At 60.0% G+C, this 56,368-nt stretch carries 53 protein-coding genes and 5 tRNA genes (1 of these 58 cut by a window edge); 28 read left to right on the top strand and 30 right to left on the bottom strand.

Features of this window, described 5'->3' with window-relative positions:
• The first annotated feature begins 27 nt into the window (after positions 1–27).
• Both mobH and MHH62_RS12535 read left to right on the top strand, forming a co-directional pair.
• Positions 28–1,914 carry a MobH family relaxase gene (gene mobH / locus MHH62_RS12530; RefSeq protein WP_008432854.1) on the top strand — a complete coding sequence of 629 codons (1,887 nt, stop codon included), beginning with the start codon at positions 28–30 and terminating at the stop codon, positions 1,912–1,914.
• The gene (locus MHH62_RS12535) at positions 1,911–3,230 is read left to right on the top strand and encodes a site-specific integrase (protein WP_008432853.1); all 1,320 of its coding nucleotides are present in this window, start codon (positions 1,911–1,913) and stop codon (positions 3,228–3,230) included. The genes mobH and MHH62_RS12535 overlap by 4 nt, the downstream gene beginning before the upstream one ends.
• 169 nt (positions 3,231–3,399) lie before the next feature.
• Here the strand turns inward: MHH62_RS12535 and MHH62_RS12540 are convergent.
• The 7 genes from MHH62_RS12540 to rluD all read right to left on the bottom strand — a co-directional run bounded on the left by MHH62_RS12540 (position 3,400) and on the right by rluD (position 8,587).
• A tRNA-Pro gene (locus MHH62_RS12540) sits at positions 3,400–3,476 on the bottom strand.
• A gap of 188 nt (positions 3,477–3,664) precedes the next feature.
• A tRNA-Lys gene (locus MHH62_RS12545) sits at positions 3,665–3,740 on the bottom strand.
• A 5-nt stretch (positions 3,741–3,745) separates the two neighbouring features.
• A tRNA-Pro gene (locus MHH62_RS12550) sits at positions 3,746–3,822 on the bottom strand.
• 9 nt (positions 3,823–3,831) lie between these two features.
• Positions 3,832–3,907 (bottom strand) — tRNA-Asn (locus MHH62_RS12555).
• 295 nt (positions 3,908–4,202) lie between these two features.
• Complete coding sequence (gene clpB, locus MHH62_RS12560) at positions 4,203–6,767, bottom strand: ATP-dependent chaperone ClpB (RefSeq protein ID WP_014716867.1); 2,565 nt, start codon at positions 6,765–6,767, stop codon at positions 4,203–4,205.
• A 135-nt stretch (positions 6,768–6,902) separates the two neighbouring features.
• Positions 6,903–7,628 (bottom strand): peptidoglycan editing factor PgeF, encoded by a 726-nt coding sequence (gene pgeF / locus MHH62_RS12565; protein WP_339233007.1) that lies wholly within the window; start codon positions 7,626–7,628, stop codon positions 6,903–6,905.
• Positions 7,625–8,587, bottom strand: coding sequence for a 23S rRNA pseudouridine(1911/1915/1917) synthase RluD (gene rluD / locus MHH62_RS12570; protein ID WP_003188422.1), 963 nt, complete (start codon positions 8,585–8,587; stop codon positions 7,625–7,627). The genes pgeF and rluD overlap by 4 nt, the downstream gene beginning before the upstream one ends.
• A 149-nt stretch (positions 8,588–8,736) precedes the next feature.
• Between rluD and MHH62_RS12575 the strand changes: the two genes are divergently transcribed.
• Complete coding sequence (locus MHH62_RS12575; protein WP_003188421.1) at positions 8,737–9,762, top strand: outer membrane protein assembly factor BamD; 1,026 nt, start codon at positions 8,737–8,739, stop codon at positions 9,760–9,762.
• A gap of 127 nt (positions 9,763–9,889) precedes the next feature.
• A complete protein-coding gene (locus tag MHH62_RS12580) occupies positions 9,890–10,123 on the top strand; it encodes a PP0621 family protein (RefSeq protein WP_014716865.1) in 234 nt (77 codons plus the stop codon).
• Here MHH62_RS12580 and thiO read toward each other — a convergent pair.
• From thiO to pilV, 5 genes are read right to left on the bottom strand one after another with little or no spacing between them, the layout of a single operon-like run.
• The gene (gene thiO, locus MHH62_RS12585) at positions 10,110–11,219 is read right to left on the bottom strand and encodes a glycine oxidase ThiO (RefSeq protein WP_339233008.1); all 1,110 of its coding nucleotides are present in this window, start codon (positions 11,217–11,219) and stop codon (positions 10,110–10,112) included. The genes MHH62_RS12580 and thiO overlap by 14 nt on opposite strands.
• Before the next feature lie 59 nt (positions 11,220–11,278).
• The gene (locus MHH62_RS12590) at positions 11,279–11,683 is read right to left on the bottom strand and encodes a type IV pilin protein (RefSeq protein ID WP_020302966.1); all 405 of its coding nucleotides are present in this window, start codon (positions 11,681–11,683) and stop codon (positions 11,279–11,281) included.
• Positions 11,684–11,694: 11 nt separating this feature from the next.
• Complete coding sequence (locus MHH62_RS12595; RefSeq protein WP_103452013.1) at positions 11,695–12,225, bottom strand: PilX N-terminal domain-containing pilus assembly protein; 531 nt, start codon at positions 12,223–12,225, stop codon at positions 11,695–11,697.
• Between the two features lie 5 nt (positions 12,226–12,230).
• Positions 12,231–12,938: a prepilin-type N-terminal cleavage/methylation domain-containing protein gene (locus MHH62_RS12600; protein WP_060766626.1), complete on the bottom strand. Its 708-nt coding sequence runs from the start codon at positions 12,936–12,938 to the stop codon at positions 12,231–12,233.
• Positions 12,935–13,417, bottom strand: coding sequence for a type IV pilus modification protein PilV (pilV, locus tag MHH62_RS12605; protein ID WP_038448835.1), 483 nt, complete (start codon positions 13,415–13,417; stop codon positions 12,935–12,937). The genes MHH62_RS12600 and pilV overlap by 4 nt, the downstream gene beginning before the upstream one ends.
• Positions 13,418–13,613: 196 nt before the next feature.
• On the opposite strand from pilV, the gene MHH62_RS12610 reads away from it, so the two are divergent.
• Positions 13,614–14,195: a GspH/FimT family pseudopilin gene (locus MHH62_RS12610; RefSeq protein WP_103452011.1), complete on the top strand. Its 582-nt coding sequence runs from the start codon at positions 13,614–13,616 to the stop codon at positions 14,193–14,195.
• On the opposite strand, the gene ispH is transcribed toward MHH62_RS12610, so the two are convergent.
• The 6 genes from ispH to murJ form a co-directional block, all read right to left on the bottom strand.
• Complete coding sequence (ispH, locus tag MHH62_RS12615; RefSeq protein WP_003188409.1) at positions 14,149–15,096, bottom strand: 4-hydroxy-3-methylbut-2-enyl diphosphate reductase; 948 nt, start codon at positions 15,094–15,096, stop codon at positions 14,149–14,151. The genes MHH62_RS12610 and ispH overlap by 47 nt on opposite strands.
• 181 nt (positions 15,097–15,277) lie before the next feature.
• Positions 15,278–15,715, bottom strand: a complete 438-nt coding sequence (locus MHH62_RS12620; RefSeq protein ID WP_169855857.1) for a peptidylprolyl isomerase — start codon at positions 15,713–15,715, stop codon at positions 15,278–15,280.
• 7 nt (positions 15,716–15,722) lie between these two features.
• Positions 15,723–16,235 carry a signal peptidase II gene (gene lspA / locus MHH62_RS12625; RefSeq protein WP_014716859.1) on the bottom strand — a complete coding sequence of 171 codons (513 nt, stop codon included), beginning with the start codon at positions 16,233–16,235 and terminating at the stop codon, positions 15,723–15,725.
• A complete protein-coding gene (gene ileS / locus MHH62_RS12630) occupies positions 16,228–19,059 on the bottom strand; it encodes an isoleucine--tRNA ligase (protein ID WP_339233009.1) in 2,832 nt (943 codons plus the stop codon). Before ileS ends, lspA begins: the two co-directional genes overlap by 8 nt.
• A gap of 14 nt (positions 19,060–19,073) precedes the next feature.
• The gene (gene ribF, locus MHH62_RS12635; RefSeq protein ID WP_003188404.1) at positions 19,074–20,012 is read right to left on the bottom strand and encodes a bifunctional riboflavin kinase/FAD synthetase; all 939 of its coding nucleotides are present in this window, start codon (positions 20,010–20,012) and stop codon (positions 19,074–19,076) included.
• Positions 20,013–20,131: 119 nt separating this feature from the next.
• Positions 20,132–21,670, bottom strand: coding sequence for a murein biosynthesis integral membrane protein MurJ (gene murJ / locus MHH62_RS12640; protein ID WP_014716857.1), 1,539 nt, complete (start codon positions 21,668–21,670; stop codon positions 20,132–20,134).
• A gap of 253 nt (positions 21,671–21,923) precedes the next feature.
• Here murJ and rpsT point away from each other — a divergent pair, with 253 nt between their 5' ends.
• Entirely contained in the window at positions 21,924–22,202 is a 279-nt protein-coding gene (gene rpsT, locus MHH62_RS12645; RefSeq protein WP_003188401.1) for a 30S ribosomal protein S20, read from the top strand.
• 277 nt (positions 22,203–22,479) lie between these two features.
• On the opposite strand, the gene MHH62_RS12650 is transcribed toward rpsT, so the two are convergent.
• Positions 22,480–22,965: a peptidylprolyl isomerase gene (locus MHH62_RS12650; RefSeq protein ID WP_003188398.1), complete on the bottom strand. Its 486-nt coding sequence runs from the start codon at positions 22,963–22,965 to the stop codon at positions 22,480–22,482.
• Between MHH62_RS12650 and MHH62_RS12655 the strand changes: the two genes are divergently transcribed.
• From MHH62_RS12655 to MHH62_RS12665, 3 genes are all read left to right on the top strand, one after another.
• Complete coding sequence (locus tag MHH62_RS12655) at positions 22,964–23,251, top strand: DUF3565 domain-containing protein (RefSeq protein ID WP_102666761.1); 288 nt, start codon at positions 22,964–22,966, stop codon at positions 23,249–23,251. The genes MHH62_RS12650 and MHH62_RS12655 overlap by 2 nt on opposite strands.
• 79 nt (positions 23,252–23,330) lie before the next feature.
• On the top strand, positions 23,331–25,430 hold the full coding sequence (gene pta, locus MHH62_RS12660; RefSeq protein ID WP_003188396.1) for a phosphate acetyltransferase: 2,100 nt from the start codon (positions 23,331–23,333) through the stop codon (positions 25,428–25,430).
• Complete coding sequence (locus MHH62_RS12665; RefSeq protein ID WP_014716856.1) at positions 25,431–26,330, top strand: acyltransferase; 900 nt, start codon at positions 25,431–25,433, stop codon at positions 26,328–26,330.
• Positions 26,331–26,523: 193 nt separating this feature from the next.
• On the opposite strand, the gene cysN is transcribed toward MHH62_RS12665, so the two are convergent.
• The 3 genes from cysN to MHH62_RS12680 all read right to left on the bottom strand — a co-directional run bounded on the left by cysN (position 26,524) and on the right by MHH62_RS12680 (position 30,361).
• On the bottom strand, positions 26,524–28,422 hold the full coding sequence (gene cysN / locus MHH62_RS12670) for a sulfate adenylyltransferase subunit CysN (RefSeq protein ID WP_003188392.1): 1,899 nt from the start codon (positions 28,420–28,422) through the stop codon (positions 26,524–26,526).
• Positions 28,423–28,431: 9 nt separating this feature from the next.
• Positions 28,432–29,349, bottom strand: coding sequence for a sulfate adenylyltransferase subunit CysD (gene cysD / locus MHH62_RS12675; RefSeq protein WP_168224139.1), 918 nt, complete (start codon positions 29,347–29,349; stop codon positions 28,432–28,434).
• Positions 29,350–29,602: 253 nt separating this feature from the next.
• Positions 29,603–30,361: a Nif3-like dinuclear metal center hexameric protein gene (locus MHH62_RS12680; RefSeq protein ID WP_014716853.1), complete on the bottom strand. Its 759-nt coding sequence runs from the start codon at positions 30,359–30,361 to the stop codon at positions 29,603–29,605.
• A gap of 101 nt (positions 30,362–30,462) precedes the next feature.
• On the opposite strand from MHH62_RS12680, the gene algW reads away from it, so the two are divergent.
• Positions 30,463–31,623, top strand: a complete 1,161-nt coding sequence (algW, locus tag MHH62_RS12685) for a Do family serine endopeptidase AlgW (protein ID WP_003188388.1) — start codon at positions 30,463–30,465, stop codon at positions 31,621–31,623.
• 112 nt (positions 31,624–31,735) lie between these two features.
• Complete coding sequence (locus tag MHH62_RS12690) at positions 31,736–33,829, top strand: TonB-dependent siderophore receptor (RefSeq protein WP_339233010.1); 2,094 nt, start codon at positions 31,736–31,738, stop codon at positions 33,827–33,829.
• A 523-nt stretch (positions 33,830–34,352) separates the two neighbouring features.
• Here the strand turns inward: MHH62_RS12690 and hemH are convergent.
• Positions 34,353–35,378, bottom strand: coding sequence for a ferrochelatase (hemH, locus tag MHH62_RS12695; protein WP_014716851.1), 1,026 nt, complete (start codon positions 35,376–35,378; stop codon positions 34,353–34,355).
• 14 nt (positions 35,379–35,392) lie between these two features.
• On the bottom strand, positions 35,393–36,292 hold the full coding sequence (locus MHH62_RS12700; protein ID WP_020302487.1) for a TIGR01777 family oxidoreductase: 900 nt from the start codon (positions 36,290–36,292) through the stop codon (positions 35,393–35,395).
• Positions 36,293–36,504: 212 nt separating this feature from the next.
• Between MHH62_RS12700 and MHH62_RS12705 the strand changes: the two genes are divergently transcribed.
• The 12 genes from MHH62_RS12705 to MHH62_RS12760 all read left to right on the top strand — a co-directional run bounded on the left by MHH62_RS12705 (position 36,505) and on the right by MHH62_RS12760 (position 46,494).
• Entirely contained in the window at positions 36,505–37,491 is a 987-nt protein-coding gene (locus MHH62_RS12705) for an FAD-dependent oxidoreductase (protein ID WP_014716849.1), read from the top strand.
• Positions 37,488–37,703 carry a TIGR02450 family Trp-rich protein gene (locus MHH62_RS12710; RefSeq protein ID WP_014716848.1) on the top strand — a complete coding sequence of 72 codons (216 nt, stop codon included), beginning with the start codon at positions 37,488–37,490 and terminating at the stop codon, positions 37,701–37,703. The genes MHH62_RS12705 and MHH62_RS12710 overlap by 4 nt, the downstream gene beginning before the upstream one ends.
• A gap of 112 nt (positions 37,704–37,815) precedes the next feature.
• Entirely contained in the window at positions 37,816–38,775 is a 960-nt protein-coding gene (locus tag MHH62_RS12715) for a DUF523 and DUF1722 domain-containing protein (protein WP_339233011.1), read from the top strand.
• A 3-nt stretch (positions 38,776–38,778) separates the two neighbouring features.
• Positions 38,779–39,708 carry a MerR family transcriptional regulator gene (locus MHH62_RS12720; protein WP_032903986.1) on the top strand — a complete coding sequence of 310 codons (930 nt, stop codon included), beginning with the start codon at positions 38,779–38,781 and terminating at the stop codon, positions 39,706–39,708.
• Positions 39,709–41,151, top strand: a complete 1,443-nt coding sequence (gene phrB, locus MHH62_RS12725) for a deoxyribodipyrimidine photo-lyase (RefSeq protein WP_122365600.1) — start codon at positions 39,709–39,711, stop codon at positions 41,149–41,151. It begins immediately after the preceding gene.
• Positions 41,144–41,566, top strand: coding sequence for a nuclear transport factor 2 family protein (locus MHH62_RS12730; RefSeq protein ID WP_339233012.1), 423 nt, complete (start codon positions 41,144–41,146; stop codon positions 41,564–41,566). The genes phrB and MHH62_RS12730 overlap by 8 nt, the downstream gene beginning before the upstream one ends.
• Positions 41,563–42,345, top strand: coding sequence for an SDR family NAD(P)-dependent oxidoreductase (locus tag MHH62_RS12735; RefSeq protein WP_014716843.1), 783 nt, complete (start codon positions 41,563–41,565; stop codon positions 42,343–42,345). Before MHH62_RS12730 ends, MHH62_RS12735 begins: the two co-directional genes overlap by 4 nt.
• Entirely contained in the window at positions 42,342–43,589 is a 1,248-nt protein-coding gene (locus tag MHH62_RS12740; protein WP_020302483.1) for an FAD-dependent oxidoreductase, read from the top strand. Before MHH62_RS12735 ends, MHH62_RS12740 begins: the two co-directional genes overlap by 4 nt.
• Positions 43,586–44,395, top strand: coding sequence for a DUF1365 domain-containing protein (locus MHH62_RS12745; RefSeq protein WP_014716841.1), 810 nt, complete (start codon positions 43,586–43,588; stop codon positions 44,393–44,395). The genes MHH62_RS12740 and MHH62_RS12745 overlap by 4 nt, the downstream gene beginning before the upstream one ends.
• Complete coding sequence (locus MHH62_RS12750) at positions 44,382–45,653, top strand: cyclopropane-fatty-acyl-phospholipid synthase family protein (RefSeq protein WP_020302482.1); 1,272 nt, start codon at positions 44,382–44,384, stop codon at positions 45,651–45,653. Before MHH62_RS12745 ends, MHH62_RS12750 begins: the two co-directional genes overlap by 14 nt.
• Positions 45,646–46,137: a DUF2878 domain-containing protein gene (locus MHH62_RS12755; protein ID WP_038448807.1), complete on the top strand. Its 492-nt coding sequence runs from the start codon at positions 45,646–45,648 to the stop codon at positions 46,135–46,137. Before MHH62_RS12750 ends, MHH62_RS12755 begins: the two co-directional genes overlap by 8 nt.
• 54 nt (positions 46,138–46,191) lie before the next feature.
• Entirely contained in the window at positions 46,192–46,494 is a 303-nt protein-coding gene (locus MHH62_RS12760) for a YkgJ family cysteine cluster protein (protein ID WP_003188364.1), read from the top strand.
• 141 nt (positions 46,495–46,635) lie between these two features.
• Here MHH62_RS12760 and MHH62_RS12765 read toward each other — a convergent pair whose 3' ends face one another.
• From MHH62_RS12765 to hemA, 6 genes are all read right to left on the bottom strand, one after another.
• On the bottom strand, positions 46,636–47,154 hold the full coding sequence (locus MHH62_RS12765; protein WP_014716838.1) for an acyloxyacyl hydrolase: 519 nt from the start codon (positions 47,152–47,154) through the stop codon (positions 46,636–46,638).
• Positions 47,155–47,266: 112 nt separating this feature from the next.
• A complete protein-coding gene (gene murI, locus MHH62_RS12770; RefSeq protein WP_032903976.1) occupies positions 47,267–48,061 on the bottom strand; it encodes a glutamate racemase in 795 nt (264 codons plus the stop codon).
• Complete coding sequence (locus MHH62_RS12775; RefSeq protein ID WP_020301462.1) at positions 48,054–48,809, bottom strand: molybdopterin-synthase adenylyltransferase MoeB; 756 nt, start codon at positions 48,807–48,809, stop codon at positions 48,054–48,056. Before MHH62_RS12775 ends, murI begins: the two co-directional genes overlap by 8 nt.
• Positions 48,803–49,633, bottom strand: coding sequence for a peptide chain release factor N(5)-glutamine methyltransferase (gene prmC, locus MHH62_RS12780; protein WP_014716835.1), 831 nt, complete (start codon positions 49,631–49,633; stop codon positions 48,803–48,805). Before prmC ends, MHH62_RS12775 begins: the two co-directional genes overlap by 7 nt.
• Positions 49,634–50,716, bottom strand: coding sequence for a peptide chain release factor 1 (gene prfA, locus MHH62_RS12785; RefSeq protein ID WP_014716834.1), 1,083 nt, complete (start codon positions 50,714–50,716; stop codon positions 49,634–49,636).
• Positions 50,713–52,002 carry a glutamyl-tRNA reductase gene (gene hemA, locus MHH62_RS12790; RefSeq protein ID WP_003188356.1) on the bottom strand — a complete coding sequence of 430 codons (1,290 nt, stop codon included), beginning with the start codon at positions 52,000–52,002 and terminating at the stop codon, positions 50,713–50,715. Before hemA ends, prfA begins: the two co-directional genes overlap by 4 nt.
• A 244-nt stretch (positions 52,003–52,246) precedes the next feature.
• Here hemA and MHH62_RS12795 point away from each other — a divergent pair, with 244 nt between their 5' ends.
• From MHH62_RS12795 to MHH62_RS12815, 5 genes are all read left to right on the top strand, one after another.
• A complete protein-coding gene (locus MHH62_RS12795) occupies positions 52,247–53,971 on the top strand; it encodes a tetratricopeptide repeat protein (RefSeq protein ID WP_014716833.1) in 1,725 nt (574 codons plus the stop codon).
• A 4-nt stretch (positions 53,972–53,975) separates the two neighbouring features.
• On the top strand, positions 53,976–54,593 hold the full coding sequence (gene lolB, locus MHH62_RS12800; protein WP_003188354.1) for a lipoprotein insertase outer membrane protein LolB: 618 nt from the start codon (positions 53,976–53,978) through the stop codon (positions 54,591–54,593).
• Between the two features lie 49 nt (positions 54,594–54,642).
• On the top strand, positions 54,643–55,446 hold the full coding sequence (gene ispE, locus MHH62_RS12805; RefSeq protein WP_178114207.1) for a 4-(cytidine 5'-diphospho)-2-C-methyl-D-erythritol kinase: 804 nt from the start codon (positions 54,643–54,645) through the stop codon (positions 55,444–55,446).
• 37 nt (positions 55,447–55,483) lie between these two features.
• Positions 55,484–55,558, top strand: a tRNA-Gln gene (locus tag MHH62_RS12810).
• A 46-nt stretch (positions 55,559–55,604) separates the two neighbouring features.
• Positions 55,605–56,368 carry the 5' portion of a ribose-phosphate pyrophosphokinase gene (locus tag MHH62_RS12815; protein ID WP_003171603.1) on the top strand. Its footprint extends 178 nt past the window's final position, so 764 of the gene's 942 nt are visible here — the first part of the coding sequence; the start codon lies at positions 55,605–55,607; its stop codon lies beyond the right edge, outside the window.

The raw sequence follows: 56,368 nt of genomic DNA on the forward strand, positions 1-56,368 counted from the left end.
CCCCATGAATCATTTACGGAGCAGGCGATGTTCTCTATTTTCCGCCGCAATAAAGCGCTACCCGCCCAAAGCCCCTCCCCTAACGGTTTTATACAGCCGGCCTCTAGCCAAGCACTACTGGCATCGCCGCGCCGTCAGAAACTACTGGAGAACATTTGGCAGCGCGCATCGTTATCTCGCTCACAGTTTGTCGAGCTCTATAGGCGTCCACTTGAGCGCTACGCGGAGTTGGTCCAGCAGCTCCCTGCTTCGCAAAACCACCATCATGCACACCCTGGCGGCATGCTGGATCACGGGCTTGAAATCGTCGCCTATGCCTTGAAAATTCGACAGAGCTACCTGCTTCCTATAGGCGCACCGCCGGAGTCTCAATCAGCACAGGCTGAGGCCTGGACTGCCGCCGCGGCTTACGGCGCTCTGATACACGACCTCGGCAAGATCGCCGTCGACGTGCACGTCGAGCTGGCAGGAGGTAAAACCTGGCACCCGTGGCACGGCCCAATCGATCGTCCCTATCGATTCCGTTACGTGAAAGGACGCAACTACCAACTTCACGGAGCCGCTGCCGCACTGATCTACGCGCAGATCCTCTCCTCAGAAATCTTAGATTGGCTCAGTAATTTCCCCGAAGTGTGGTCGCAGTTAATCTTCATTTTGGCTGGTCAGTACGAACATGCCGGCATTTTGGGAGAGATCGTGGTCAAGGCCGATCAGGCGTCCGTCGCACAGGAGCTCGGTGGAAATCCAGCCCGCGCGCTGTCCGCGCCCAAACAGTCTTTGCAGCGTCAATTAGCAGATGGGTTGCGTCACCTGGTCCGAGATACATTCAAACTGAATCAACCCGATGGACCGTCAGATGGATGGCTGACACAGGATGCTCTTTGGCTGGTTAGCAAGCCTATTGCTGATCAATTGCGAGCCTATTTGCTGACCAAAGGCGTTGAAGGTGTACCCAGTACGAATGCGCCTTTCTTCAACATGCTGCAAGATCAGGGGGTAATCCAAACCAATGCCCAAGACAAGGCAATCTGGAAAGCCACGATAGACAATGGTCGTGGCTGGCGAAACACCTTCACCCTGCTGAAGCTCTCACCGGCACTGATCTGGAATGATCCAAGTGATCGGCCCACAGCTTACGCTGGGACTCTTGAGGTAGAAGCTGGCAACCCGGTAGAAGACTCTGCAGCTGAAAATACCGTCGCCACACCGGCCAAAAAGTTGCCTTCGGAAATTCAATCCAGCCCTGTGCCGGCGCCTTTAGCACCGGCACAGCCATCACCGTTCGAACTACCTCAGCATTCCTCGAGCAGTACAGATGAATTTGACGAGCTACTGGCGCTCCTTGGTAACATCAATGAGCCATCAGAAGACACCAAAAACAAAGCGGTCTCAGCGGCACATACCGCGCCTCCGAAACTGGATGAAATCCAGCCTTCCCAAACCTCCAATCAAGGAGGTGCGCCTTTAGCAATAATCGAAGAAGTCACTCCGATGCCTAGCAATAACACCGAGATCGGTCAGGGATTTGTTGAATGGCTTAAGAAAGGCATCGCATCCCGGACCATCATTATCAACGATACCAAAGCGCTGGTTCATACCGTAGCAGGGACCGCTATGCTGGTAACGCCTGGAATTTTCAAACGCTACGTCCTTGAATTCCCCCATATCGAACAGCAAGCCAAAGTACAGCAAGTCAGCGCCTGGCAGCTGGTTCAACGTAGTTTCGAGAAACAGAAACTTCATCGAAAAACGCATAAGAGTTTGAATATTTGGACCTGTGACGTTGTTGGACCTCGAAAATCCAAGCAGCTCAAGGGGTACTTACTACTAGACCCGCGAACAATCTTCTCTGAGGTCCCTTTCGACAATATCAGCCTGTCCTTGAAGTCAGAAGCAACGGAGCCGCCACAATGACGACGCCCTCGAATCTGACGGAGGAATACATCTTTGCCCATGATCTGCGGCCTGCCAGTGCAAAGATCTATCGCGCCTCGACCAAAGCACTACTCAAGCATTTCCGAACGGCCTCAGTTGAGGAGATCGATCATCGTGCGGTTCTGACATGGCGAAAAAAAGTCCTTGAGAACGGATTATCCAAACGCAGCTGGAACACCTATTCAAATCACCTTCGAACTGTTTGGGGCTACGCCATAGAACACGGCCTGATGACCCATACCACGATCAACCCATTCAAGAAAACCAGCGTTATCCCACCAAAGCGAGCCAGCAAGACAATCAATGGAGACGCCATCCAACGAGCACGCAACTGGCTCATATCCCTTGTAGGCCAAGAACGTTGTACGCATGAACGTAGCCAGATCACACCTGCCTGGTTCTGGCTCAGCGTCTTCGAGATGTTTTATTACACAGGCATACGTCTGAATGCCCTGCTGTGCCTGCGTTACAAAGATATCGACTGGGACAGCCAGATGATCTTGGTCCGCGGTGAAACAGAGAAGACCCATCGGGAGTTTTTCCTCCCCATTATGGAAGGACTCGCTCCACACTTATCCAGGATCTTGGGGGAGGCCGAGAAAATCGGTTTTTCACCAGACGATCAGCTGTTCAACGTCAACAGATTCTCTCGTCACTTCCATGGCAAGGAAATGAACATCGACCAGGTGGAGTCAATGTACGGCAAGCTCACCGATAAGATCGGCGTGCGCATGACCCCTCACCGCTTCAGGCACACATTAGCAACAGACTTGATGAAGCAGCCTGAGCGAAACATTCATCTCACGAAAAGCCTGCTGAATCATTCGAATCTAGCGACAACGATGAATTACATAGAGGCGGACTACGACCATATGCGTGCTGTTCTACATGAGCGGAGTCGGGCTCAGGGCGCTCTGAGCCGAGTGACACGGGTTGATCCAAGTGGCAAACCCTCTGCCCCCTTACCCGCCAAAATAGGTGTGCATTCACAGGAAACCGCTCAACCAGAGCCCAAGAAGCTGCCAGCTCCACAACAATCTAGCAGCACAGAGGTCAGTATTGATCGGCGGACCAAGTCGACTGGCCGAAGCGCGCTACAGAAGGCTCTCGAGCTCGCATCTGCGCAACTGCATCGCGAGTCAATGACATGCTCTATGGACCCACCAGTAGATCAAGTAGAGCAGAGTCTACTATTGACGCTAATGGCGAGCGGGCTTGGTGTCGGCACATTCAGGAAACGCACCTCAACTGAGCATTCAATGCGAAGCTCATCATTTTCCAGAGCATCGCCCTAGTACGCTCATAATCAAAGCGCACTGGCTATAGGGAATTCTGGTTGGCCAGAGGCTTTCGCATGCCCGGAATAAAGAACCAGGTCGAAATCCGGATTTTTTCCAGACGAACGGTACGACTTTGCTCAAGGCACAAAAAAAGGCGTCATAAAGACGCCTTTTTCATTAAATATGGTCGGGGTAGGGGGATTCGAACTCCCGACATCCTGCTCCCAAAGCAGGCGCGCTACCGGACTGCGCTATACCCCGGAATGCGCATCGCAAAGCCTATGCACATTGACATCATGACGAACCGAAACTACTGTTCGCCTCAGACGGCTGCATGTCTACGGCGATATCTAAGTGCTGTAACACTTTCCAAAACCGTAAAACCGCCTCTATCAGAGCTAGAACCTCTGATTCTAAGATTTGATTCCAGCGTCAACTGGTCTCAAAAATGGTGGGTCGTGTGGGATTCGAACCTACGACCAATTGGTTAAAAGCCAACTGCTCTACCAACTGAGCTAACGACCCAAATATGGTCGGGGTAGGGGGATTCGAACTCCCGACATCCTGCTCCCAAAGCAGGCGCGCTACCGGACTGCGCTATACCCCGGTTTGAAATTGGCTCCGTGACCAGGACTCGAACCTGGGACCCAATGATTAACAGTCATTTGCTCTACCGACTGAGCTATCACGGAACTACATATTTCAAAGTTACTGCTGTGTTGCTTCCTCTTCGACCCTGTCCGTATCGCTACGTTAGCGTCTCTGAGGCGCGCTATTCTACAATCTTAAAAACCCCTGTCAACCCTTTAAATTGCTTTTAAGACAATGATTTGCGCTTCTTTCTGATTTCTTCTTGGGGAGAAGAAACCCGTGGGCTGACGTTGCTGCGGGGCGCACTTTACAAGCCTTTGCCTTACAGTTCAACGCCCTATCGAAAAAAAAGGCCCCGCAATGCGGGGCCTTCTCTGGTTGCGCCAAGCGCAGGCCTTAATGGAAGACGATTTCGTCGTCTTTCACCGTCGCCGTGACGCGGGTGCCAGGCATAAAGCTGCCCGACAGGATCAGCTGCGCCAGTGGGTTCTCGATCCAGCGCTGGATCGCACGTTTGAGTGGCCGTGCGCCATACACTGGGTCGTAACCGACCGCGATCAGCTTGTCCAACGCTTCGCTGCTCAACTCCAGGTCCAACTCGCGCTCAGCCAGACGGCTACGCAGGCGGCCCAACTGAATTTCGGTAATGCCCGCGATCTGATCCCGCGCCAGAGGCTCGAAGATCACCACTTCGTCGACCCGGTTGATGAATTCCGGACGGAAGTGCGTGGTCAACGCATCCATCACCGCCGCACGCTGGGCTTCACGATCACCCACCAATTCCTGGATCTGAGCCGAGCCCAGGTTGGAGGTCATCACGATCACCGTATTGCGGAAGTCCACCGTGCGCCCGTGGCTGTCCGTCAAGCGACCATCTTCCAGCACCTGCAGCAAGATGTTGAACACATCCGGGTGCGCCTTCTCGACCTCATCCAGCAGGATCACCGAGTAAGGCTTGCGCCGTACGGCTTCGGTCAGATAACCGCCCTCTTCGTAACCCACATAGCCTGGTGGCGCACCGATCAGACGAGCCACCGAGTGTTTCTCCATGAATTCGGACATATCGATCCGCACCATGGCCTCTTCAGTATCAAAGAGGAACTCGGCCAGGGCCTTGCACAACTCGGTCTTACCCACACCGGTTGGGCCGAGGAACATGAACGAGCCGCTTGGACGGTTCGGGTCGGACAAACCTGCCCGGGAACGCCGAACCGCGTTGGACACCGCCACCACTGCCTCTTCCTGGCCGATGACGCGCTGATGCAACAGGCTTTCCATCTTCAGCAACTTGTCGCGCTCGCCTTCGAGCATCTTCGACACGGGAATACCGGTCCACTTGGAGACCACTTCGGCAATTTCTTCCTCGGTCACCTTGCTGCGCAGCAACTGGTTCTCAGGCTTGCCGTGCTGGTCGACCATCTGCAGGCTGCGCTCCAGGTCCGGGATCACCCCGTACTGCAACTCGGCCATGCGGTTCAGGTCGCCTTTACGGCGCGCCGCTTCGAGTTCCTGACGGGACTGCTCGATCTTTTGCTGGATCTGCGCCGAACCCTGTACTTCGGCTTTTTCCGAGGTCCAGATTTCTTCGAGGTCCGAATACTCGCGTTCCAGGCGAACAATTTCTTCCTGGAGTTTTTCCAGACGCTTCTTGGCCGCTTCGTCTTCTTCTTTCTTCAGCGCCTGGGATTCGACTTTCAGTTGAATCAGGCGCCGATCCAGGCGATCAAGCACTTCCGGCTTGGAATCGATCTCCATACGGATGCGGCTTGCCGCTTCGTCGATCAGGTCGATAGCCTTGTCCGGCAACTGGCGATCAGTGATATAGCGATGGCTCAACTTGGCCGCCGCGATGATCGCACCGTCGGTAATAGCCACCTTATGGTGGACCTCATAGCGCTCTTTCAGGCCCCGCAGGATCGCGATGGTGTCTTCTTCGCTGGGTTCTTCCACCAGAACTTTCTGGAAGCGACGCTCAAGGGCTGCGTCCTTTTCGATGTACTGACGGTATTCGTTAAGCGTAGTTGCACCGACGCAGTGCAACTCACCCCGCGCCAAGGCGGGCTTGAGCATGTTGCCGGCGTCCATGGAGCCTTCGCCCTTACCGGCGCCGACCATGGTGTGCAATTCGTCGATAAACAGAATGATCTGCCCTTCCTGCTTCGACAATTCGTTAAGCAAGGATTTGAGGCGCTCTTCGAACTCACCCCGGAACTTGGCACCGGCAATCAGCGAGCCCATATCCAGAGACAGCAGGCGCTTGCCTTTGAGGCCGTCTGGCACTTCACCATTAATGATGCGCTGGGCCAGGCCCTCGGCAATCGCGGTTTTACCCACGCCAGGTTCACCGATCAACACGGGGTTGTTCTTGGTGCGACGTTGCAACACCTGGATGGTGCGACGAATTTCGTCGTCACGGCCGATCACCGGGTCCAGCTTGCCTTCTTCGGCACGCTTGGTCAGGTCGACGGTGTATTTGTCCAGGGCCTGGCGCGACTCCTCGTGGTTGGGGTCGTTCACCGCTTCGCCGCCACGCAGGTTGTTGATGGCGTTTTCCAGGGCCTTTTTGCTCACGCCCTGGCCCAGCAACAACTTGCCGAGCTTGCTGTTGTCGTCCATGGCGGCGAGCAACACCAATTCACTGGAGATGAACTGGTCACCTTTCTGCTGGGCCAGGCGGTCGGCCTGGTTGAGCAGGCGCGCCAGATCCTGGGACATATTCACGTCCCCGGTGGGATTCTGGATTTTCGGCAGTTGGTCGAGCTCTTTGCTCAACTCCTTGCGCAGGCTGTTGACGTCAAAGCCCACCTGCATCAGCAAGGGTTTGATAGAGCCACCCTGCTGTTCCAGGAGTGCCTGCATCAAGTGTGCAGGTTCGATGGCCGGGTGGTCGAGGCCCACTGCCAAAGATTGAGAGTCGGACAAGGCCAACTGTAATTTGCTGGTTAAACGATCAATACGCATTAGTCACCTTCCTTTTGAGCAGGCCGGAGCTATGAACAAACACATCCTGAATGAAGAAACCTGCCAGATACCCTTATAGATGGGGTGGATTCTGGGCGTTTCAAGCGGCGGACGGTTGATACAGATCAGGACAGTCTAGCGTTCAAGCCAGATAAGGGAGGCGAATCGGCCCGTACGTGGGCTTCGGCGATAAGAAAAGAAACGCGGGTCGGTCACAGTGCACAAACCGCCACCATACACAGCGCTAACACCGCGCGCGGCCAGACGCAGGCGCGCCAGTTGGTAAATGTCGGCCAGGTACTTGCCAGGGTTGTGGCTGGGAACAAAGGCCTCAGCGGTGGCACGCAGTTGCTGCATGAACACTTCACGCACTTCCGGGCCGACCTCAAAGGCTTGTGGGCCAATGGCAGGGCCGAGCCAGACCAGAACGTCTTCGGGTGCGCTATCCAGGCTTTCGAAAGCGGCCTCCAGCACGCCGGCCGCCAAACCACGCCAACCGGCATGGGCTGCGGCAACCCGGGTGCCCGCTCGATCACAGAACAGCGCAGGCAGGCAATCAGCGGTCATGGATGTGCAGGCGATGCCAGCGGTGCTGGTCCAACTACCGTCAGCCTCGACAGTACGGCCCGGATCGGCCTCAACCACGCGAGTACCATGGACTTGACGCAACCAGGCAGGCTGGATATCGAAGGCCTCACTCAGGCGACGGCGATTCTCAAGGACGGCCTCGAGGCTGTCCTCGACATGATCACCCAGGTTGAGGCTGTCGAACGGCGCCAGGCTGACGCCGCCCGCACGGGTGGTGACGCAGGCTTTTACCCGAGCCGGCGCGGGCCAGTCAGGTATCAGCCATTCACTCATCCGACAAACGCCTCGCGATCCTGCTTGAGCAGCGACAGCAGCCAGACCAGATCGTCCGGTAGTGGCGATTCCCAGCTCATGCGCTTACCGCTCGTCGGATGATCCAGTTCCAGGAAGCGTGCATGCAGTGCCTGGCGCGGGAACGTCTTGAGCGACTCAACCATGGTCTGGCTGGCCGCCGGCGGAATACGGAAGCGGCCACCGTAGGCCGGGTCGCCGACCAACGGGAAGTTGATGTGCGCCATGTGCACGCGAATCTGGTGGGTACGCCCGGTTTCCAGCTTGACCCGCACATGGGTGTGGGAACGGAAACGCTCCAGCACACGGTAGTGGCTGACGGCCTGCTTGCCACCTTCCATCACCGCCATACGCTGGCGCTGCTGGCCGTGACGACCAATGGGTGCGTTGATTTTGCCACCGGCCACAACGACGCCGATCACAATGCACTCATAGATGCGGCTGACGCTCCGGCTCTGCAATTGCGTAACCAGTTGCGTCTGCGCCTGAATGGTCTTGGCCACCACCATAAGGCCGGTGGTGTCCTTGTCCAGACGGTGAACAATGCCGCAGCGCGGCACATTGATGATGTCCGGCACGTGGTGCAACAGGGCATTGAGCAAGGTGCCATCAGCGTGCCCGGCGGCCGGGTGAACCACCAGGCCTGCGGGTTTGTTGATGACCAGGATGTCGTCGTCTTCATAGACGATATCCAGCTCGATGTCCTGGGCAACCCATTCTCCCTGGGCTTCCTGCTCGGCAGTCAGCTCAAGAATCGCACCGCCATGGACTATGTCTCGCGGGCGGATAACCGCTCCATCCACAGTCAGGCGGCCGTCTTTGATCCAGGCGGAAAGGCGCGAGCGCGAGTGCTCAGCGAATAATTGTGCGGCGACTTGATCGAGGCGTTGGCCGCCCAATTCGGACGGCACCTCTGCGCGAAGTTCAATTTTATCGGACATGCTCAGACTAGGCGTGGCGTAGCCTTTGGTTTCGGCTGCGCGCTTGTGGTTAAATACGGCGTCTTTTGCCCCGAGGCTTTCAACGGGGCGCTCATCATAACAGGACGGCCCCGCCCAAGACAGCGGCCGTCATAGGGACGCAAGCCGCCATGCAAGTGAAACACCTGCTGCTGATCGCCATCCTCGCCATGACTGCTGCTTGCTCGTCAACAAAGGACGTCGTCGACGAAAACCTGAGCGAAGTCGAGCTGTACCAGCAAGCTCAGACAGACTTGGACAATAATAGCTTCACCAGCGCCACAGCGAAGCTGAAGGCATTGGAGTCGCGTTACCCGTTCGGCCGCTATGCCGACCAGGCCCAGCTTGAGCTGATCTACGCCAACTACAAGAACGCCGAGCCGGAAGCTGCCAAGTCCGCTGCCGAGCGTTTCATCCGCCTGCACCCGCAGCACCCGAACGTGGACTACGCCTACTACATGAAGGGCCTGACCTCGTTCGACCAGGATGTTGGCCTGCTGGCGCGCTTCCTGCCGCTGGACATGACCAAGCGCGACCCGGGTGCTGCCCGTGACTCCTATAACGAGTTCGCCCAGCTGACCAGCCGCTACCCCAACAGCCGCTACGCGCCGGACGCCAAGCAGCGCATGATCTACTTGCGCAACCTGCTGGCTTCGTACGAGATCCACGTGGCCCACTACTACCTGACCCGTCAGGCTTATGTGGCCGCCGCCAACCGTGGCCGCTACGTGGTGGAAAACTTCCAGGAAACCCCGTCCGTGGGTGACGGCCTGGCCGTGATGACCGAGGCTTACCAGCGTCTGCACCTGGACACACTGGCGACGACCAGCCTGGAAACCCTGAAGCTCAACTACCCCGACCACCCTAGCCTGAAAGACGGCCAGTTCGTGCCTCAGGTTGCCGAAGCGGACAACCGTTCGTGGCTGAGCAAGTACACCCTGGGCCTGATCGAGTCCCGTCCACCACTGCCGCCGGGTGAAACTCGCGCCAACCAGGACGTGATCAAGATGTACCAGGACGCCAAGGACGCTATTCCTTCGGATCTCAAGCCGCACGACGAGAACGGTGACGTGATCGAAGAAGAAGAGCCGCAAGCCCTGGGCAACAACCAGGACCGCTCGTGGTTCAGCTACATGACCTTCGGTGTGTTCGACTGATTGTTCGACGCAACGCAAAAGGGAGCTCTGAAGGAGCTCCCTTTTTTATGAGCGAGTATTTATTGCCCTGTGCGCCCGTGACCACCTTGGCTAAACTGGCGCATTCCTTGTCGAGAAACTGCCCATCATGCTTCGTCTACTGTTCTGGATTGCCGTCATTGCTGCCGCGGTATGGTTCTGGCGCAAATTCAAAAAAAATGCCTCCCATCAGCAACGGCCTGCCGAACCGGATGCGGCCCTGATGGTGCGTTGCGCCCACTGTGGCGTGCACCTGCCGCAGGACCGCGCACTGAGTTCACGCCAGGAATGGTACTGCACCCAGGCGCATCTGGAACAAGGGCCAAAGTCTATTCAGCGTTGAGGCGACCTGCGGGGGCGTAAGGCGCTGGATCGATGATCGGAGCCCGCGCCAGCAGCAAGTCGGTGAACAACTGGCAAGATGCCGGTGCGAGTACCAGACCATTGCGGTAATGCCCGCAATTGAGCCACAACCCCTTGAAGCCAGGGACCTCACCGATAAACGGTATACCTTCGGGGGAGCCAGGCCGTAAACCGGCCCAATGCCCGACCACCTCGGCGTCCGCCAAGGCGGGAATCAGTTCCAGCGCAGACGCCTTGAGGCTTTCCAGCGCGGTGTCGGTTGGCGTCTTGTCGAATCCTTCATGCTCCAACGTGCTGCCGATCAGGATGTGCCCATCCCGCCGGGGAATCGCATAACGCCCCTTGGCCAGGACCATGCTGGATAAAAAGTCGGACGCGCATTTGTACAGGATCATTTGGCCTTTGACCGGCTCCATGGGTAGCCCCAAGCCCAGCGTACCCAACAATTGTCCGCTCCAGGCGCCGGCCGCGAGCACCACCTGATCCCCCAAAACCTGGCCCGTAGCGGTATTCACACCCACCACCCTGCCGTCGCCGAGCACAAAACCCGACACATCGCATTGCTCGCAAATCGTCACGTTCGGCAACGCCAGCAGGGCCGCCTTCAGTGATTTGACCAGGCGCGGGTTGCGTACGTTGGCCACATCGGCCATGTAGATCGCCTGAGAATAGCCGCCCCCCAACACCGGCACCGCGTCATGGGCCGCAGATACGTCCACCTTGCTCAACGGTCTCCCTTCACGGGCAGCCCAGGCCAGTGCTTGCGCTTCGTCATCCAGGTCGAGCCAATACAACCCCGTGGTATGTACCTCTGGATCGACGCCGGTCGCTGCAAACAGCCGTTGCGCCAGTTGCGGGTAAAAATCCTGGGACCAATGGGCCAAGGCAGTGACCGCCTGGCTATAGCGCCACGGGTACAACGGCGAGACAATCCCACCGCCCGCCCAGGAAGACTCTTGCCCAAGCCCACCGCGCTCCAGCAGCGTGACCGCCTGGCCCTCACTGGCGAGGTTGTACGCCGTCAACAGCCCGATTACTCCGCCGCCGACAATCACCACTTGCTGTTGCTTAGCCATCATTTGATCCAGCCGATAAACAGGGAAAGGCGCGCCCGGCGCCCACGCTTCAAGTACGCTCATCCTTGCCCCCAGCAGACCTTGGGCGACATTTCAGGCCCTGCTCCCGGGTTGCCGCGCATACCGGTGCTGGTCAAGCTGAATGCTGCGCATGCGTCGTTCGCCATGACCGAGTCCGCAGCGGGAGTGGCGAGCAGGTCAAAATCCTGAGGGTTGAGGACGGCACTGATTCTATAATGATCATTGCCCGCGCTGACGTCGCCTGCATCAATAAAAGTGCCATTCCTCGTATAAGAACGCTCCAGGTGCTGGGCCTGTTCGCTCAACAACGCGACGATCTGCGCCCGATACACCTTCTTCACCTGGCTGAGGTACCCGGGATACGCAATCCCGGCCAGCAACGCGATGATCGCCACGACGATCAGTAACTCAATCAGGGTAAAACCCTGGCTCTCCTTGCCCATCCGATTGCTCCTTATTGAAGTTGCCGCCATAAGACCCGTCGAAACTTGACGCGGCCGCCCTCCTCCACCCGTGCATAGACCGTCTCCAGCACCGTGCGCGTTTGCCCCGCAAGCCCGACCGAGGTGACACGAAAAAGTGTGCCTACGGTTTGGGGGGGTAAATGAGCAAGCCCTGCACCTTCCCCAAGAGATTGAATGCCATAAAACCCATCCTTCAAGGCGAGCCAGGTGACCGCCGAGACCGGGTTCGTCCCGGCCGCCGTCAAGGAAGACGCTTCAGCAGGCGGCGCACAACGGATGATCGAGTGGCAGACAGGCATCGCCTGGCCAACCTTTTGCACGGTCGACTCCCCCAATCTCAGGCCGCTTTCGGCAGATTGAAGCGATTGATTGCGATGCCACAGGCTGCTCGCGACTTTTTGCTGGGAGACCGCAGCCTGTATTGATGACAGTCCCACCTGCGACAGCACCAACAGGAACACCAGACTGATCAGCAGCACCATCCCGGTCTGCCGTACATGAATGCCGCCATGCATGATCATTGCCCCTACCCCAGCCGATTTCGCAGTGCCGCCACGACACTGTAGGTCTGGTCCTTCACCCGCCCAGCGGGGTCTTGAAGGGTCATGAGGATGCGCACGCTACGTATCAGCGACTCATCGGCGGGATGGCTGTCATAGCGCTCCACAACTGTTGATGCCGAGGTGGCTGCCATGCCGAAGCTGACGTCGAACGCCCTTACGTTATCCATCAATACCGCCCTGGCCGGCGCCGCCGGGGTACTGATCTTCAACTGGCCCGATTCGTAGGTGTAGGTAAGTTGGCGTATGCCAAAGCGAAGTTGGCCGGGCTCGGCGCCGGGTGGCGTGCCTGCATAAACCCTGGCCGCCTCCTTGCAGTCGGACAACACTGTCCAGTCAGGCCTGCCGACGCCATCGCCGACATTCGCGGTCACCAGCGTCAATGACTTCGCACTCCCTGCCGCTTCCCAGCTTATCGGCCGATCAAAGGCAACCGGAGCATTGTCGATAGCCGCCACGGCCAAACACCCCAGCATGCCCGCCTGGCGAATATCCTGGGTGATCTTGCTCAGCACAAAGCGCGCATCATCCTGCAGCACCATGGCGGCCTGCTGGCTGGCATGGGTCAATCGCGAGCTGATCAGTATCTGGCTTGCCCCCAGTATCATGACCAACCCGATGGCGAGCGCCAGCAACACTTCCACCAGGCTGAAACCTCGCCCAAGACGCTTCATTGCGACACTCCCTGTTCATTGCTGATGCGACTGGTCAGGGTGAAGGTTTCCCGCGCCCCAGGGCGATTTGCTGCCCGAGCATCCGCCCAACTGATGCTGATGGTGACCTCGTGCCCGTTCACCACCACTGATCCTTTGGCATCCTCGCCGGCAAAACCCATGATATTGGCTTCGAAATCGTGCAGGTCCAGGTCACGTACGCTGGCGGTGGCAGTGCTGGGTGGCCCCAGCTCCGCCCGGCCCCATGTGTAATCGGCGCCAGCATTGCTGCGAATGCGGTCGAGCATGTCGTAGGCAATAAAACTGGCTTGGCTGGTCATCCTGGCGCTGTTGGTGTACTTGAGCGCGTTGAGTTGCAGCACCGCAGCGCCCATCAGGCCGATCGCCAAAATCAACAGCGCGACCAGCACCTCGACCAGTGTCATGCCGGATTGGCGCAAGTGCGCAACGCGCAGGAATCGGTTCTGGCAGGCAGGCATTTGCGTCGTCATCCATGTCGAAGGCCGGAGAAAAAAGCAGGCAAGGCCTGCTGTGCGACCCAAGACTAGCGTCGGTTTTCGAGCGGCGCTGCTCCCGGAACAAAGGGAAATACTTTGGACATAAAGGCCATCATCCAGCGCCAAGGACCAAGCGCTATACCTAGAAAACCCACTCGTGCCCATGGAGGGAACGCACATGAAACAAAAAGGATTCACCCTGATTGAAATGCTGCTGGGGCTGATCGTCACCAGTTTTCTCGCGCAACTGGCCGTACCCGGTTTCAAGGGCTTGCTTGAATCGCAACAACGACAAAACGCGGCCCAAGCACTCGCCTCCGGGCTGCGCTACGCACGCACCGAGGCCATCGCGCGCAACCGGGCGGTGGTCATTCATGCAAAGGACGAGGACTGGAGCCTGGGATGGCGCGTGATACTGGATGTGAGTGGGCGCGGCCACCTGGATGACAACAATCCAGTATTGCTGGAGCGCGAGGGCAATGGGCGCGTGTCGGTGGCCGGGAATGGCCCGGTTACGAGCCAGGTGCGCTTCAGCGGCCTGGGGGAGCCGGTGTTTGCCGGCGGGGGATTTCGTGCCGGCACCGTACATGTGTGTGACAAGGACCAGGCACAGAGCCTGTATCAGATCGTGCTGGCCCCCAGCGGGCGCATCAGCCTGCGCAGTGACAAGACCGAACAGGCATTATGCCGAGGCTATTCCAGCACCCTGGCCATCAGAGCAGCGAGCGGACCCGCAGTTCCTTGGGCATGGAGAACGTGATGTTTTCTTCACGGCCCGCCAGCTCATCGGCGCCGGTGGCACCCCAGGCTTGCAACTGTTGGATCACACCGCGCACCAGTACTTCCGGAGCGGAGGCGCCCGCCGTGATGCCGATACGCTCGACACCGTCGAACCAGCTGCGCTGCATGTCTTCGGCGCCGTCGATCAGGTACGCCGGTGTGGCCATGCGCTCGGCCAGCTCGCGCAGGCGGTTGGAGTTGGAACTGTTAGGGCTGCCGACCACCAGCACTACATCGCATTCGTCCGCCAGTTGCTTGACCGCATCCTGGCGGTTTTGCGTGGCGTAGCAGATGTCATCCTTGCGGGGGCCGCCAATAGCAGGAAACCGCGTGCGCAGGGCGTCGATGACGCGGCTGGTATCGTCCATGGACAAGGTGGTCTGGGTGACGAAAGCCAGACGATCAGGGTTGTGTACCTGCAAGTTGGCAACGTCTTTTTCGTCTTCCACCAGGTAGATGGCGCCGCCGTTGCTGGCGTCGTACTGGCCCATGGTGCCTTCGACCTCCGGGTGACCGGCATGGCCGATCAGGATGCATTCGCGACCGTCGCGGCTATAACGGGCCACCTCGATGTGCACCTTGGTCACCAGCGGGCAGGTGGCATCGAACACTTTAAGGCCACGGCCAGCCGCTTCGGTACGCACGGCCTGGGACACGCCATGGGCACTGAAGATGACGATAACGTCGTCGGGTACCTGATCGAGTTCTTCGACAAAGATCGCACCGCGTGCGCGCAGGTCTTCGACCACGAACTTGTTATGCACGACTTCGTGGCGCACATAAATCGGCGGCCCGAAGACCTCCAGGGCGCGGTTGACGATTTCGATCGCCCGGTCCACGCCAGCGCAGAAGCCACGGGGGTTGGCGAGTTTGATTTGCATGCTGTGCCTCGTGCCTTGCAGGCCAAGAAATTGGATCAACTCAGCTCTATAGAATAAGCATCTGTGGGAGCGGGCTTGCCCGCGATGCAAACGACTCGATGTATCAGATACACCTAGGTGATGCTATCGCAGGCAAGCCAGCTCCCACACAAGCCAGCCCCACAGGAACCGGTTTCGTCAGTTAGAGCGCTTTAACGTCGATGATTTCAACATCAAACGTCAAGGTTTTACCGGCCAACGGATGGTTGAAATCGATGGTCACTTGCGCATCATCGAAGGCTTTAACCACACCGGGCAATTCGGTATTGGCCGCATCATTGAAGATCACCAGCAAACCTTCCGACAGGTCCATACCTTCGAACTGCGAACGCGGGATGATCTGCACGTTTTGCGGGTTGGGTTGGCCGAAAGCGTTTTCCGGCAGGATCTGCAGGTTGCGCTTGTCGCCCGCCTTGAACCCGAACAATGCCGCTTCAAAACCAGGCAGCAGGTTACCGTCGCCAACCTTGAAGGTCGCCGGGGCTTTGTCGAAGGTGCTGTCGACCGTGTCGCCATTTTCCAGGCGCAATGCGAAATGCAAAGTGACTTCCGTGTTCTGGCCGATGCGTTGCTCAGCCAATACCTGATCAGTCATTGACGGTTTCTCCGGTTTTCTTGCTCTTGAACATATCCAGCGCCAGCATGATTGCACCAACGGTGATGGCGCTGTCGGCAAAGTTGAACGCCGGGAAGTAGTGGCGGTTCTGCCAATGCACCAGGATGAAGTCGATCACATGGCCCAGGGCGATGCGGTCATACAGGTTACCCAGCGCGCCGCCCAACACCAGGGCCAGCGCGATAGCCAGCCAGGTGTCGTCGCGGCCCAGGCGCTTGAGCCACACCACCAGCACGGCACTGACCACCACGGCGATCAGCGCGAACAGCCAGCGCTGCCAGCCACCGCCATCAGCGAGGAAGCTGAAGGCGGCACCCGTGTTATAGGCCAGGGTCCAGCTGAAGTAATCCGGGATCACCACGATTTGCTGGAACATTTCCAGGGAGCCCTCGAAGTGAGCCTTGCTGACCTGGTCAATGACCAGCACCAGCAGGCTCAGTACGAGCCAGCCCAGACGTCCGAAACGACTGGCTGTATTAGGCATAGTGACGAACCTCGCCTTCACCGCTGATGTTGTCGACACAACGACCACAGATTTCCGGGTGCTCAGGGTTCACGCCGACATCTTCACGGCAGTGCCAGCAACGGGCGCATTTAGGGAAGGCCGACTTCACCACCTTGAGCTTCAGGCCCGGCACCTCGGTGACCACGGCATCTGCCGGGGCCTGGGCGAAAGGTGCCAGGCTCGCGGTGGAGGTGATCAGTACGAAGCGCAGTTCGTTGCTCAGCTTGGCCAGGTCGGCACTCAGGCCGTCCTCGGCAAACAAGGTGACTTCGGCTTGCAGGTTGCCGCCCACGGCCTTGGCCGCACGCTGAACTTCCAGCTCCTTGTTCACCGCAACCTTGACAGCCATGACGCCTTCCCAGTACTCGCGGCCCAGTTCGAAGTCGGCCGGCAGTTCGGTCAGGCCTTCGTACCAGGTGTTGAGCATGACCGACTCGTTACGCTCGCCCGGCAGGTATTCCCACAGCTCGTCGGCGGTGAACGCCAGGATCGGCGCGATCCAGCGCACCAGCGCTTCGCTGACGTGGTACAGCGCGGTCTGCGCCGAACGGCGAGCCTTGCTGTTGGCGCCGGTGGTGTACTGGCGGTCCTTGATGATATCGAGGTAGAAACCGCCCAACTCCTGCACGCAGAAGTTGTGGATCTTGGAGTAGACGTTCCAGAAGCGGTATTCGCCGTAGTGTTCCTGCAACTCGCGCTGCAACAACAGGGTACGGTCCACGGCCCAACGGTCCAGCGCGAGCATGTCTTCGGCCGGCAGCAGGTCGGTGGCCGGGTTGAAACCGGTCAGGTTCGACAGCATGAAGCGCGCGGTATTGCGGATACGACGGTAGGCGTCGGCGCTGCGGGCCAGGATCTGGTCCGACACGGCGATTTCACCCGAATAATCGGTGGAAGCCACCCACAGACGCATGATGTCGGCGCCCAACGTATCGTTGATCTTTTTCGGCTCGATCACGTTCTTCAGCGATTTGGACATCTTGCGGCCCGTCTCGTCGACGGTGAAGCCGTGGGTCAGCAGCTCGCGGTACGGCGCGTGGTTGTCGATGGCGCAACCGGTCAGCAGCGACGAGTGGAACCAGCCACGGTGCTGGTCCGAACCTTCCAGGTACAGGTCGGCACGCGGGCCGGTCTCGTGGCCCATAGGGTGCGAACCGCGCAGCACGTGCCAGTGAGTGGTGCCCGAATCGAACCACACGTCGAGGGTGTCGCTGATCTTGTCGTACAGCGGCGCTTCATCGCCCAGCAACTCGGCGGCGTCCAGCTTGAACCAGGCTTCGATGCCTTCCTGCTCAACGCGCTGGGCCACGACTTCCATCAGCTCGACGGTGCGCGGGTGCAGCTCACCGCTTTCCTTGTTCAGGAAAAACGGGATCGGCACGCCCCAGTTACGCTGGCGGGAGATGCACCAGTCAGGACGGTTGGCGATCATCGAGTGCAGGCGCGCCTGGCCCCAGGCCGGGACGAACTTGGTGTCTTCGATGGCTTTGAGCGAGCGTACACGCAGGGTGTCGCCGCTGGTCGGCTCTTTGTCCATGCCGATAAACCACTGCGCCGTAGCGCGGTAGATCAGCGGGGTCTTGTGACGCCAGCAATGCATGTAGCTGTGCTGGATGGTGGCGGTTTGCATCAACGCACCGACTTCACGCAGCTTTTCGATGATCGGCTGGTCAGCCTTGAAGATGAACTGGCCACCGAAGAACTCGAGCGAAGGCACGTAGACGCCATTGCTCTGCACCGGGTTGATGATGTCATCGTTGACCATGCCGTACTTCTTGCAGATCACGAAGTCGTCCACCCCATAGGCAGGCGAGCAGTGGACAATGCCGGTACCCGAACCCAACTCGACGTAGTCAGCCAGGTACACCGGCGACAGACGGTCATAGAACGGGTGACGGAAGTTGATCAGCTCCAGCGCAGAACCAGTGGTGGTGGCGATCACCGAACCTTTTAGTTCGTAACGCGCCAGGCACGACTCGACCATTTCTTCGGCCAGCACCAGCAGGCGATCACCGACGTCCACCAGGGCGTAGGTGAATTCCGGGTGCACGTTCAGCGCCTGGTTGGCCGGGATGGTCCACGGGGTAGTGGTCCAGATCACGATGGCCGCTGGCTTGCTCAGGCTTGCCAGGCCAAAGGCCTCGGCCAGCTTGGCGTCGTCGGCGATCGGGAAGGCCACGTCGATGGTCGAGGACTTCTTGTCTTCGTACTCCACTTCCGCTTCGGCCAGGGCCGAACCGCAGTCGAAGCACCAGTTCACGGGCTTGAGGCCCTTGAACACGAAACCGCCCTTGACGATTTCAGCCAAGGCGCGGATTTCACCGGCCTCGTTCTTGAAGTTCATGGTCTTGTAGGGGTTGTCCCACTCGCCCAGCACGCCCAGGCGGATGAATTCGGACTTCTGGCCTTCGATCTGCTCAGTGGCGTAGGCACGGCACAGTTCGCGGGTCTTGTCCGCGCCCAGGTTCTTGCCGTAGGTCACTTCAACTTTATGCTCGATCGGCAGGCCATGGCAGTCCCAGCCCGGAACGTACGGCGCGTCAAAGCCCGACAGGGTTTTGGAGCGCAGGATCATGTCCTTGAGAATCTTGTTCAGCGCATGACCGATATGAATCGTGCCGTTGGCATAAGGAGGGCCGTCGTGCAGGACGAATTTCGGACGATCCTTGCCAATTTCGCGCAACTTTCCGTACAGGCCAATACTGTCCCAGCGCTGCAGGATCTGCGGTTCGCGCTGTGGCAGGCCGGCCTTCATTGGGAAGGCGGTGTCCGGAAGGTTTAGCGTGGCTTTATAGTCGGTCATTTAAGGCTCTTCGGTTAGCGATGGGCGCTAGGTGCGGCTAGTGCACGGGCGGCGGCGACATCCGCATTGATCGCCGTTTTCAACGCCTCCAGGGAGGCGAAACGCTGCTCTTCACGCAGCTTCTGGTGGAAAACCACCGTCAAACGCCGGTCGTATAAATCACCGGCAAAATCCAAAAGGTGAACTTCCAGGTGGGCCTTGCCATCACCTGCAACCGTGGGCCTGACGCCTATATTGGCAACTCCTGGCCACGATTGGCCGTCGATGTCGACGCTTACCAGGTAAACCCCGGTCAGCGGCACACGACGGCGCTTGAGTTGCACGTTGGCGGTTGGCGTGCCCAATTGGCGCGCCAGCTTCTGGCCGTGCAATACCCGCCCGGCAATGCGGAACGGGCGACCGAGCAAACGCTCGGCCAGGTCGAAGTCGGCGGCGGCCAGGGCGTTACGCACCTGGGTGCTGCTCACGCGCAGGCCGTCCAGTTCGACGGTTTGCGCGGCTTCGACAGTGAAACCCTGATTGACGCCGGCATGTTGCAGGAAATCGAAATCCCCGACCCGGTCACAACCGAAATGGAAGTCGTCGCCGACCTCCAGGTGCTGTACACCCAAGCCGTCCACCAGGATGCGGTCGACGAACTCGGCGGCGCTGAGGCTGCGCAAACGCTGGTTGAATGCCAGGCAGAGGACACGGTCCACGCCCTCCTCCGCCAACAGTTGCAGCTTGTCCCGCAAGCGCGCCAAGCGGGCCGGCGCGGTTTCGGGGGTAAAGAACTCCCGCGGTTGTGGCTCAAAAATCACCACGCAGCTGGGCACGCCCAACTCGACCGCACGCTCGCGCAGCCGAGCCAGGATAGCCTGGTGGCCACGGTGAACACCGTCAAAGTTGCCAATAGTGGCGACGCAGCCCCGATGCTCGGGGCGCAGGTTGTGGAGACCTCGAACCAGCTGCATAACGCGCTTCTTGCTCATAAAGTGGTCGATTATAACCACACCCAGCCCCGGACGACAGGCAACTGCGCAGGCCAAATGGGTCGAATCGATAAAACAACCGTTTTATCGCGGCAAAGTCTCTATCCCAACGACTTGCGATTGAAATCACGCAGGCGAAAACCCTGCAACAGCAACATCCCGAAGTACACCGCCACGCCCGCCACCACCAATACACCCAGGCGCATGAAGCGCTCCAGCATATTACCTTGGTCCCAGGCCGGCATGAGGTGCATCAGGGCAAAGAGCACAACCGACATCGCGGCGACCGCCACCAGCAGCTTGAGCGCAAACACGCCCCAGCCGGGCTGTGGTTGATACATCTGCTGTTTACGCAATTGGTAAAACAGCAGGCCTGCGTTTATACATGCCCCCGCGCTGATCGCCAAAGCCAGGCCGGCGTGGGCCAGCGGGCCGATAAACACCAGGTTGAGCAGTTGCGTAACCACCAGGGTGAAAATCGCGATTTTCACCGGGGTACGGATGTTTTGCTGAGCGTAGAAGCCGGGCGCCAGCACTTTGATCACGATAATGCCGAGCAGACCGACGGAGTAGGCGACCAGCGCATGCTGGGTCATCAAGGCGTCATGGGCGTCGAACTGCCCGTATTGAAACAGCGAGACCGTCAACGGTTCGGCGAGGATGCCCAGGGCCAGGGCGCACGGCAACACCAGCAGAAAGCATAGGCGCAGGCCCCAATCGAGTATGCGTGAGTATTCCTGGCGATCCTTGCTGGCGTAGGTACGCGCCAGGGTCGGCAGCAGGATGGTGCCCAACGCCACGCCCAGCACACCGGATGGCAATTCCATCAGGCGGTCGGCGTAGTACATCCACGACACCGAGCCGGATACCAGCAACGAGGCGAACGCGGTGTTGATGATCAGGGAAATCTGACTGACCGACACCCCGAGGATCGCCGGCAGCATGTTGCGCATCACGCGCCAGACGCCGGAATCCTTGAGGTTCAAGCGCGGCAGTACAAGCATGCCGATTTTTTTCAGGTGCGGCAGCTGGTACAGCAACTGTGCCAGGCCGCCGGCCAGGACCGCCCAGCCCAGGGCCATGACGGGCGGATCGAAATACGGCGTAAGGAACAACGCAAAAATAATCATGCTGACGTTCAGCAAGGTCGGCACAAAGGCCGGTACCGAGAAACGATTCCAGGTATTGAGGATCGCCCCGGCGAGCGAAGACAGGGAAATCAGCAATATATAAGGAAAGGTCACCCGCAGCAGATCAGTGGTCAGCGCGAACTTTTCCGGCGTATTGGCAAAACCGGGCGCCGTGGCCCAGATCACCCAGGGCGCGGCGAGCATCCCGACGATGGTTACCAGCATCAGCACCAGCGTCAGCAAACCTGAGACGTAGGCGATAAACGTACGGGTCGCCTCCTCGCCATGCTGGGTCTTGTACTCGGCCAGAATCGGCACGAACGCCTGGGAAAACGCGCCTTCGGCAAAGATCCGCCGCAACAGGTTGGGCAGTTTAAAGGCAATAAAGAACGCATCCGTGGCCATGCTGGCGCCAAAGATGCGGGCCAGCAGGGTGTCACGCACGAACCCCAACACCCTGGAAATCATCGTGATAGAGCTGACGGCAGCCAACGATTTGAGCAGATTCATTGAAAGAGTTTGCGCCTATAGATAAAGAGCAGGCGAACTACGCGCCCACTTATGCGATACTGCGCGCCTGCAACAGCACAGAGCCAAAGCTCGCGAGTTTACAGGTCAAGCGCCGGAAATAAATCACCCGCCTCTTCAGATCGACCACTCAGCAGTTCGCATCAGCCGCCCTTGACAACCCGTCAAGTCATCGGCATGATTCGCGGCCTATTTTGTTTGCTATTTCCTAAAAAGTCTTTCGAGGAGCTCGACGGTGGCCAACACACCTTCCGCCAAAAAACGTGCAAAACAGGCTGAGAAGCGTCGCAGCCACAACGCCAGCCTGCGTTCCATGGTTCGCACCTACATCAAGAATGTAGTCAAAGCCATCGACACCAAAGACGCTGAAAAAGCTCAAGCAGCTTACGTTCTGGCTGTGCCTGTTATCGACCGTATGGCCGATAAAGGCATCATCCACAAGAACAAGGCCGCTCGCCATAAGAGCCGCCTGAATGGCCACATCAAGGCTCTGAGCGTTCCTGCTGCAGCCTAAGTGGTAACAACTGCCACGTAGCCCAGGTTGCGTAACAGTTAAGAAATGCCCCGTACCGAAAGGTCCGGGGCATTTTTGTTTGCCCCCTGAAAACTGTAGGAGCGAGCTTGCTCGCGAAGATCGTTAACGATGACGCGGGAAGCCTGGCGCCCGAGGGGTTCTCAGGTTTTTCGCGAGCAAGCTCGCGCCTACAGAAAGTTGACCGGGAATATTCTCAAGGCAAAAAAACGCCCCGAACCAGTCGGGGCGTTTTTGATACCGATTGATCAAACCACAATCAATGGTGATGACCGCCTTCACCGTGGACGTGGCCGTGAGCCACTTCTTCCTGGGAAGCGTCGCGGATGGCCACGATCTTCACTTGGAAGTTCAGGCGCTGGCCAGCCAGAGGGTGGTTGCCGTCAACGGTAACGTCGTCGCCGTCCAGGTCGCGGATGGTGACGATCTGCATTTGGCCGTCCGGCGCGGAAGCGTGGAACTGCATGCCCACTTCCAGCTCATCAACACCTTCGAACATGCTGCGGCTCAAGGTGCTGACCAGTTCGGCGGAGTATTCGCCGTAGGCATCTTCAGGTTCTACGGCGACGGTCAGTTCGTCACCGACGTTCTTGCCTTCCAGAGCCTTTTCCAGGCCCGGGATGATGTTACCTGCGCCTTGCAGGTAAACCAGCGGCGCGCCGCCGGCGGAGCTGTCGATGACCTCACCAGCGTCGTTGGTCAGGGTATAGTCGATGGAGACAGCCTTGTTAGCGGCGATCGTCATGGGGCGAGACCTTTTGCATAAGAATGAAGAACGGACAAGTCTAAACAAGGATTTGCCCGAAAGCGAACGGAACCCGGACGGACGGGGCCGATCAACGGTCACGATCACAGGTTTTCATCAGGACGACGATGGCCACTGGGTGGCCGAGCTGTCCTGCGGCCACACCCAGCACCTGCGCCACCAACCGCCCTGGCAGTCGCGCGCCTGGGTGCTCGACCCCGCGCAACGCCTTGAAAAAATAGGCCAGGCCTTTGCGTGCGGCTGGTGTGCGCAAGGGCACGAATAACGATAACCTTGGCGCCTGATTCGCGGTAGGCACTCACCCATAGAGCGCCACCCAAGCCATGCACCTCCAGAGAATTCGCATGCAGACTTTTTTTATCGCGCCCACCGATTTTGGTGTGGGTCTGACCTCCATCAGCCTTGGGCTGGTGCGCACCCTGGAACGGGCCGGCCTGAAAGTCGGTTTTTTCAAACCCATCGCCCAGCCACACCCTGGCGATACCGGGCCGGAACGCTCCACCGAGCTGGTGGCGCGCACCCACGGCCTGAAACCGCCGCAGCCCCTGGGCCTGGCTCACGTGGAGCGCATGCTCGGCGACGGCCAGCTCGATGAGCTGCTCGAAGAGATCATCACCCTTTACCAACAGGCAGCCGTAGGCAAAGACGTGCTGATCGTCGAAGGCATGGTGCCGACCCGCAGCGCCAGCTACGCGGCACGGGTCAACCTGCACCTGGCCAAGAGCCTGGACGCCGAAGTGATCCTGGTCTCGGCGCCGGAAAATGAAGTGCTCACCGAGCTTTCCGGCCGTGTGGAATTGCAGGCCCAACTGTTTGGCGGTCCCAAAGACCCGAAAGTGCTGGGCGTAATCCTCAACAAGGTACGCACCGACGAAAGCATGGAAGCCTTCTCGGCGCGCCTCAAAGAGCATTCGCCGCTGTTGCGCAGCGGCGATTTCCGGCTGCTCGGCTGCATCCCCTACCAACCCGAGCTGAATGCCCCGCGCACCCGCGACGTGGCCGACCTGATGGGCGCGCAGATCCTCAATGCCGGCGACTACGAAAGCCGGCGCATGACCAAGATCATCATTTGCGCACGCACCATGCGTAACACCGTCGAGCTGCTCAAACCCGGCGTGTTGGTGGTGACCCCGGGAGATCGCGATGACATCATCCTCGCCGTCAGCCTGGCCGCCATCAATGGCGTGCCGCTGGCCGGGCTGCTGCTGACCAGCGACACCCTGCCCGACCCACGCATCATGGATCTGTGCCGGGGCGCCTTCCAGGCCGGGTTGCCGGTGTTGTCGGTGAGCACCGGCTCCTATGACACCGCCAACCAGCTCAATAGCCTCAACAAGGAAATCCCTATCGATGACCGCGAGCGTGCGGAAATCATCACCGACTTCGTCGCCAGCCACCTCGATGCGCGCTGGCTGCACCAGCGTTGCGGCACGCCGCGGGAGATGCGCCTGTCGCCGGCGGTGTTCCGTTACCAGTTGATCCAACGCGCCCAGGCCGCCAACAAACGCATCGTGTTGCCCGAAGGCAGCGAGCCGCTGACCGTACAGGCCGCCGCAATCTGCCAGGCCCGCGGCATTGCCCGTTGCGTGCTGCTGGCCAAGCCTGCGGATGTGGAGGCAGTCGCCCGCGCCCAGGGTATCGACCTGCCCGAAGGCCTGGAGATTCTCGACCCCGACCTGATTCGCCAACGCTACGTGGAGCCAATGGTCGCCTTGCGCAAGAGCAAAAGCCTCAACGCGCCCATGGCCGAGCAACAACTGGAAGACACCGTGGTGATCGCCACCATGATGCTCGCTCTCGACGAAGTGGATGGCCTGGTCTCCGGCGTTATTCACTCCACCGCCAATACCATTCGCCCTGCCCTGCAACTGATCAAGACCGCGCCGGGCTGCACCTTGGTGTCGTCGGTGTTCTTTATGCTGTTCCCCGAGCAGGTACTGGTGTACGGCGACTGCGTGATGAACCCGCACCCAAGCGCTGCGGAACTGGCGGAAATCGCCCTGCAAAGCGCCGACTCGGCGGCCGCGTTCGGCATCACGCCACGGGTGGCGATGATCAGCTATTCCAGCGGTGACTCGGCCAGCGGCGAGGAGGTGGAAAAAGTCCGCGAAGCCACCCTGCTCGCCCACGAACAACAAAGCTCGCTGCTGATCGACGGCCCGTTGCAATACGACGCCGCCGCCAACGAAAACGTCGCCCGACAACTGGCGCCCAACAGCCAGGTGGCAGGCAAGGCCACCGTCTTTGTATTCCCGGACCTGAACACCGGCAACACTACCCACAAAGCCGTACAACGCAGCGCCGATTGCGTGAGCCTGGGGCCGATGCTCCAGGGCCTGCGCAAACCGGTCAATGACCTGCCACGAGGCGCCCAGGTGGACGACATCGTGTACACCATCGCCCTGACGGCGATCCAAGCCGCCAACCGACCCATGGATATCTAAATGCTGGATTTTCTACCTGCCGCCGTGCGCGGGGTGATCGCTTCGCTGTTGCTGGCGCTGAACACGATCCTGCTGTGTTCGTTCCTGTTTATCGTGGCGCTGTTCAAGGCGCTGCCGTTCGCCAAGCGCCTGAGCGAATGGCTGATGAACCACACCCATGAAGCCTGGGTCACCAACAACAAGGGTTGGATGAACCTGGTGCGCCGTACGCGCTGGCACCTGACTGGCCTTGAGGGCCTGGACTACCAGCACTCGTACCTGGTGACCAGCAACCATCAGAGCTGGGTCGACATCATGGTGTTGCAGTACGTGCTCAATCGGCGCATTCGCCCCCTGAAGTTCTTCCTCAAGCAAGAGCTGATCTGGGTACCGGTGATTGGTCTGGCGTGGTGGGCGCTGGGCTTCCCCTTCATGAAGCGCTACAGCAAGGCTTATTTGGAGAAGCACCCGGAGAAGAAAGGCAAAGACCTGGAAACCACGCGCAAGACCTGTGCGAAGTTTCGCGACAATCCCGTGGGGATTTTCAACTTTGCCGAAGGCACACGCTTTACGCCGGGCAAGCATGCGCAGCAGCAGTCACCGTTTCGCTACCTGCTTAAACCCAAGGCGGGTGGCATTGCGTTTGTGTTGGATGCCATGGGCGAGCAGCTCAAGTCACTGATCAATGTGACCATCCACTACCCCGCCGGGCGCCCAGGTTATTGGGATTTGCTGTGCGGTAACGTGAAGGACGTGGTGGTGCACTTTGAAGAGGTGCAGATACCGGCCGAATTCATCGGCAAGAATTATGAGCAGGATGGGGAATATCGACTGGCGTTCCAGGGCTGGATCAACCAGTTGTGGCAAGACAAGGATGCATTGTTGGAACAGCTGCACAAAGACTTTCCGGCCAGCCGCTGATCAACATGTGGATGCAATTTAATGTGGGGGCTGGCTTGCCTGCGATAGCGGTGGATCAGCTAAGGATCAATAAACTGACAGTCCGTCATCGCAGGCAAGCCAGCTCCCACATTGACCGAGTCCACATTTGAGAATATGTAAAAAGCCCGCCACCGGGTAACCGGTGGCGGGCTTTTTTGTGCGGCAATAAAGCTTAGATCGCGCCGCGCTGACGCAACAGTTCCAGCACTTGCTTGACGCTGTCTTCCAGCGACAACGCCTGGGTGTCGATCACAAGGTCGGCATTCAGCGGCACGTCATACGGGAAGGATTCGCCAGGGATGTTATCCCCACCGGCCGCGTACAAACCTTGCGGGTCACGCTCGGCGCACACCAACGGCGATGCCTGCACGTAGACGGTCAGCAGTCGGTCCGCACCAATCAGCGCCTTGGCCTGTTCACGGCCTTCGGCATCCGGCGCAACGAAGGCTGCCAGGGTCAACAGGCCGGCTTCATTGAACTGACGCGCCACATGAGCGGCACGACGCCAGTTCTCGGTACGCCCGGCACGGTCCTGCGGCAACCCTTTGTTCAGGTCGTGACGCAGGTTCTGGCCGTCCAGTACGAACACCGCACGGCCCATGTCGAACAGCTTGCGCTCGACCGCATAGGCCAGAGTGCTCTTGCCTGCGCCCGACAAGCCGCTGAACAACACCGTGGCCGGCTGCTGGCCGAAACGCAGGGCGCGCTCTTCGGTGGCGACATGCGCCAGGCTGCCGTGCTGCGCAGCGCCGCCATGACCCACCGGTGGCGCGATGATCATGCCCGCGGCGACCGTGCCGTTGGTCAAGCGATCGATCACGATGAACGCGCCGGTGGTGCGGTTGCTGTCGTAACCGTCCAGGGCGATGGCGGCGTCCAGGCTGACCTTGACCCGGCCAATTTCGTTGAGCTGCAGCGAACTCGCCGGGCCTTCGGCCAGGGTGTTTACGTCCACGCGGTGCACGATGCTGGTGATGGAACCCGGCACGTAGCTGGTGGCGCGCTTGATGTCGTATTTCTTGCCTGGCAGCATCGGTTCTTCAGCCATCCACACCAGCATGGCGTCGAAGGCGTCGGTCACTTGCGGCACGTTGTCGGCATGCACCAACAGGTCGCCACGGGAGATGTCGATCTCATCTTCCATGGTCAAGGTCACGGCCTGGCCTGGGCCTGCGTGTTCCAGCTCACCTTCAAAGGTGACGATGGATTTGACGCGGCTGCTCTTGCCCGACGGCAACACCACCACTTCGTCGCCCTTGTGCACGATGCCGCTCGCCAGGGTGCCGGCAAACCCACGGAAGTTCAGGTTCGGGCGGTTGACGTATTGCACCGGGAAACGCAGGTCGGTGTAGTTGCGGTCGTTGGCGATCTCGACAGTCTCCAAGATCTCCATCAGCGACTGGCCGGTGTACCAGGGCGAACGCTCGCTCTTGTTCACCACGTTGTCGCCCTTGAGCGCCGACATCGGCACGAAGGCCAGGGTGCTCGGCTTGAATGCGATACCTTCGGCGAACTTCAGGTAATCGGCCTTGATCGACTCGAATACGCTTTGGTCAAAGCCGTTGATGTCCATCTTGTTGATGGCCACCACGATGTGTTTGATGCCCAGCAACGAGGCGATGTAGCTGTGACGACGGGTCTGGGTCTGCACGCCGTAGCGGGCGTCGATCAGGATGATCGCCAGGTCACAGGTAGACGCACCGGTGGCCATGTTGCGGGTGTACTGCTCATGGCCGGGGGTATCGGCGATGATGAATTTGCGCTTGGCGGTGGAGAAATAGCGGTAGGCAACATCGATGGTGATGCCCTGCTCACGCTCGGCCTGCAGGCCATCGACCAGCAACGCCAGGTCTATATCGTCACCGGTGGTGCCGGACTTCTTCGAGTCGCGGGTAATGGCTTCCAGGTGATCTTCGTAGATCATCTTGGAGTCGTGCAGCAGGCGCCCGATCAGGGTGCTCTTGCCGTCATCGACGTTGCCGCAGGTCAGGAAGCGCAACATCTCTTTGCGCTCGTGCTGGCCCAGGTAGGCGAGGATGTCCTCGCTGATCAAATCAGATTGATGCGACATGACAGCCCCTTAGAAATAGCCTTGACGTTTTTTATCTTCCATCGAGCCTGCACCATCGTGGTCGATGACACGGCCCTGGCGCTCGGAAGTTCGCGTCAGGAGCATTTCCTGAATGATGTCCGTCAGCGTCTCGGCTTCGGACTCCACCGCGCCCGTCAACGGGTAGCAGCCAAGGGTGCGGAAACGTACTTTCTTTTTGACGATGCGGGCTTTGTCTTCCTCGGACAGGTGCTCGAGGATGCGGTCGTCGTCGATCATGATCAACGTGCCGTTCTTCTCGATCACCTCGCGCTCGGCGGCGAAGTACAGCGGCACGATCGGGATGCCTTCCAGGTAGATGTACTGCCAGATGTCCAGCTCGGTCCAGTTGGACAGCGGGAACACGCGGATCGACTCGCCCTTGTTGACGTTGCCGTTGTAGACGTTCCACAGCTCCGGGCGTTGGTTCTTCGGGTCCCAACGGTGCTTGCTGTCGCGGAACGAATACACGCGCTCTTTGGCACGGGATTTCTCTTCATCGCGACGGGCACCGCCGAATGCTGCGTCGAAACCATGCTTGTCCAGCGCCTGCTTGAGGCCCTCGGTCTTCATGATATCGGTGTGCTTGGCACTGCCATGGGTGAACGGGTTGATGTTCTGCGCCACGCCCTCGGGGTTGATGTGGGTAATCAGGTCCAGGCCCAGCTCCTCGACCATCTTGTCGCGGAACTTGTACATCTCCTGGAATTTCCAGCGAGTGTCGACGTGCATCACCGGAAATGGCAGTTTGCCCGGGAAGAAGGCCTTGCGTGCCAGGTGCAGCATCACGGCGGAGTCTTTACCGATCGAGTAGAGCATCACCGGGTTATCGAACTCGGCGGCGACCTCGCGGATGATGTGGATGCTTTCCGCCTCCAGCTGTTTCAGATGCGTCAGTTTGTCGACCATGGTTACTCACGGAAAAACGATCTTATGGACGGCCAGCGGGCCGTGTTCGAGCGAGGCATGCTAGCACAGCAACTTCTTCTATTTAGGGCGCCAGCTAGACCGAAACGATATATGAATATGCCGCCGAGTTTGGCGCTCAACTCGGTCAATGGGGGAGCTGGCTTGCCTGCGATACAGGCGCCGTGCTCCTTCAGGCTGACCGAGGTGATGCCATCGCAGGCAAGCCAGCTCCCACAGTGTTCAATGCTGTGCTTTAGATCGGATTGGGGCAGTCGATGAACAGATGCTCCAGGGCAAAGCGCCGCGCCAGGTAGTCGCCCAAGGCCTGCACGCCGTAGCGTTCGGTGGCGTGATGGCCGGCGGCGATGAAGCTGATGTCGTTTTCCCGGGCGCTGTGGAAGGTCTGTTCGGACGCTTCACCGCTCAGGTACAAATCGACACCCGCGGCAATCGCCTGGTCGATGTAGCCCTGGCCGCCACCGGTACACCAGCCGACGCGGCGAATCATCTCGCTGCCTTCGATCAGCAGCGGTTCGCGGCCCATCACTTCCTGCACGCGGCGGGCGAAGTCGCGGGGTGACAAGGGCTCGGCCAGGGAGCCGACCAGGCCGACGATTTTTGGGTTGCCGGGGTCCAGCGGGCCTTCGACGGTGATGTCCAGGTGGCGAGCCAGTTGCACGTTGTTGCCGACATCGGCGTGCAGGTCCAGGGGCAAGTGGTAGGCCAGCAGGCTGATGTCATGCTTGAGCAGGGTTTTGAGGCGGCGCTGCTTCATGCCGGTGATGCATGGGTTTTCGCCCTTCCAGAAGTAACCGTGGTGCACCAGCACCAGGTCGGCCTTGGCTTCGACAGCGGCGTCCAGCAGGGCTTGGCTGGCGGTCACGCCGCTGACGATGCGCATCACTTGGGGCCGGCCCTCGACCTGCAGGCCATTGGGGCAGTAATCGGCAATTTTGGCGCTGCCGAGGTAGCGGTCGGCTTCCTCGACGAGGGTAGTAAGGGGCACGGCCATAAAAGACTCCTAAATATCCCGTTCGCAGGCGTCACAGCCTCGTATAATGCGCGACATTATGGGCGCTCTCCCGCCCCCTGCAACCTGTCAGGACTTACTTGATGCTCAAGGCACTGCGTTTTTTTGGATGGCCATTGTTGGCTGGCGTGCTGATCGCGATGCTGATTATCCAGCGTTATCCCCAGTGGGTGGGCCTGCCCACACTGGATGTGAACCTGCAACAGGCGCCGCAGACCAACACAGTGGTGCAGGGTCCAGTGACCTATGCCGATGCCGTGGTCATCGCCGCTCCGGCGGTGGTCAACCTGTACACCACCAAGGTCATCAACAAGCCCGCGCATCCGTTGTTTGAAGACCCGCAATTTCGCCGCTACTTCGGTGACAACGGCCCCAAGCAGCGCCGCATGGAATCCAGCCTCGGCTCCGGCGTGATCATGAGCCCCGAAGGCTACATCCTCACCAACAACCACGTGACCACGGGCGCCGACCAGATCGTGGTGGCCCTGCGTGACGGCCGCGAAACCCTGGCCCGTGTGGTGGGCAGCGACCCGGAAACGGATCTGGCGGTACTCAAGATTGATCTGAAGAACCTGCCGGCCATCACCCTCGGCCGCTCCGACGGTTTGCGCGTGGGCGATGTGGCGCTGGCCATCGGCAACCCGTTCGGAGTGGGGCAAACGGTGACCATGGGCATCATCAGCGCCACCGGGCGTAACCAGTTGGGCCTTAACAGCTACGAAGATTTCATCCAGACCGACGCGGCGATCAACCCCGGCAACTCGGGCGGTGCGCTGGTGGACGCCAATGGCAACCTGACTGGCATCAACACCGCGATTTTTTCCAAGTCTGGCGGTTCACAGGGCATTGGTTTTGCCATCCCGGTAAAGCTGGCGATGGAAGTGATGAAGTCGATCATTGAGCACGGCCAGGTGATTCGCGGCTGGCTGGGCATTGAAGTACAGCCTTTGACCAAGGAACTGGCCGAGTCATTTGGCCTGACCGGGCGTCCAGGCATCGTGGTAGCGGGGATCTTCCGCGACGGCCCGGCGCAGAAAGCCGGCCTGCAACTGGGCGATGTGATCCTCAGCATCGACGGCGCGCCGGCGGGTGATGGCCGCAAGTCCATGAACCAGGTGGCGCGGATCAAGCCGACCGACAAGGTGGCGATCCTGGTGATGCGCAACGGCAAGGAGATCAAACTGTCGGCGGAAATCGGCCTGCGCCCACCACCGGCGACCGCGCCAGTCAAAGAAGAGCAATAACCGTCGCGACCCAAGCGCCCGTTCACGGGCGCTTGTAAGGCCATATTTCTTAGCGATTCATTCTCATTAGGCATGTTATATTGTTTCAATATCGCTATTGGAACGCTCTATCATGTCGTCTCGAAAGTTTGTGCCCTTGGCCGGCCTGGCCCTGGGTTTGCTGCTCGACCCTGCCTACGCCGAAGAAAACACCCTGGAACTGGACACCATCAGCGTCACTTCCGACGCCTATGAATCCGCTACCGGTCCGGTCGACGGCTACCGTGCCACCCGCTCTGCCAGTGCGACCAAGACCGACACGGCCTTGCGCGACATCCCGCAGTCGATCAGCGTGATTCCGGCCACGGTACTCAAAGACCTGGGCAGTACCAGCGTTGAACGCGCCCTGGAATTCGCCGGCGGTGTGTCCAAGCAAAACAACTTCGGCGGCCTGACTCTCTACGAATACAGCGTGCGCGGCTTCACCACATCCGAGTTCTACCAGGATGGTTTCAGCGCCAACCGTGGTTACCCCAGCACCCCGGACGCGGCGAATATCGAGCGCATTGAAGTGCTCAAAGGCCCCGCCGCCAGCCTTTATGGGCGTGGCGATCCCGGCGGCACGGTGAATATCGTCACCAAGAAACCCCAGCCCGAGGCCTTCACCACGCTGCAAACCAGCGCAGGCAGTTGGGACCGTTACCGCACCGCGCTGGATGTGAATACGCCGCTGGACAGCGAGAGGCGTGTGCTGACGCGAGTGAACCTGGCCGTTGAAGACAACCACAGCTTTCGCGATCACGTCGACGCCAAGCGCGTGTTCGTCGCACCCTCCTTCAGTTGGCAACTGGACCCGGACACCACGCTGCTGGTGGAAAGCGAATTCGTGCGCCACAGCTCCACCTTCGACCGGGGCATCGTCGCCAACACCGGCATGTCCCATTCCACCTTCCTCGGCGAGCCCAACGACGGTAATATCCGCAACCACAACAACCGCATTCAGGCGGCGTTGGAACACCACCTCAACGACGCCTGGAAACTGCGCCTGGCCAGCCATTACAAGCAGGGCAGCCTATGGGGCGATGCTTCGGAAAGCCGAGCGTTGAACGCAAACGGCCACAGCGTCAATCGCCGCTACCGTGAACGCTCCACCGGTTGGCATGACAGCATCACCCAGCTGGAACTACGCGGGGTGTTCGATATCGGCAGTTGGCAACATGAGCTGTTGATCGGCACCGAATACGAGGATTACCGCAAGAAAGAGCGTGTGACGACGATCGCTGGCGACTATCCCATCGACATCTACAAACCGGTGTACGGCCAGCCCAAACCCAACGGCAAACGCTCCGGTACCGACTTCTTCGAACAGACCAAAAGCCACGCACTGAACCTGCAAGACCAGATCATCTTCACCGACCGCCTGCGCGGCATGATCGGTGCGCGCTTCGAACACTTCGAACAAAGCACCGACGACTTCACCCTCAACCACGCCAAGAGCCGCCAAACCCACGACGCCTTCACTCAACGCGCCGGCCTGCTCTACCAGCTCACGCCAGAAGTCGGCGTGTTTGCCAACGCCTCCACCTCGTTCAAGCCCAATGGCGGTCTGGATGCCGGTGGCAAGTCCTTCAAGCCCGAAGAAGGCGTGGGTTATGAGGTGGGCATCAAGAGCGAGCTGTTTGACGACCGCCTCAGCGCCACTCTGGCGGCCTTTCATATCGAAAAGGAAAACGTGCTGACCCTGGACCCGGCGACCAACCTCAACCGCGCCATGGGCAAGGCCCGCAGCCAGGGCTTCGACCTGCAAGTAACCGGGCAAGTGACCGACGCAGTCCGCGTGATCGGCGCCTTGGCCTACATCGACGCTGAAGTGACCAAGGGCGACAAAATCATCCCCACGGGCAGCCGCATTCTCGGCGTGGCCAAGCGCAGCGGCAGTGTGTTGGGTGTGTATGAATTCCAGGACGGCGCATTGCGTGGCTCAGACCTGGGCGCAGCGTTCACCTATGTAGGTGACCGCTCAGGCGAAGCCGGCACAGGCTTCGAACTGCCCGCCTACCACACCGTGGATTTGCTGGCCCATTACAAGGCCACGCAGAACGTGACGGTGGGGCTGAACCTCAACAACCTGTTCAATGAAAAGTACTACGAGCGGTCCTACAGCAACTATTGGGTCAACCCCGGCGAGCCGCGCAACTTCACGGTTAGCCTGACCCTTAATCTGTAGATACAGTCAAAATGTGTGGCTTGCCTGCGATGACCATAGGTAATCACGATGCGAAGCGAGCCGCTCTTGATCTTGATCTGCTTGTGATCTTGATCTCAGGCGCCCCGTTAAACCACGCTGGCCGAACGCAGGCTTGAATTCGTGGGTAACCCGGCAGGACGCCGGGTTAGCCGCCCCGCGCCATGGATGGCGCGTGGCGGCGGCCCACGGATTCAAGCCTGTGTTCGGGCACACCGAGCCTAGGCGAGGTGCCGAGTGGTGGGGCAAGAGCCCTTTGGTTACTTTGGGCTGGGCCGGCATTCCGGCTCTTTTCCAAAGTGACCCGCTGTAAAAGCGGAACCCTAAGCAGCCGTTACCGCAGGAATGGATATGTACACAATCCAACTGTGTTGACTGCCATGCCGCCTTCGCGAGCAAGCCCGCTCCCACAGTTGGTCCGCGGGGGGTCAAGTAGGGAAGCGTCGCGGTTAGGCCGCCATCGCAGGCAAGCCAGCTCCCACAATTGGATCACCGCAGGGCTCGATTACAAGGCAACCGGCGCCCGTTCGCACAGGGTATTAAGCGCCGCCGCCCACTGCGGCTCGTCATTCAGGCAAGGCACCAACACCAACTCCTCGCCCCCCGCTTCACGAAATTGCTCGCGACCGCGATCGCCAATTTCCTCCAACGTCTCAATACAGTCGGCGACGAACGCCGGGCACATCACCAGCAGCTTCTTCACCCCTTGCTGGGCCAATGCCTCAAGGCGCGCCTCGGTGTAGGGTTCGATCCACTTGGCCCGGCCCAGGCGGGACTGGAACGCCACCGACCATTTACCCTCCGGCAAACCCAGCCGCTCGGCCACATCCCGCGCCACGCTGAAGCACTGCGCGCGGTAACAGGTGGCAAGCACTTCAGGGGATGCGTTCTTGCAGCAGTCGGCGTCCTTGAAGCAGTGCTGGCCGGTAGGGTCGAGCTTGGTCAGGTGACGCTCAGGCAAACCATGGAAACTGAGCAGCAAGTGATCGTAATCCTGCTCCACATAAGCGCGCACACTCGCCGCCAGCGCATCGAGGTACTCAGGCTGATCGTAGAACGGTTGCAGGATCGAAAACTGCACATTCAGTTGCTTGTCGCGCACCACTCGCTTGGCTTCCTCTATCACCGTTGTGACGGTGCTGTCGGCAAATTGAGGGTACAACGGCGCCAGTGTGATTTTTTGAATACCCTGGGCGGCCAGGCGCGTCAGGACCGTTTCCAGGGACGGTTCGCCGTAACGCATCGCCAGTTCCACCGGGCCTTGGGTCCACTGCGCGGTCATCTGCTGTTGCAGGCGGCGGCTCAGCACCACCAGCGGCGAACCTTCGTCCCACCAGATCGACGCATAGGCATGGGCCGATTGCTCGGGGCGCTTGATCAGGATCAGCGACACCAGCAAGCGCCGCACCGGCCACGGCAAGTCGATCACATAAGGGTCCATCAGGAACTGATTGAGGTAGCTGCGCACATCGGCCACTGAAGTGGACTTTGGCGAACCCAGGTTGACCAGTAACAACGCGTGATCGGTCATGCAACATCCTATCTTTAGAGGCGGCTGGACAAGTCGTCCAGAGCCGCACGCAACTCAGTGAACTGGAAAGTGAAACCTTCGGCCTGCAGCCGTTCAGGCAAAGCCTTTTGCCCGCCCAGCAACAAGCCGGACAACTCACCCAGGCCAACCTTCAACGCAAATGCCGGCATCGGCATGAACGCCGGGCGGTGCAGCACCTGGCCCAAGGTCTTGGCAAATTCGCGGTTGCGCACCGGGTGTGGCGCGCAGGCATTATAAGGACCGTTGGCGTCTTGCTTGTGCAGAAGAAAATCAATCAGGGCGATTTGATCCTTGATATGCACCCAGGGCATCCACTGCCGTCCATTGCCAATCGGCCCGCCCAGCGCCAGTTTGAACGGCAGCAGCAGGCGCGACAAAAAGCCGCCCTCGGCAGACAGCACCAACCCCGTACGCACCAGCACCACGCGAATGCCCAAGGCTTCGGCACGCTGGGCGGTTTCCTCCCAGGCGATACACAACTGGCTGGGGAAGTCATCCAGCACCGGGCCGCTGGCTTCGGTCAGTTCGCGCTCGCCGCCGTCGCCGTACCAACCCACCGCAGAACCGGAGATCAGCACCGCCGGTTTTTGCTCCAGGCTTTCCATCCAGGCCAGCAAGGTTTCGGTGAGGTGAATGCGACTGTTCCACAGCAATGCCTTGCGCTTGTGGGTCCAAGGCCGGTCGGCGATAGGCGCGCCTGCCAGGTTGACCACCGCGTCCACCGCGCCAATCACCTCTTGTAGACGAGCCACCCCGAGCACCTGCGCACCACACACCTGGGCGACCGTTTCCGGTTGCCGGCTCCACACCGTCAGGCGATGGCCTTGCGCGAGCCAGTGCTTGCAGAGTTGGCGACCGATCAAGCCGGTACCGCCGGTCAGCAAAATATGCATGGGACTCTCCTCATGTAACGTTCGCCGCCGCTCACTGGTCTATTTTATAAGCAGGGATCAATTTGATAATTGAGCGTGACGGGGGTTCAAGCCTTAGCTTAACCATAGGTCACGCCACACAATCAGGCACGCCAAAACTTATACCAAAAAACAATATTGTACAGCTATTGGTGTCGGCGTAGTCTGTACCCAACGGTAAAACGAGGCCTCCCATGACTGTTCCCATCGCGATCATTGGTACCGGCATCGCCGGTCTCTCCGCCGCCCGAGCGTTACAAGACGCCGGGCACGCAGTACAACTCTTCGATAAAAGCCGCGGCAGCGGTGGCCGCATGTCCAGTAAGCGCAGCGACGCCGGCGCGCTGGACATGGGCGCGCAATATTTCACCGCCCGCGACCGGCGCTTCGTCAACGAAGTGCAGCGCTGGCAAAGCAACGGCTGGGCCGAGCAGTGGAAGCCCCAGCTGTATAACTTCAAGTCCGGGCAATTGACGCCCTCCCCCGATGAGCAGATCCGCTGGGTGGGCACACCGCGCATGAGCGCCATCACCCGCGCCCTGCTCGACGACTTGCCGGTGGAGTTCGGTTGCCGCATCACCGAAGTCTTCCAGGGCACGCAGCACTGGAACCTGCTCGACGCGGACGGCGGCAATCACGGCCCTTTCAGTCACGTGATCATTGCCACGCCGGCGCCCCAAGCCACCGCCCTGCTGGCCGCCGCGCCCAAGCTGGCGAGCGCCGCCGCCGGAGTGAAAATGGACCCGACCTGGGCCATCGCCCTGGCGTTCGACAAGCCCCTGGATACGCCGATGGAGGGCTGCTTCGTGCAAGACAGCCCCCTCGACTGGCTGGCGCGCAACCGCAGCAAGCCTGGGCGCGACACCACCCTCGACACCTGGGTGCTGCACGCCACCAGCGCCTGGAGCAAGGCCCACCTAGACCTGCCCAAGGAAGCGGTGATCGAACACCTGCACGGCGCCTTTGCCGAATTGCTGCACAGCGCCATGCCCGCGCCGTCGTTCAGCCTGGCGCATCGCTGGCTCTACGCACGCCCCTCCAGCAGCCATGAGTTCGGTGTGCTGGCCGACGCCGACCTGGGCTTGTTCGTTTGCGGCGACTGGTGCCTGTCCGGTCGGGTGGAAGGTGCCTGGTTGAGTGGCCAGGAAGCGGCGCGACGCTTGATCGAGCACCTGCAATGAACCGCATCAACCCCGCCAAACTGCTGCTGTCAAAATGGACGGCAGCTCATCCTCGCCACAAGGAAAAACACTTCCTGGTCACCGAGTTGTTCCGTGACGACGAGGGCACGGTGCTGGACATCGAACTGCAGGCCATCCTGACTCGGCGCGCCGAACGCCTGCCCTGGCAGACCCTGAAAAACGCTGAAGACTGGAAAATCGGCTGGAAATAAAGCGGCGGCACAAACCTGTACAAATTATTTGACTTGTACAACATCGAGCCTATGATGAGATTTAGTTGTACAAGATTTTTAGCTTGTACAGGATTCTTGCAGAGGTTTGCTTATGTCCAGCCATGTGAAACCGAAGATCGCCATCAGCGCCTGCCTTCTGGGTGAGAACGTGCGCTTCAATGGCGGTCATAAACAGTCCCTGCTATGCAGCCAGACCCTGAGTGACTACTTCGATTTTGTCCCGTTGTGCCCTGAAGTTGCCATCGGCCTGGGCATTCCTCGGCAAGCGATCCGCCTGGTCGGCGATCCCAACCAACCGCAGGCTGTGGGCAGCGTAAACCCTGCGCTCAATGTCACTCAGCCACTGGACGATTACGGCCAGCAAATGGTCCGGGAACATACCGACCTGTGCGGCTACATTTTCATGCAAAAGTCACCGTCTTGTGGGCTGGAGCGGGTCAAGGTGTACCGCGACAACGGCACGCCCGTCGACGGTGGCGGGCGCGGTATTTACGCCCAGGCGTTTTGTGCCCGCCACCCCAACCTGCCGGTGGAGGAAGACGGTCGCCTGAACGACCCGGTGCTTCGAGAAAACTTCCTCACCCGCGTATTCGTGTACGCCAGTTGGCAGCAACTGTTGGCCGACGGCCTTACCCGTCACCGCTTGCTGACGTTTCACTCGCGCTACAAGTACCTGCTGATGGCCCACAGCCCGGCGCATTACAAAAGCCTGGGCCACTTGCTCGGCAGCATGGGCAAGGGCATTGACCTGCAAGCTTTGGCCGACGGCTATTTCAGCGAACTGATGGCGGGCCTGAAAAAATGCGCGACTCGCGGTACCCATACCAATGTGCTGCAACACATCAGTGGCTACCTCAAGCAGGCCATCAGCGCCGATGACAAACAGGAAATGCAGACCGTCATCGGCCAATACCGCCACGGCATCGTGCCACTGGTGGTGCCGCTGACCCTGCTCAAGCACCACTTTCGCCAACATCCGGACCGCTACATCGCGCAGCAGGCCTACCTGCAACCGCACCCGGAAAACCTCAGCCTGCGTAATGCGATCTAACCCATGAAACCTGCCCTGCTCGACGAACCCGGCGAAGACATCGCCCTGGCCCTGGAAAACGGTTGGCTGCCGATCCGCGAGGTGGCGCGCCAGACCGGCGTGAATGCGGTGACGCTGCGCGCGTGGGAGCGCCGCTACGGCCTCATCGTGCCCCAGCGCACGCCCAAAGGGCATCGGTTGTTCAGCGCCGAACACGTGCAACGCATCCAGGCCATCCTCACCTGGCTCAATCGCGGCGTGCCGGTCAGCCAGGTCAAAGGGCTGATCGACTCCGCCCAAGGTAGCCCGGAGCCGATGGAAAACGAGTGGCAGAGCCTGCGCCAGCATTTGGTGAGTGCCATCAGTGAACTGGCCGAGCGCCGGGTCGATGACGCCTTCAACCAGGCCATGGCGCTGTACCCACCACGCACCTTGTGCGAGCAACTGATGCTGCCGCTGCTCAACGAGCTGGAACAACGCTGGCAGGGCCAGTTCGGCGCGCAGATGGAGCGGGTGTTCTTCTTGTCCTGGTTGCGCAGCAAGTTCGGCGCACGGATCTATCACAACAATCGTCAACTCCACGGCGCGCCGCTGTTGCTGGTCAATCATTCCGACCTGCCCCTGGAACCCCACCTCTGGCTCAGCGCCTGGCTGGCCAGCAGTGCCGATTGCCCGGTGGAAGTGTTCGATTGGCCGCTGCCGGTGGGCGAACTCGCCCTGGCGGTGGAACACCTGCAACCGCGTGCGGTGCTGCTGTATTCGAGCAAGGCGTTGCAGGTGCCGGCCCTCAGCAAACTGCTGGGCGGCATCCGTTGCCCAACCGTGATTGCCGGACCAACGGTGTGCATCCACCACGCCGAGTTGGGCGTATTAACCCAGGACATCCCTGAGTTGTCCGTGGCCGAGGACCTGTTGTCGGCCCATCAATTATTGATCCAGCGTGGAATTGTCTGAATGCATCTGATCTGGCTGCGCACCGACTTGCGCCTGCACGACAACACTGCCCTGGCGGCCGCGAGCCAGCGCGGCCCCGTCGCGGCTGTTTACCTGATCACACCCGAGCAATGGCAGGCGCATGATGACGCGCCGTGCAAAGTCGATTTCTGGCTGCGCAACTTGCAGCATCTGAGCCAGGCACTGGACAACCTCAACATCCCCCTGTTAATCCGCCACGCCGCGACCTGGGACCAGGCGCCGACGGTACTGAGCCAACTGTGCCGCGAGCTGTCGGTGGAGTCGGTACACGTCAACGAGGAATACGGCATTCACGAGAGCCGCCGCGACCGCGCCGTGGCCCAGGCCCTGGAAGCTGACGGCGTGACCTTCCACAGCTACCTGGACCAACTGTTTTTCCAGCCGGGTAGTGTGCTGACCAAGACCGGCACCTACTTCCAGGTGTTCAGCCAGTTCCGCAAGGTCTGCTACAGCCGCCTGCACAGCGCCCTGCCCCGCGTGGTGCCGACGCCAAAGGCCCAGGCCGAGCCTGGCGTGAAAAGCGACCCTGTGCCGACGGCAGTCGAAGGGTTCCAGACACCCAGCGAAACCTTGCGTGCCCTCTGGCCCGCTGGCGAAGACGAGGCGCGCCGTCGCCTCGATGCCTTCGCTGATCAGCAGATCAGCTATTACAAGGACGAACGCGACTTCCCGGCCAAGCCCGGCACCAGTCAGCTTTCTGCCTACCTGGCCGCCGGAGTGGTTTCGCCGCGCCAGTGCTTGCACGCCGCGCTGCAAACCAACCAGGGCGAGTTCGAAAGCGGCGACATCGGCGCCATCACCTGGATCAACGAGCTGCTGTGGCGCGAGTTCTACAAGCACATCCTGGTCGGCTACCCACGGGTTTCCCGCCACCGCGCGTTTCGCCCGGAAACCGAAGCGCTGGCCTGGCGCAAGGCGCCCGAAGACCTGGCCGCCTGGCAACAGGCGCGCACCGGCTTGCCGATCATCGACGCGGCCATGCGCCAATTGCTGGAAACCGGCTGGATGCACAATCGCCTGCGCATGGTGGTGGCGATGTTCCTGACCAAAAACCTGCTGATCGACTGGCGCGAAGGCGAGCGCTTCTTCATGCGCCACCTGATCGACGGTGATCTGGCGGCCAACAACGGCGGCTGGCAGTGGAGTTCGTCCACCGGCACCGACTCGGCGCCGTATTTCCGGATATTCAGCCCGCTGAGCCAATCGGAAAAATTCGACGGCGACGGCGTGTTCATCAAACGCTGGCTCCCGGAACTGGCCGCGCTGAATAAAAAACAAGTGCACAACCCCGAAGCGGCTGGCGGCCTGTTCGGCGTGGCGGATTATCCGCGTGCCATCGTCGATTTGAAACAGTCTCGCGAGCGTGCCTTGGCCGCATTTCGCCGGCTGCCTTCGCGTCAGGAGATGGCCGAACATGAGTGACTTCCTGCGCCAGTTCGCCCACACCTTCGCCACGTTGGACAAGCACAACCTGCACCTGCTCGGCCGCCTGTACAGCGAGGAAGTCGCCTTCGCCGACCCCCTGCATGAAGTTCAGGGCCTGCCAGCGTTGCAGCGTTACTTTGCCGACTTGTACAGCAACGTCAGCGAGCTGAATTTTGACTTCCACGGCTTCGATACCGTGGCCGAAGGCGAGGGCTACCTGCGCTGGACTATGCGTTTTCGTCACCCACGCCTGGCCGGCGGCCAGGTGATCGAGGTGCCAGGCTGTTCCCATTTGATGTGGCACGACAAGGTTTACCGCCATCGCGACTACTTCGATGCCGGCGCCCTGCTCTATGAACATGTCCCCCTACTGGGTCGCGTTATTCGTTGGCTGAAAAGGAGAATGGGATGAGCCTTACACCGCCCCGTCGTTATTGGCTGACCGGCGCCAGCAGTGGTATCGGTGCGGCGCTGGCCGTGGAGTTGCTCGAGAGCGGCGCCCAAGTGGCCCTGAGTTCCCGCACCCAAGGCCCGCTGGATGCCCTCGCCGTTCGATATCCAGGCCAGGTGCTGGTGGTGGCCGGCGACCTGACCAACAGCCAGACCGTGCGCGAGATCGGTGAGCGTATCAGCGAGGTCTGGGGTTCGCTGGACACGGTGATCCTCAACGCCGGCACTTGTGAATACGTCGACGCCCGGCAATTTGACGCCTCGATCATCGAGCACGTGGTGCGTACCAACCTGCTGGCGAGCAGTTATTGCATCGAGGCCGCGCTGCCGCTGTTGCGCGCCGGGCGTACCCCGCATCTGGTGGGCGTGGCCAGTGCCGTGACCTACCTGCCCATGCCTCGCGCCGAAGCCTACGGCGCGTCCAAGGCCGGCCTGCGTTACTTGTTCGAATCCCTGCGTATCGGCCTGTCGCCAGAAAACATCGATGTCACGGTGATCAGCCCAGGCTTCGTCGACACGCCGCTGACCGAGCGCAATGATTTCCCGATGCCCCTGAGCTGGCCGGCCGACAAAGCCGCGAAACACATCTTCGCCAAGCTGGAAAAACGCCCGCTGGAAATCGCCTTTCCGGCCCTGTTCATTGCCACCTTGTGGCCGCTGTCGAAGCTGCCCAACCGCGCGCAACTGATCATCGGCAAACGCATGCTGCGCAGCCCGCCACCGAAGAAGGACGACCTGTGAAGATCGCCATTATCGGCAGCGGCATCGCCGGGCTGACCAGCGCCTACCTGCTCAGCCGTCGCCACGACATTACGCTGTTCGAGGCCAGTGACTGCATTGGCGGGCATACCCACACGGCCAAGGTGACGGTCGACGGCAAAAGCTATGCGGTGGACACGGGCTTCATTGTGTTCAACGACTGGACCTACCCCAACTTCATCCGTCTGCTGGAGCAGATCGGGGTCAGGTTCAAACCCACCGAGATGAGCTTTTCGGTGTGTGACCAAAGCACTGGCTTTGAGTACAACGGCAACAACCTCAACAGCCTGTTTGCCCAGCGCCGCAACATCCTGTCGCCGGGGTTCTGGGGCATGTTGCGCGATATCCTGCGCTTCAATCGCCAGGCGCCCCTGGACTTGCAAGAGCAGCGCATCAGCGCCGACATGACCCTGGGCGATTACCTCACCGCTGGCGGCTATGGCCCCAGGTTTATCCGGCATTACATCGTGCCGATGGGCGCGGCCATCTGGTCGATGTCCCTGGCCGATATGCTCAAGTTTCCGCTGCAGTTTTTTGTGCGTTTCTTCAAGAACCACGGCTTGCTCTCGGTGAGCAACCGCCCGCAATGGTGTGTGATCGAAGGCGGCTCCAGCTGTTATATCGAGCCGCTGACCCGCAGCTTTCGCGAACAGATACGGCTTAACTGCCCTGTGCATAAGGTGCAACGCAGCGACGAGGGTGTGGTTATCCACAGCCCGGCCGGCAGCGAAACCTTCGACCGCGTGGTGTTCGCCTGCCACAGCGATCAGGCCCTGGCCTTGCTCGATGACCCCAGCCAGGCCGAACAGCAGATCCTCGGTGCCCTGCCCTACGCCGACAACGACGTGGTGCTGCACACCGACACACGCCTGCTGCCCGACCGCAAACTGGCCTGGGCCAGCTGGAACTATCGGCTGACGGGCAACGTGCAACAACAGGCCGCCGTCACCTATGACATGAACATCCTGCAAGGCATCGACAGCGCCACTACCTTTTGCGTCAGCCTCAACCAGACGCCGATGATCAACCCGCTGAAGATCCTGGCGCGCTACACCTACGCCCATCCGCAATACAGCCTGGCCGCAGTCGCCGCACAGGCACGCTGGGAAGAATTGAACGGCGTGCGCAATACCTTCTACTGCGGGGCCTACTGGGCCAACGGCTTTCACGAAGACGGCGTGGTCAGCGCTCTGCGCGTGGCCCAGGCGTTTGGGGAAACCCTGTGAACAGCGCCCTGTACAGCGGCTGGATCGCCCATCGGCGGTTTACGCCCAAGGCCCACGCCTTTCGCTACCGCATCGGCCTGCTGTACCTGGACCTCAGCGAAGAGGACGAAGTACTGGGGCTCTCGCCGCTGGCTGGCACGAGTCGCCTGGCGCCTTTCGGTTTCCGCCAGCAGGATTACCTGCGTGAATTCACGCGCCACGGCATGAGCTTGAGCGATGCTGTGCGCGACGAAGTCGGCAAGGCCCTGGGGCATACGCCCCAGGGCGCTATCTGCCTGCTGACCCAGGCCCGCAGTTGGGGCCTGGCTTTTAACCCGGTGAGTTTCTTCTACTGCTTCGAGGCTGACGGGCGACTGGCCGCGATCCTGTGTGAAGTGACCAACACCCCATGGCGCGAGCGCTATCACTACGTGCTGCCTGCCCAGGCACTGGGCGCCGATGAGCACCAGCATTTCGCCGTGGCCAAGGCCTTCCATGTGTCGCCGTTTTTGCCTCGCGAGCTGGAATACCGCATGAGTTTCAGCCCGCCCGCCGCCAGGCTCGGCGTGCATATGGCCGATTGGCAGGGCACGCAAAAAGTCTTCGACGCCACCTTGAGCCTGGAAAAACAGGCACTGAGCCGCGCCAGCCTGCATCGCTATCTGTGGCGCTTCCCCTGGATGACCGCCAAGACCGGCCTTGCGATCTACTGGCAAGCCTTGCGCCTGCTGCTCAAACGCACACCGATTTTTTCCCACCAGGCCGCCGATGGCGCCTCTCGCACCGCAGTCGGGTATACCAAGGATCGCCACCATGAAATCCCCTAGCTTATCGGTCAAGGCTAACCGCCTGAACGTCAACGGCATGACCGCTGCGCTGTTGCGCAAAGGCGTGTTGCGCCAGCTCAGCCAATTGCGCCACGGCCAGTTGGTGATCATCGAGGATGGCGAGCGGCAAGTCTTCGGCGCACGGGAAGCGCACCTGCTGGGCGAGATCCAGATTCTCGACGCGGCGGTATGGGGGCTGGTAGCGGCCAATGGATCGATCGGCGCTGGCGAAGCGTTTATCCATGGTTACTGGACCAGCCCCGACCTCACCGCCGTCGTGCGGGTGATGGTCAGCAATCTGGAGGTGCTCGACGCCATGGAAGGCGGGCTGGCACGCCTGGCCCGGCCGTTCACTCAGGGCCTGCACTGGCTCAACCGCAACACACGCAAAGGCTCGCAAAAAAACATCGCCGCCCATTACGACCTGGGCAACGACCTGTTCGAAGAATTTCTCGACCCCACCATGATGTACTCGGCGGCGCAGTTCCTGACGCCTGATGACACCCTGGAGCAGGCACAGCTGAACAAGCTGGCGCGGATTTGCCAGAAACTGGCGCTCAAGCCCAGCGACCATCTGCTGGAAATCGGTACCGGCTGGGGCAGCATGGCGTTGTATGCGGCGCAGCATTATGGTTGTCGGGTCACCACCACGACCTTGTCCAAGGAGCAGTTCGCCTACACCGCCCAGCGTATCGAGGCGCTGGGCCTGCAAGATCAAGTGACCGTGCTGCTGAGCGATTACCGCGACCTCACCGGTGAGTACGACAAGCTGGTGTCGATCGAAATGATTGAAGCGGTGGGCCATCGTTTCCTGCCCACCTATTTCAAACAATGTGCCCAGTTGCTCAAGCCCGACGGCCTGATGCTGCTGCAAGCCATCACCATACGTGAACAGCGCTTTGAACAGGCCAAGCGCAGCGTCGACTTTATCCAGCGCTACATCTTCCCCGGCGGCGCGCTGCCCTGTGTGCAAAACATGCTGCAGATCGTCAGCCGCGACACCGACATGAACCTGCTGCACATGGAAGACTTCGGCCTGCACTACGCTCGCACCCTGCGCCTGTGGCATGAAAACTTTCGCCGCGCCCATGGCCGTCTTGCGGAACTCGGTTATGACGAATACTTCCTGCGCCTGTGGGAGTTTTACCTGTGCTACTGCGAAGGCGGCTTTATGGAGCGCACCATCGGCACCGCGCAGTTGCTGCTGGCCAAACCGGCGGCCATCAATCCGCCGCTGCTCGGGCGTTTCAGTGCTTAAATCCCTGGCCAATGCCGTGCTGTTTCAGTGCGGCTGGTTTGCCTGCGTACTCGGCGGCGATAGCCGTTGGTTGCTGATCGGCGTCGCGGTACTGGGCGCACACTTGCTGTGGATAAGTGCTTGGGCAAGAGAGGGGCAAGTGATTCTGGCCGTGACGGTGCTGGGAACGCTGGTCGATACAGCACTGCGCGGGCTCGGCGTGTTTGAGTTCAATACGCCGGGACCACTGATTCCGCTGTGGCTGATACTGTTATGGGCCTTGCTGGCCACCACCTTGCGCCATTGCCTGGCCTGGAGCGCACGGCCCTGGTGGCTGGCCAGCCTGCTAGGCGCGGTGGGCGGGCCGTTGTCTTATTACGCCGGCAGCCAATTGGCAGGCGTGAGTTTTGCGTACGGCACCACCCCGACACTGATCGGCCTGGCGCTGTTATGGGCCATGCTCTTTCCGCTGTTGCACGGGGTTGCACAGAGGCTGGAATACTGACGCCCGTCCGAGCATTCATACGCGTCTAGCGCACTTGCCTTACACTGCGCGCCTATGACCAACATCCCTCACATTCAAATCACCGAACCCGTCACCTGCTCGACGTGCGCGGCCTGTTGCTGCCAGCTGGAAGTCATGCTGATCACCGACACCGGCGTGCCGCAACGCTTTATCGATACCGACGATTGGGGAGGTGAGGTGATGCTGCGCCTGGACGACGGCTGGTGCGCAGCGCTGGACCGCGACACGATGATGTGCACGATCTATGAGCTTCGGCCGTTGATTTGCCGGGAGTTCGAGATGGGGGCGCCGGAATGCCTTGAAGAGCGCGAAGGTATTACCACGGCCTATCGCTGACCCCGAACTTCGTGACGATCACGGGCTTGTGTGGGAGCGGGCTTGCTCGCGAATGCGGTGGGTCAGTCTAAGTATGTGCTAGCTGATACACCGCTTTCGCGAGCAAGCCCGCTCCCACAGGGGGGCCAAGTGTTCTTGAGATTAGAGCGGCATGGTGTAGTGCAGCGAGTAGCTCTCTACCCCATCGTTATTGCTGCTGATGCCGGCATTGGAATAATGCGTGGCACGAATGCCCACTTCATGCCCGCCGTTGAACCGCAGGCCGAAACCCAGGCGGTCTTCGAACTGGAAGGACTGGCCGATGTTGTTGTCTTCCAGCCGAGTGCGGGAGAACAACGCCACGCCGATACCGGCTTCGATGTAGGGCTTGACCGACTCGCCGGCAAACTCATACACAAATACCGGCGAGAACGACAGGCTGCTGGCGCCTGCACGGTCGTCCCCTTCCCAATAGGTATAGGCGCCGCTCCAGTAGCCGGTCAGTCGGCCGACATTGCTCTGCATCCAGCTTTTGTCCCAATCGGAGGTCAGGCCCAGGCGGTAGGTCAGCGTCGAATCGCTGGTGCTCCCCAAGCCGAACTCCAGGCCGGCGGCCTGGGCTGAAACAGAGTGTCCCAACATAGCGGCCGCAATCGCAGCCAAACAGAACAAGCGCTTCATGTGAAACGTCCTTTGCAAACGGAATAATTGGGTTATGTACAGGCTAACGGGCTATAGAAGCCGACGCATAGCCAGAAGTTCAGCTTTTTTTCAGTGTTATTTCACGAAATTTTCACGAGCCAAAGCTTCGCACAACTCCAGGATGTTTCCAAAGTGTCGGTAGGATATTTCTTAGGTGACACAGATCGCCGCTGGTCCAGAACTGTGCAGGTTCAGGTTCGCCAACGGCCAGCAGGTCGCGCTCACCCAGCAAGCGCTTGAGCTGGCGCGCCACGGCGGCGCCGGTATCAATGAGGATGGTGCTGGGGGGCAGCATCTGCGCCAGGAGTGGCTTGAGGAAGGGGTAATGAGTGCAGCCCAGGATGATGGTGTCGCAACCGGCGCTGAGCAGCGGCTCTACATAGCCTTGCAGCAGGGCGCGCAAGGCCGGGCTGTTGAGGTCGCCGGCTTCAATCAGCTCCACCAGGCCTGGGCACGGCTGGGTAATCACTCGCACATCGGTGGCGAAGCGGTCGAGCAAGGCGGCGAACTTGGCGCTTTGCAGGGTACCGGTGGTGGCGAGCACACCCACCACGCCACTGCGCGTGGCTGCGGCCGCAGGTTTCACCGCAGGCTCCATACCGACCAATGGCCAGTCAGGGTAATCCTGGCGTAAGTCGGCCACGGCGGCGACAGTCGCCGTATTACAGGCAATCACAAAGGCCTTGGCGCCCCGCTCGCGGAAAAACTCAGCGACCGAGCGAGAACGCTCAAGAATGAACGCCGGCGTTTTCTCGCCATAAGGAATGTGCCCGCAGTCAGCCACGTACAACAGCGACTCGTGGGGCAACAACTGCTGGATTTCTTCCAGCACCGTGAGGCCGCCGATGCCGGAATCGAACACACCAATAGGCGCGCCCTTAACCATGCTTTGCCCCGCAGACGCTGCAGCCTGGGTCACGCTTGACGCGCAACTCGCGAAAACGCGTGGTCAGCGCATCGATCAACAACAGGCGCCCCACCAACGGCTCACCAAAACCGGCCAGCAGCTTCAAGGCTTCCAGCGCTTGCAGGCTGCCCACCACCCCCACCAACGGCCCGACAACGCCGGCTTCGCTGCAGGTCAGTTCAGTGTCGCTGCCGTGCCCGTACAAACAGTGGTAACAGGGGCTGTCGGCGCGACGGGGGTCGAATACCGACAACTGCCCCTCAAGGCGAATGGCCGCGCCACTGACCAGGGGTTTGCCGGCGGCGACGCAGGCCGCGTTGACCGCCTCGCGGGTAGAGAAGTTGTCGCTGCAATCGAGCACCAGGTCCACTGCGTTGACCGCAGCGGCCAGCGAGTCGGCATCCAGCGCAGCACGATGGGCGACCAGGGTGACTTGAGGGTTGATCGCCCTCAGGCGCCCCATGGCCGAATCGACCTTGGTCTGCCCCACGCTGTCGGTGTCATGGATGATCTGGCGTTGCAGGTTGGTCAAATCGACTGTATCGAAATCCGCCAAGTGCAATTCGCCCACCCCGGCAGCGGCCAGGTAAAGCGCCACCGGAGCGCCCAGGCCACCCAGGCCGACGATCAACGCGCGACTCTGCTTCAGGCGCAATTGGCCGTCGATGTCGACAGGCTGCAACAGAATCTGCCGGCTATAGCGCAACAGCTCCTGGTCGGTCAGCACGGGCGGCGCCCCAAGGTGATGCGTTGGTGACCGCCGAGGTCGATGCGGCTATGTACGCCTTCGAACCCCTGGTTCAGCAACAATTCGCGCACGGCCTGGGCCTGGTCGTAACCGTGCTCGAGCAACAGCCAGCCTCCGTCGTTCAGGTGGTCAGGAGACTCTTGGGTGATCAGGCGCAAGTCGTCCAGACCATCGTGCCCCGCCACCAGCGCACTGGCCGGTTCGAAGCGCACATCGCCGGCCGCCAGGTGCGGGTCATTGTCGGCAATGTAGGGCGGGTTGCTGATGATCAGGTCGAAGCGGTGGCCTTGCAGGGCGCTGAACCAATGGCTGTTGAGCACCGTAGCGTTATTGAGGTGCAGACGTTGACGATTGCGCTCGGCCAGGGCCACGGCCTCCAGCACGCGGTCGACCGCCGTGACCTGCCAGGCCGGCCGTTCGCTGGCCAGGGCCAAGGCGATGGCACCGCTGCCGGTGCCCAGGTCCAGGATCTGGGCGGGCGTGGCGGGCAGCAATTCCAGGGCAGCTTCCACCAGCAACTCAGTTTCCGGGCGGGGGATCAAAGTGTGCGGTGCTACTTCCAGGTCGAGTTTCCAGAAGCCTTGCTGGCCGAGGATATAGGCCACCGGCTCGCCGCTGCGGCGGCGCTGCAGGTAGCCGGCAAAGGTCAGGGCGTCTTCGCTGCTGACGATCTTTTCCGGCCAGGTATGCAGGTAACTGCGCGATTTGCCCAGGGCAGCGGCCAACAGCAACTCCACGTCCAGGCGCGCCGTCGGCGAGTCGGGCAGGTCAGCGGCGCGCAGCAGGCTGGCAATGATGGTCATTCAGTCACCTATCGCCGCCAGTTGGTCGGCCTGGTATTCGGCGAGCAACGGCTCGATCACCGCATCCACGCCACCGGCGAGAATTTCGTCGAGGGAGTACAGGGTGAGGTTGACCCGATGGTCGGTAACCCGGCCTTGGGCAAAGTTGTAGGTGCGGATACGCTCGGAGCGGTCGCCGGAGCCCACCAGCAGCTTGCGTTCGCTGGCAATTGCGTTGGCCGCGGCGCTGGTCTGCTGGTCGTTCAACTTGGCCGACAACCAGGACATGGCCCGTGCACGGTTCTTGTGCTGGGAACGTTCTTCCTGGCACTCCACCACAATGCCCGACGGCAAGTGAGTGATACGGATCGCCGAGTCGGTCTTGTTAACGTGCTGGCCACCCGCGCCGGATGAGCGGTAGGTGTCGACGCGCAAGTCCGCCGGGTTGATCTCGATGGCTTCCTGTTCGTCCGGCTCAGGCAACACCGCGACGGTGCACGCCGAGGTGTGGATACGGCCTTGGGACTCGGTGGCCGGCACCCGCTGTACGCGGTGCGCACCGGACTCGAACTTCAGCTTGCCATAGACGTTGTCGCCTTCAACCCGGGCGATGACTTCTTTATAGCCGCCGTGCTCGCCCTCGTTCTCGGAGAGGATCTCCACCCGCCAGCCACGACGCTCGGCATAACGCGAATACATGCGGAACAGGTCGCCGGAGAAAATCGCCGCCTCGTCGCCACCGGTGCCGGCGCGGATTTCGAGGAACACGTTGCGTCCGTCGTTAGGGTCCTTGGGCAGCAACATGCGTTGCAAGTCACCCTCAAGCTCAGCGAGTTTGTCCTTGGCTTCGCGGACTTCTTCCACGGCCATTTCACGCATGTCCGGGTCGCTGTCCTTGAGCAGGGCCTGGGCACCTTCGAGGTCGGCCTGGACTTTCAGCAGGTTTTTATAGGTGGCCACAATGGGCTCAACTTCGGCGTATTCCTTGGAATAGGCACGGAATTTGGTCTGATCGGAAATGACCTCGCCATCGCCGAGCAAGGCGGTCAGTTCTTCGAAACGGTCCTGGAGCACGTCCAGTTTATTGAGCAGTGACGCTTTCATTGCGGTTTTTTATCCGAAGAGCTGTCTGACGCGCCCTCACCGAGGGCAAAGAGTTCCTGGGCCATGGCCAGCGCATCGAGGCGGCCTTCGGCGGTAAGCTTTTTCAACTGGACGCTAGGCGCGTGAAGCAGTTTGTTGGTCAGGCCACGGGCCAATTGCATCAGCACCTCTTCGGCGCCACTGCCATTGGCCAGCATGCGCTGGGCCTTGAGCAACTCTTCATCACGCAGGCGTTCACCCTGCTGACGATACGCCTTGAGCACATCCACTGCCGCCAGTTCACGCAGGCGCACCATGAAATCTTCGGCACCGGTGCTGACCATTTCCTCGGCGGCCTGGGCGGCACCCTGCCGGCTCTTGAGGTTTTCAGCGACCACTTCATGCAGATCATCGACGCTATAAAGGTAAACGTCGTCCAACTCGCCGACTTCGGGCTCGATATCCCGGGGAACGGCGATATCCACCATGAAGATCGGCTTGTGCTTGCGCAGCTTCAACGCGCTCTCGACCGCGCCCTTGCCCAGAATCGGCAATTGGCTGGCGGTGGAACTGATGACGATATCACTGCGTACCAGTTCAGCGGGAATGTCCGACAGCAGCACCGCATGCGCACCGAACTGCTCGGCCAGAATGCTGGCGCGCTCCAGGGTGCGGTTGGCGACCACGATGCGCTTCACGCCAAGATCGTGCAGGTGACGGGCCACCAGGGTGATGGTTTCACCAGCGCCGATCAGCAGGGCCTGGCTGCGCTGCAAGTCGCTGAAAATCTGCTTGGCCAGGCTCACAGCGGCAAAGGCCACGGACACCGGGTTTTCGCCGATGGCCGTATCGGTACGCACTTGCTTGGCGGAATTGAAGGTGGCCTGGAACAGGCGGCCCAGCAATGGGCCGACAGTGCCGGCCTCACGGGCCACGGCGTAGGCAGACTTCATCTGGCCGAGAATCTGCGGTTCACCCAACACCAGCGAGTCGAGACCGGCCGCCACGCGCATCATGTGACGAACTGCCGCATCCTCTTCATGCACATAAGCGCTGGCGCGCAGGTCATCGAGGCTCAAATGGTGATAATCGGCCAGCCAGCGCAGCACCACATCCGCCGAGAGATGTTCCTGCTCTATATAGAGCTCGCTGCGATTGCAGGTCGAAAGAATCGCAGCTTCGCGGCTGTCGGTAAGCCGGCAGAGCTGCTGCAGGGCCTCAACCAACTGCTCTGGCGTAAACGCCACGCGCTCGCGCACGTCTACGGAGGCAGTCTTGTGGTTAATACCGAGTGCGAGGAAGGCCATTCAATATCGCTGATGATGTCGGGAAGCCGACAATTGTCCTACTTCGAAAGATCCAGAACAACCACCGTCGTCTATTGTCCCTATATCTTATGCCTATCAATGCACTTTTGTAGGAGCGAGCAAGCTCGCGCCTACAAAGGAAAGGCAAAAGGCAGCAATAGTCGTATTCCGAGTGCCCCGGTTATGTTTGGCCGAAGGCTTGTGTCATGATGATCCGACCGCAGGTTAGTCGTCCTCTTCCTATATGAATAGATCTTCCGCGTTGCTCCTCGCTTTTGTCTTCCTCAGCGGCTGCCAGGCCATGGCACCCGTGTCGCCGGACGCTACGTCGCCGGTGGAAGACAGCACTCCCGCCCCTGAAAAACCCAAGGTTTATTCCTCGTTCAGTGAAGAAACGATCTACAGCCTGCTGACCGCTGAACTGGCCGGCCAGCGCAATCGCTTCGATATTGCGCTGGATAATTACGTGACCCAGGCCATCAACACCCAGGACCCGGGGATTTCCGAGCGAGCGTTTCGCATCGCCGAATACCTGGGCGCCGACCAGGCAGCGCTGGACACCTCGCTGATCTGGGCCAAAAACGCCCCGGATGATCTGGAAGCCCAACGCGCCGCAGCCGTGCAATTGGCGCGTGCCGGGCGCTATGACGACTCCATGGTCTATATGGAGAAGGTTCTGCAGGGCAAGGGCGACACACATTTTGACTTTCTTGCGCTATCGGCCGCCGACACCGACCAGGACACGCGCAACGGCCTGATGAAGAGTTTCGATCGCCTGCTGCAAAAGCATCCGAAGAACAGCCAGTTGATTTTCGGCAAGGCCCTGCTGCTGCAACAGGACGATGAAGCCGACGCCGCGCTCAACCTCTTGGAACAGAACCCGCCGGAAGAAGGCGAAATCGCGCCGATCCTGTTGCGTGCACGCCTGCTGCAAAGCCTTAACCGCGGCAAGGAAGCGATTCCGCTGCTGGAAAAAAGCATCAAGAAATACCCCGGCGACAAGCGCCTGCTCCTGACCTATGCACGCATGCTGGTTGAGCAGGACCGGATGGAAGACGCCAAAGTGCAGTTCGCCAACCTGGTCCAGCAATACCCGGACGACGACGAACTGCGTTATTCCCTGGCATTGGTGTGCCTGGAAGCCAAGGCCTGGGACGAGGCCAAGGGCTACCTGCAAGAGCTGATCGAACGTGACAGCCACGTGGATTCGGCGCACTTGAACCTGGGCCGCATCGCTGAAGAGCGCAACGACCCGCAGGCGGCCCTGCTTGAATACGCCCAAGTCGGCCCCGGCAATGATTATCTGCCAGCGCAGTTGCGCCAAGCCGACATCCTGATGAGCAATGGCCGCACCGACGAAGCGGAAAAACGCCTGGCCGCGGCCCGCGATGCCGAGCCGGACTATGCCATCCAGCTGTACCTGATCCAGGCCGAGACCTTATCGGCCAACAAGCAGGGCGAACGCGCCTGGAAGTTATTGCAACAGGCGTTGCTGCAATACCCCGACGATTTGAACCTGCTGTACACCCGCGCCATGCAGGCGGAAAAACGCAATGATCTGGCGCAGTTGGAGAAAGACCTGCGCCTGATTATCAAGCGTGACCCGGACAACGCCATGGCCCTTAACGCCCTGGGCTACACCTTGTCCGATCGCACCACGCGCTACGCCGAAGCCAAGGTGCTGATCGAACAAGCCCACGCGCTCAACCCGGAAGACCCGGCCGTACTCGACAGCCTGGGCTGGGTGAATTACCGCCTGGGCAACCTCGACGAGGCCGAGCGCTTGCTGCGCCAGGCGCTGGAGCGTTTCCCGGACCAGGAAGTTGCCGCACACCTGGGCGAAGTGCTCTGGGCCAATGGCAAGCAGCGCGAAGCCCGACAAATCTGGGAAAAATTCCTCAAGGAACAACCCGACAGCCCTATCCTGCGCAGCACCATCAAGCGCCTGACCGGATCCGAGACCCTTTAAGCTTATGTTCTTGCGCCACATTATCGTTTTCAGTTTCATCGCCCTGCTCGCCGGTTGCGCGGGCATCGGCAGCCGTGAATCCGTTGAAGGCCAGGGCAACCCGGCACAATGGAAACAACACAAGGACCAGCTCAGCAGCATCGATGGCTGGCAGATCGAGGGCAAGGTCGGGGTGCGTGCGCCGAAAGACTCCGGCAGCGGCACCCTGTTCTGGCTGCAACGCCAGGACTACTACGACATTCGCCTCTCGGGCCCCCTGGGTCGTGGCGCAGCCCGCCTGACTGGCAGGCCAGGGCAAGTAAGCCTGGAAGTGGCCAATCAGGGCCGCTACGAGGCAACCTCTCCGGAAGAACTGCTGGAGCAGCAGATTGGCTGGAAGCTGCCCGTCTCTCATCTGGTCTGGTGGGTCCGCGGCCTGCCGGCACCTGACAGCAAGAGCCGGCTGAGCCTCAATGGCGACAGCCGCCTCGCCACCCTGGAGCAGGATGGCTGGCAGGTCGAATATTTGAGCTACGTGGAGCAAAGCGGCTATTGGCTTCCCGAACGTATCAAGCTGCATGGCACCGACCTTGATGTCACGCTGGTGATCAAGGACTGGCAACCGCGCAAACTGGGGCAATAACGTGTCCGCACAAAAATTGACCCTGCCCTCCCCGGCCAAGCTCAACCTGATGCTGCACATCCTTGGCCGTCGTGAAGATGGCTACCACGAGTTGCAGACGCTGTTTCAGTTTCTCGACTACGGCGATGAGCTGACCTTTGCCGTGCGTGAGGATGGCGTAATCCAACTGCACACCGAATTCGACGGCGTGCCCCACGACAGCAATCTGATTGTGCGGGCAGCCAAAAAACTTCAGGCACAATCCGGCTGCCCACTTGGCATTGATATCTGGATCGACAAAATCCTGCCCATGGGCGGGGGTATCGGTGGCGGCAGCTCCAATGCCGCGACCACTTTGTTGGGCCTAAATCACTTATGGCAACTGGGCTGGGACCACGATCGCCTTGCTGCGCTGGGCCTCACGCTGGGCGCCGACGTCCCGGTTTTCGTGCGGGGGCACGCCGCATTTGCTGAAGGCGTTGGGGAGAAACTCACCCCTGTAGAGCCCGAAGAACCTTGGTATGTCGTGCTGGTGCCGCAAGTATCTGTAAGTACAGCAGAAATTTTTTCAGATCCGTTGTTGACACGTAACTCTTCTCCCATTAAAGTGCGCCCCGTTCCCAAGGGAAACAGTCGAAATGACTGCTTACCGGTTGTAGCAAGGCGTTATCCAGAGGTACGTAACGCTTTGAATTTGTTAGGTAAATTTACCGAAGCAAAATTAACCGGCACTGGAAGTTGTGTGTTTGGGGGCTTCCCAAGCAAAGCTGAAGCTGATAAAGTCTCGGCCCTTCTTACAGAGACCCTTACAGGGTTTGTAGCAAAAGGAAGCAACGTTTCGATGTTGCATCGCAAGCTGCAAAGTCTGCTCTAAAAGGAACCGAGTGTTAGGCACTCGTTGCAACAGATACAGGGGCGTCGCCAAGCGGTAAGGCAGCAGGTTTTGATCCTGCCATGCGTTGGTTCGAATCCAGCCGCCCCTGCCATTTTCTAATACTCATCCAGGTTACCCTCAGCCTCTAGGTACTGCGCGTGTCCAAGATGATGGTCTTTACGGGGAATGCCAACCCCGATCTGGCTCGACGTGTCGTACGTCAGCTGCATATCCCTCTCGGTGACATCTCTGTCGGTAAATTCTCCGACGGCGAAATTACAGCCGAGATCAATGAAAATGTCCGCGGTAAAGACGTCTTCATTATTCAGCCGACCTGCGCTCCGACCAACGATAACCTGATGGAACTCGTCGTGATGGCTGATGCCTTCCGCCGCTCCTCAGCGACTCGAATCACAGCTGTAATCCCTTACTTTGGTTATGCCCGTCAGGATCGCCGTCCGCGCTCCGCACGTGTAGCTATCAGCGCGAAAGTCGTTGCTGACATGCTGACCGTGGTAGGTATCGACCGTGTGCTCACGGTTGACCTGCACGCTGACCAAATCCAGGGGTTCTTCGATATTCCGGTAGATAACATCTACGGCTCCCCCGTCCTGGTGGATGACATCGAAGACCAGCGCTTTGAAAACCTGATGATCGTGTCCCCGGACATTGGTGGCGTCGTGCGTGCACGGGCTGTTGCCAAATCCCTGGGCGTGGACCTCGGGATCATCGACAAACGCCGTGAGAAAGCCAATCACTCTGAAGTGATGCATATCATCGGTGATGTCGAAGGGCGTACCTGTATTCTGGTTGATGACATGGTCGACACCGCCGGCACGCTGTGCCACGCGGCGAAAGCCTTGAAAGAGCACGGTGCAGCAAAAGTCTTCGCCTACTGCACACACCCTGTGCTGTCGGGCCG

Source organism: Pseudomonas sp. FSL L8-0168, assembly GCF_037976155.1.
Taxonomy (GTDB): Bacteria; Pseudomonadota; Gammaproteobacteria; order Pseudomonadales; family Pseudomonadaceae; genus Aquipseudomonas; species Aquipseudomonas paracarnis.

Bases quoted from the DNA above. Each gene is read 5' to 3' on its own strand.
- mobH (WP_008432854.1), top strand. From the start codon at position 28: ATGTTCTCTATTTTCCGCCGCAATAAAGCGCTACCCGCCCAAAGCCCC.
- MHH62_RS12535 (WP_008432853.1), top strand. From the start codon at position 1,911: ATGACGACGCCCTCGAATCTGACGGAGGAATACATCTTTGCCCATGAT.
- clpB (WP_014716867.1), bottom strand. From the start codon at position 6,767: ATGCGTATTGATCGTTTAACCAGCAAATTACAGTTGGCCTTGTCCGAC.
- pgeF (WP_339233007.1), bottom strand. From the start codon at position 7,628: ATGAGTGAATGGCTGATACCTGACTGGCCCGCGCCGGCTCGGGTAAAA.
- rluD (WP_003188422.1), bottom strand. From the start codon at position 8,587: ATGTCCGATAAAATTGAACTTCGCGCAGAGGTGCCGTCCGAATTGGGC.
- MHH62_RS12575 (WP_003188421.1), top strand. From the start codon at position 8,737: ATGCAAGTGAAACACCTGCTGCTGATCGCCATCCTCGCCATGACTGCT.
- MHH62_RS12580 (WP_014716865.1), top strand. From the start codon at position 9,890: ATGCTTCGTCTACTGTTCTGGATTGCCGTCATTGCTGCCGCGGTATGG.
- thiO (WP_339233008.1), bottom strand. From the start codon at position 11,219: ATGGCTAAGCAACAGCAAGTGGTGATTGTCGGCGGCGGAGTAATCGGG.
- MHH62_RS12590 (WP_020302966.1), bottom strand. From the start codon at position 11,683: ATGGGCAAGGAGAGCCAGGGTTTTACCCTGATTGAGTTACTGATCGTC.
- MHH62_RS12595 (WP_103452013.1), bottom strand. From the start codon at position 12,225: ATGATCATGCATGGCGGCATTCATGTACGGCAGACCGGGATGGTGCTG.
- MHH62_RS12600 (WP_060766626.1), bottom strand. From the start codon at position 12,938: ATGAAGCGTCTTGGGCGAGGTTTCAGCCTGGTGGAAGTGTTGCTGGCG.
- pilV (WP_038448835.1), bottom strand. From the start codon at position 13,417: ATGCCTGCCTGCCAGAACCGATTCCTGCGCGTTGCGCACTTGCGCCAA.
- MHH62_RS12610 (WP_103452011.1), top strand. From the start codon at position 13,614: ATGAAACAAAAAGGATTCACCCTGATTGAAATGCTGCTGGGGCTGATC.
- ispH (WP_003188409.1), bottom strand. From the start codon at position 15,096: ATGCAAATCAAACTCGCCAACCCCCGTGGCTTCTGCGCTGGCGTGGAC.
- lspA (WP_014716859.1), bottom strand. From the start codon at position 16,235: ATGCCTAATACAGCCAGTCGTTTCGGACGTCTGGGCTGGCTCGTACTG.
- ileS (WP_339233009.1), bottom strand. From the start codon at position 19,059: ATGACCGACTATAAAGCCACGCTAAACCTTCCGGACACCGCCTTCCCA.
- ribF (WP_003188404.1), bottom strand. From the start codon at position 20,012: ATGCAGCTGGTTCGAGGTCTCCACAACCTGCGCCCCGAGCATCGGGGC.
- murJ (WP_014716857.1), bottom strand. From the start codon at position 21,670: ATGAATCTGCTCAAATCGTTGGCTGCCGTCAGCTCTATCACGATGATT.
- MHH62_RS12655 (WP_102666761.1), top strand. From the start codon at position 22,964: ATGGGGCGAGACCTTTTGCATAAGAATGAAGAACGGACAAGTCTAAAC.
- MHH62_RS12650 (WP_003188398.1), bottom strand. From the start codon at position 22,965: ATGACGATCGCCGCTAACAAGGCTGTCTCCATCGACTATACCCTGACC.
- pta (WP_003188396.1), top strand. From the start codon at position 23,331: ATGCAGACTTTTTTTATCGCGCCCACCGATTTTGGTGTGGGTCTGACC.
- MHH62_RS12665 (WP_014716856.1), top strand. From the start codon at position 25,431: ATGCTGGATTTTCTACCTGCCGCCGTGCGCGGGGTGATCGCTTCGCTG.
- cysN (WP_003188392.1), bottom strand. From the start codon at position 28,422: ATGTCGCATCAATCTGATTTGATCAGCGAGGACATCCTCGCCTACCTG.
- cysD (WP_168224139.1), bottom strand. From the start codon at position 29,349: ATGGTCGACAAACTGACGCATCTGAAACAGCTGGAGGCGGAAAGCATC.
- MHH62_RS12680 (WP_014716853.1), bottom strand. From the start codon at position 30,361: ATGGCCGTGCCCCTTACTACCCTCGTCGAGGAAGCCGACCGCTACCTC.
- algW (WP_003188388.1), top strand. From the start codon at position 30,463: ATGCTCAAGGCACTGCGTTTTTTTGGATGGCCATTGTTGGCTGGCGTG.
- MHH62_RS12690 (WP_339233010.1), top strand. From the start codon at position 31,736: ATGTCGTCTCGAAAGTTTGTGCCCTTGGCCGGCCTGGCCCTGGGTTTG.
- hemH (WP_014716851.1), bottom strand. From the start codon at position 35,378: ATGACCGATCACGCGTTGTTACTGGTCAACCTGGGTTCGCCAAAGTCC.
- MHH62_RS12700 (WP_020302487.1), bottom strand. From the start codon at position 36,292: ATGCATATTTTGCTGACCGGCGGTACCGGCTTGATCGGTCGCCAACTC.
- MHH62_RS12705 (WP_014716849.1), top strand. From the start codon at position 36,505: ATGACTGTTCCCATCGCGATCATTGGTACCGGCATCGCCGGTCTCTCC.
- MHH62_RS12710 (WP_014716848.1), top strand. From the start codon at position 37,488: ATGAACCGCATCAACCCCGCCAAACTGCTGCTGTCAAAATGGACGGCA.
- MHH62_RS12715 (WP_339233011.1), top strand. From the start codon at position 37,816: ATGTCCAGCCATGTGAAACCGAAGATCGCCATCAGCGCCTGCCTTCTG.
- MHH62_RS12720 (WP_032903986.1), top strand. From the start codon at position 38,779: ATGAAACCTGCCCTGCTCGACGAACCCGGCGAAGACATCGCCCTGGCC.
- phrB (WP_122365600.1), top strand. From the start codon at position 39,709: ATGCATCTGATCTGGCTGCGCACCGACTTGCGCCTGCACGACAACACT.
- MHH62_RS12730 (WP_339233012.1), top strand. From the start codon at position 41,144: ATGAGTGACTTCCTGCGCCAGTTCGCCCACACCTTCGCCACGTTGGAC.
- MHH62_RS12735 (WP_014716843.1), top strand. From the start codon at position 41,563: ATGAGCCTTACACCGCCCCGTCGTTATTGGCTGACCGGCGCCAGCAGT.
- MHH62_RS12750 (WP_020302482.1), top strand. From the start codon at position 44,382: ATGAAATCCCCTAGCTTATCGGTCAAGGCTAACCGCCTGAACGTCAAC.
- MHH62_RS12760 (WP_003188364.1), top strand. From the start codon at position 46,192: ATGACCAACATCCCTCACATTCAAATCACCGAACCCGTCACCTGCTCG.
- MHH62_RS12765 (WP_014716838.1), bottom strand. From the start codon at position 47,154: ATGAAGCGCTTGTTCTGTTTGGCTGCGATTGCGGCCGCTATGTTGGGA.
- murI (WP_032903976.1), bottom strand. From the start codon at position 48,061: ATGGTTAAGGGCGCGCCTATTGGTGTGTTCGATTCCGGCATCGGCGGC.
- prmC (WP_014716835.1), bottom strand. From the start codon at position 49,633: ATGACCATCATTGCCAGCCTGCTGCGCGCCGCTGACCTGCCCGACTCG.
- prfA (WP_014716834.1), bottom strand. From the start codon at position 50,716: ATGAAAGCGTCACTGCTCAATAAACTGGACGTGCTCCAGGACCGTTTC.
- hemA (WP_003188356.1), bottom strand. From the start codon at position 52,002: ATGGCCTTCCTCGCACTCGGTATTAACCACAAGACTGCCTCCGTAGAC.
- MHH62_RS12795 (WP_014716833.1), top strand. From the start codon at position 52,247: ATGAATAGATCTTCCGCGTTGCTCCTCGCTTTTGTCTTCCTCAGCGGC.
- lolB (WP_003188354.1), top strand. From the start codon at position 53,976: ATGTTCTTGCGCCACATTATCGTTTTCAGTTTCATCGCCCTGCTCGCC.
- ispE (WP_178114207.1), top strand. From the start codon at position 54,643: ATGCTGCACATCCTTGGCCGTCGTGAAGATGGCTACCACGAGTTGCAG.